Origin of the sequence: Planobispora longispora (assembly GCF_016863135.1) — a bacterium.
Lineage (GTDB): Bacteria > Actinomycetota > Actinomycetes > Streptosporangiales > Streptosporangiaceae > Planobispora > Planobispora longispora.
Map to the genome: position 1 here is coordinate 1 of NZ_BOOH01000015.1, position 55,874 is coordinate 55,874.

Sequence of the window (55,874 nt, forward strand, 5' to 3'; positions counted from 1 at the left end):
AGAGCCCTCCGACCGGAAGAGCCCTCCGACCGGAAGAGCCCTCCGACCGGAAGAGCCCTCCGACCGGAAGAGCCCTCCGACCGGAAGAGCCCTCAGAAGAGTTCTTCGAGGACCCGGGCGACCCCGTCGTCGTCGTTGGCCGCGGTCACGTGATGGACCGCCGCCAGCACCTCGGGGTGGGCGTTGGCGACGGCGTAGGCCGTTCCGGCCCAGCGCAGCATCGGCAGGTCGTTCGGCATGTCACCGAAGGCCACCACCCCGGACGGCGTGACCCCGTAGGTGGCGGCGAGCTCGGCCAGGGCCGAGGCCTTCGTCACGCCGTGGGCGCTCATCTCGATCAGCGCCCGGCCGCTGGAGTGCGTGGGCGTGACCAGGTCGCCGACCACGCCGCACACCGTGTCCTGGAGGATGTCGGGGTCCATCCGGGGGTGCAGGGCCAGCAGCTTGGCGCACGGCCGCGAGGTGAGGGTGGACGTGCCGACGCGGAGTCCGCCGACCGCCTTGCTGTCCCAGCCACCCAGACGAAAGTCCGATTCGTGGGCAAATCCCCCTTCATATTCCACCGAGAACGAAAGATCGGAAACTTTTTCCCTGAGCCGCCGCACCACCTCTTCCAGCACATCCGGCTGGATGAGATCGGATTTCACGATCCGCTCGGTGTGCAGGTCGTACACGAGGGCGCCGTTGGCGCATATGGCCAGCCCCCGGTGGTGTACGGCCCCCGCGACGGTGTGCATCCACCGTGGCGGGCGGCCGGTGACGAAGACCAGCGTGGCGCCCGCGTTCTCCACGCGGGCGAACGCGGCCGCGGTGCGGGGCGACACGGTGCCGTCCGAGCGCAGGGCGGTACCGTCGAGGTCTGTGGCGACGAGCCGGGGACTTCCCATAACAGGTTCCAGTCTGCACTGTGATCCCCGCCGCGCCAGTCGCAGGATCAGCTAGGGGAGGAATCTTCCTGATCGCGGGAACATGTGTGGGCGGGATAGTGTTAGATGTGATGGCGTTGTATTAGCTGATCCCGTAGTGCATGACCAGAGCTAGATCTGAGCCACCCGGGGCCCCGCTGTACGACACACGGGGGTTCACGAGGTGTGAATCCCATAGCTTCAAATCCTGAGGGAGAGCTTTAATGGCTCAGGGAACCGTCAAGTGGTTCAACGCTGAAAAGGGCTTCGGCTTCATCGCGCCGGACGGCGGTGCGCCGGACGTGTTCGTGCACTTCTCCGAGATCGTCGGCAGCGGCTACCGCAGCCTCGAGGACGGCCAGCGGGTCGAGTTCGAGATCACGCAGGGTCAGAAGGGTCCGCAGGCCTCGCAGGTCCGCGGCATCTGACGCATAGACCTTAGATCCACAGATCCACTAGAACACGAGGGCGGGGTTCGCTTCACGCGAACCCCGCCCTCGTGCTTTTCCGGCCCCGGCGCCCCCTCACGCCCGACCGCCCCGCCGGGACCCCGCCGCTCCGGCCGGACCCGGCTCCGGCGACCGCCGTCACACCCGGTAGACCAGGCCGGAGAGCCTCCAGGCCAGAGCCCGGCGGAACCTCGGGAGGCGGGCCAGCGCCCGCAGGGCCAGGTTCCGGACCGGGCGCACCCTCCTGCTCATGGTCGCCAGCCGGGTCAGGCGCCCGGCGAACGTCACCACCTGCTCGGCGACCGGGCGGCGGGCCTCGGCGTAAGCGTCCAGTGCCGCCTCCTCGCCCTTCAGAGCGGCGCTGAGGGCCTCTCCCAGGGCGGTGGCGTCCTGGACACCCGTGTTCATTCCCTGGCCTCCTGCGGGGCTGTGGACGTGTGCGGCGTCGCCGGCGAGGACGATCCGTCCCGCCCGGTAGGAATCGGCCACCCGGTGGTGGATCCGGAACCGCGAACCCCAGAGGACCTCGCGCACCATCGCCCGCTCGCGCTCGGGGCCCCGGCCGTCCAGCAGCGCCTGGACGAAGGCCGCGTCGGGTGCGGCGGGCGCGTCCTCCACGGTGGACACGATCCGGTGGACGCCGCCGGGCAGCGGGGCGACCACGACCAGCCCGGCGGGTGAGAAGTAGAGGACGACCTCGTCCCGCGGCACCCCGCCGGTGAGCCGGACGTCGGCGAGGCTGAACGACTCGGCGTACTGCCCGCCGGTGAAGCCGATGCCGGCCTGCTCCCGCACCGTGCTGTGCATGCCGTCCGCGCCGACCAGGTACTTCGCCGTCACGGTGCTCCCGTCGTCCATGACCGCGGTGACCCCCTCGCCGTCCTGGGTGACGCTCTCCAACGTGTACGGCCTGGCGACCCGGCCGCCCAGCTCGGTCAGGCGCTCCAGGAGGATCCGCTCGGTCTCGGCCTGGGAGATCATCAACGTGTAGGGGTAGGCGGTCGGGAGGTCGCCGAACTCCACCGGGACGAGCAGCCGGTCGCGGTCCCTGATGGTGAACCGGGGGGCGTGGATGCCCAGCGCGGCCAGCCGGCCCGAGACCCCCAGGGGCTCCAGGACCTCCAGCGTCCTGGCATGCACCACGGCGGCCCGGGAGGTGTTGTCCCCCGCGGCCTGGTTGTCGACCACGGTCACGTCGTGGCCCTGGCCGGCGAGGGAGACGGCGACGGTGAGACCGGTCGGACCGGCGCCGATGACGAGAACGTCCGTGCTGGTGGGGAGCATCTCGGCCTCCGAGAGTCATTGCCAACGTTTGTTGGCCAACGTTTGTTGGCATAACTATGCGCCTGCCGCGCCGCCATGTCAACGGTTGTAGGCCAACGACTGTTGGCATAAAATCTCCGCCATGAGGAGATCCTCGGAGGACACCAAAACCCTGATCCTGGCCGCGGCGCGCGAACGGTTCGCCGCCGACGGCTACGAGCGGGCGACCATCCGCGCCATCGCCGCGGACGCGAAGATCGACCCGTCCATGGTCATGAGGTACTTCGGCAACAAGGACAAGCTGTTCGCCGCCGCCGCCGACGTCGATCTGAGGCTCCCCGATCTGGCCGCGCTCCCCCGCGAGACGGTGGGGGCCGCCCTCGTCGCGCACTTCCTCGACCGCTGGGAGGAGGACGAGGGCATGATGATCCTGCTGCGCACCGGCGTCACCAACGAGGCCGTCGCCGAGCGCATGCGCATGATCTTCGCCGCCCAGCTCGGGCCGCTGGTCGCCACGCTCTGCGGTGATCCCGCCCAGGCTCCCTCCCGGGCCGGGCTCGCCGCCTCCCAGGTGCTCGGCGTGGCCCTGTGCCGCTACGTGCTCCGCCTGCCGCCCGTCGTCGCCATGTCCCGCGAGGAGATCGTGCACTGGCTGGGCCCGACCCTCCAGCGCTACCTGACCGGGTGAGGCACGCCTGTCCCCGGCGTGGCGGTACGACGGCGCGGAGACACGGAGACCCAGAGAGACGGGGACGTAGAGACACGGGGACGCGGTCTCAACACCCGGCGACACGGGGAACCGGGGTGCTCAAGGGAGCATGAGCCGAAGGGCTCGGAAGCTTGCGGGGACCGTGTCGGACACGGCTTCGTCACAAGAGGCGCCGGGGCCGAACCCGGCCGCCCGATGCGCTGTCCATCCAGCTATGAGGCATCCGGTCCCCCCTGACGTGGAGCGTCCGCCCGGTTCGGCCCTGGCCTGGCTCGCACACCCCGCGACCGTCACCGCCACCTTCCTGCTGCTGATCAACGACCACCTGCTCAAGGGCCTGTGGCCCGGCCCGGTCACCGGCAAGCTCAGCGACTTCGCCGGCCTGATGGTCGCCCCGCCGCTGCTGGCCCTGACCCGCCTGCCCGTCCCGGCCGCCATCCTCGCCACCGGCGTCGGCTTCACCGTGGTCAAGACCACCGAGACCGGCGCCGCCCTGGCCTCCCAGGCCTGGACGGCGCTGGCCGGCCCCTCCCAGGTGCTGGCCGACCCCACCGACCTGCTCGCCCTGCCCGCCCTGGGCGCCGCCTGGCTCGTCTGGCGCCGCTGCCGGTCCGAGCAGGCCGTACGGCAGGCCCGCACGCTCATCATCGTCCCCGTCGCCCTGATCGCGGTGACCGCCACCGCGGGACCGGGAGGATGGGGCTCGACCGCGACGACCGCGGTCTCCGTCGAAGACGACGCGATCACCGTCTTCTTCGACGAGCCCGGCGCCGACCCCGTCGCCTCCCGGGACGGCGGCCGGACCTGGAGGGCCGCGAGATCCCTTCCGTCCCCGGACCCGGCTTCCACGGCCACCTCGGAGCCGTCCGCCACCTCGGAGCCGGACTCGCCCTCCGTGTCGTCCGCCCGTCCGTCCGCCAAGACCCAGGATTGCGTCCCCGGCGAACCCGTCCACTGCTACCGGATCACCCCGCCCCGCCTGGCCGTCGAGGAGTCCCATGACGGCGGGAAGACCTGGGAAACGACGTGGGAGGTCTCGGAGGGGCGCGAGGACATGATGCGGCGGCGCCACGGCGGCTCGTGGGCGCAGCACTGGAAGGGCTCCCAGGCCATCGCGGTGCAGAAGAAGGCCGGCGGGCACGTGGTGGTCGTGGCGACCGGCAGCGACGGCATCGCCGTACGGGACGTGAGCGGGACCTGGCAGCGGCTCGGCGTCCACGGTGACGGTTTCCTCCCGGAAGCTGCGGCCCCCCTCAACGCGCCGGAGATCGATCTGGAGGCGGAGCGCGTCGTGGGCTTCTTCGCCGGGCTGCTCCCCCTCCTGGCCGGAGTCGCCGCGGCCTGCCGCTACAGGCGGAGCGGCACCGCCTTCCTCGTGATCGCTTCCACGATCGCCTCGCTCGGCTTCCTGATCGCCCGCCAAGGCATGGGCGAACCGTTCCTGTTCGTGAACCTGCCGCTCGTGCTGGGGATCGCCTGCGCCCTTCTGGGCATGATCCTGATGATCGTCACAGCCGTCTCGATGCGCCTGCGCGGCTGGGCGTGGCTCTACCTGCTCGCGGTCCCGCCGGCCACCATGTTCGGCATCTGGGGCGTCTTCGCCGGCTGGACCCGGGGGACTCCCGACCATTACGTGACGGCGGTGGTGATCTCCTGCCTGGTGACGACCGTGGGCATGGCGGTGACGGCCGCCATCTGCTGGTCGGGCGTGCGGGCCCCGATCGGCAGGGCAGGGGAGGAGGAGCCGGGGTAGCGCGGTGATCGGCGACGCTCACCGGGCGTTCGCCGTACGGCCCGGCGGGAGAAACCGGCGAGAAACCGGCGAAGACCCGACGAGAAACCGACAAGGAAGCGACGAGGACCCGGTCTGAGAACGGACCGGGTCCTCATCCGGGGGCCTGACGGCCCCGGGTGTCATTACTTGACCGGCTCCAGGACGTCGAGGCCGACGTAGGGGCGCAGGGCCTTGGGCACCACGACCGAGCCGTCGGCCTGCTGGTGGTTCTCCAGGATGGCGACGATCCAGCGGGTGGTGGCCAGGGTGCCGTTCAGCGTGGCGACGCTCTGGGGCTTGCCCCCGGAGTCGCGGTAGCGCACGGCCAGGCGGCGGGCCTGGAAGTCGGTGCAGTTGGAGGTCGAGGTGAGCTCGCGGTAGCGGCCCTGGGTGGGGATCCACCCCTCGCAGTCGTACTTGCGCGCGGCCGAGGTGCCGAGGTCGCCCGCCGCCACGTCGATGACGCGATAGGGGATCTCGACCTTGGCCAGCATCTCCTTCTCCCAGGCGAGCAGGCGCAGGTGCTCCTCGTGCGCGTCCTCGGGACGGCAGTAGGAGAACATCTCCACCTTGTCGAACTGGTGGACCCGGATGATGCCGCGCGTGTCCTTGCCGTACGACCCGGCCTCGCGGCGGAAGCACGACGACCAGCCCCCGTAGCGCAGCGGGAGCTCCGCCCCGTCGAGGATCTCGTCGGCGTGGTAGGCCGCCAGCGGCACCTCGGAGGTGCCGACCAGGTAGAGATCGTCCTCGGGGAGGCGGTAGATCTCCTTGTCGTGGGCGATGTGGAAACCGGTGCCCTGCATCGCCTCGGGCTTCACCAGCACAGGGGTGATCATCGGGATGAACCCGGCCTCGATCGCCTGCTGCATCGCCATGTTGAGCAGGCCGAGCTGGAGCCGGGCGCCGACGCCCTTGAGGAAGAAGAACCGCGAGCCGGAGACCTTGGCCCCGCGCTCCATGTCGATCGCGCCGAGCAGTTCGCCCAGCTCCAGGTGGTCCTTCGGCTCGAAGTCGAAGGACCGCTTCTCGCCGGACTCCTCCAGCACGACGTAGTCGTCCTCGCCGCCGTGCGGGGCCCCCTCCTCCACGAGGTTGGGCACCGTCTGCAGGACCGCGTCGAGCTCGGACGCCAGCTTCTCGGCCTCGGCTTCCAGGGCCTTGACCTGGGCGGCGAGGTCCTTGGCGCGGTCGAGCAGCGCCGCCTTCTCCTCCCCGGAGGCTTTCGACACCGACTTGCCCATGGTCTTCTGCTCGGCACGCAGGGACTCGAAGGAGCTCAGCGCGGAGCGGCGGCGCCCGTCCAGGTCGAGCAGCGTATCGACGACGGACTCGTCTTCACCGCGGGCACGCTGCGACGCCCGTAGCCGGTCGGGATCCTCACGAAGGGTACGCAGGTCAATCACAGACATAGGCTACCGAGGTACGGCTCGCGTCCGCGTGGATATACGGCCTACCGGAGTGGCCGCAGGCCAGGGGCCCTCCCGGCGCCGCAACGGCGCTCACGCGCCGGAAGCCCACCCGCCGCAGCGGTGCCCGCGGACCGGAAGCCGCCCGCCGCAGCGACGCCCACCGCTGCGGACCCACCCGTCACCGCAACGCCCGCAGGTTGAGCACCCGCGAGACGCCGGCGCTCTCCGACCTCCAGCCGACCAGCCCGCCCTCGCGGTACAGGCCCGTGACCGGCTCGCTGTCGGCATTCTCCGGTTTCCGGAGCACCGCGGCGGTCCCCCCGTCCAGGTCCACGACCGTCACCCGGATCGGGAAGAGCAGTCGCTCCGCCGCACCCGACGTGTCCCCGGACTCAGATGTCCCGTTGTCAGCCGCCTCAGCCGCCTCGCGGACGGTGTCCTCAAAATCTTCAGCGGCATCCGGAGAACACCGGCGGAGCCTGCGGCGGTGGAGGAAGAGAAGGGAGAGAGGTACTTCATGGAGACACCCCTCCTGGGGGCGCCCGTGAAGAGCACGGCGTCGCCGGCCGGCGCGAGCTCCATATCCCACAGCTCGTGGCTCTTGTCGAAGGCCACCAGGAGTTTCGGATCCCCTCCGGCACGTGGCATGACCCGCACCTGTCCGGCCTGGTCCGTGTCACCGCGGTTCGCGACCGTCCTCCAGACCAGGTGATGCTCGTCCGCCCCCGCCTGCGTGAGCATGTAGCCGCTCAGGCCGGGCGTCACGGGCTGGACGGCGAGCACGGACGTCTGCCGCGACTCCATGGAGAACGCCTCCAGCCGCACCTGACGATCGGCGGCCCCGGCGCCCTGCCGGCTCCCGTCGCTCTCCGTGTTCCCAGCGCTCTCCGGATTCTCGCCACCCTCGCCACCCTCGGCGCCCGCGCCGCTCTCGGCGACCAGCAGGATGTGCCCGGCGTCGAGCGCGGCCACCGGCCGGTACGCGAGCCCGTCGGCGGCCCGGGCCGGGATCTCGGCCAGAGCGTGCGGCCAGACCTCCTCGGCCGGCCGGGCGTTCAGGATCATCTCCTCGGTGATGCGAGAAGGGGGCGTGGTCATGACGACGGGTGCGGCAGGCACGGTGGGCGCGGCGGGTACGGCGGGCAGCTGCCGTACCGCGCCGGTCAGGGTCACCATCAGAACGGTCAGCGTGCCGGCGGCGAGCAGCGCCGGAGAGCGGAGGATCCCGCGGCGGCGGCCGGTCTCGGAGGGAACTGCGGGAATCGAAGGTTCCATGGCGCCTCCCCGTCGTCAGGGTGAACGAGCCACGGAGCCCTTCCGCTACGGAACTCCAGGGAATTCCTTGGAATTTCCGGGAATCAGACCTGACCGGTTCTGACCTTGGCCAGCCATTCGGCGGCCTCGGCGAAGTCGGGGTCGGCCGTACCCCGCTTGATCTGCGGGGACAGCCGGTCCGCACGCGGGTAGCTGCCGAGGAAGCGCACGTCGGAGCAGACCCGGTGAAGGCCGGAGATCGCCTCGCCGACGCGGGCCTCCGCCACGTGGCCCTCGAAGTCGAAGTGGAAGAAATAGCGGCCGATGCCGTCACCGGTGGGCCGCGACTCGATGCGGGTCAGGTTGACCCCGCGCACCGCGAACTCCGTCAGCATCTCCAGCAGCGCGCCCGGATGGTCGTCGGAGAGGAAGACCACCAGGGAGGTCCGGTCGGCGCCGGTGGGCTCGGTCAGCGGGCCCGGCTTGGTCACGTGGACGAACCGGGTCACCGTGTCGGAGCGGTCGCCGATGCGCGCGGCCAGCTCGACCAGGCCGTAGTGCTCTCCGGCGATGCGCGCGGCGATGGCCGCGTCGTACGGCGAGCCGGGCAGGGCGACCTCCTGGGCCGCCCCCGCGGTCGACGAGGCGGCGATGGTCACCGCGTCGGGCAGCTCGCGGGCGATGAAGCCGCGGCACTGGGTGAGGGCCGCCGGATGGGAGAAGATCCGCTTGATGTTGCCGAACTCGGTGCCCGGACGGACCAGCAGCGAGAACTCGACGGGCAGCAGCACCTCGGCGGTGATCAGCAGCGGCTCGCCCCAGGCGAGCTCGTCGAGGGTCGTGGCGATGCCGCCTTCGAGCGAGTTCTCCAGCGGGACGACGGCGCCGTCCGCCTCACCCCGCCGGGCGGCGTCGAGCGCCGCGCTGACGTTCGCGCTCGGCAGGCGCTCGGCTTCCGGCGCCAGGATCCGCAGGGCCTCCTCGGCGAAGGTGCCCTCCGGTCCCAGATAGGCGAGTTTCGGCATAGCCCCAGGTTATCCGGCGGATGTCCAGAAGTGTGCGGAGAACGGCACACTCGTTGCCCGAAAAAATCCCCGGCACGGCCACCTCGCGCCCGGCACGGCCGCCTCGTTCCGAGAAAAGAGCGGGCCGGAGGAACCCGGTCAGGGAGAGAGGTACCCCGTCCAGGGGATCGTCGTTCACAAGGCCCCGATCCGGGACACCCCCGCCTGGAACTCCGCACGCCGTCGCGGCAGCCAGACGCCCAGCAGCCACACCAGCCCCACCGCGCCGAGCCCGAACCCGTTCTGCACGATCTTGCCCACCACCGGGCTGAGCACCGGTGTCTCCGCCGCCTTGATCGCCACTCCCCACCAGGGGATCGGGACCACGTAGTAGAGCCACACCCCGGCCGCCACCCGGACCCGCACCGGGTCGCGCCCGTCGCCCACGATCGCGCCGAGCACCACGACCACCCAGGCCAGGTGGTGGATCCACGCCACCGGGGACAGCAGCACGGCCATCAATCCGACCAGGGCGAACGCGGTCATCCCGTCCCCGTCGAGCAGGGCCCGGCGGGCGTGGCGGAAGCCGTACCAGCCGACGGCCGCCACCAGGACCAGCCAGATCGCGCTCGTCAGCAGGTCGGGCAGGTACAGCCGGATGAGCATGCCGCGCATCGACTGGTTGGTGGTCGCGGCGTTGGCGCCGAGCCGTTCGGGGTCGAGCAGCGCGCGGAACCAGAAGTCGGCGGCGTCGGCCGGGATCACCAGGAACGGCAGCAGGGTCAGCAGCGCGGCCGTGAAGACGGCCATGAAGAAGGTCCGGCGCTGCTCCTCCCGCGCGCCCGGGCCGAACCCGGTGATGAGGAGGTAGATCAGGAAGACGCCGGGGGTGAGCTTGACCGCCGTGGCCAGCCCGATCAGCATGCCGCGCGGCCACACCGGCCGCCGGGCCGCGCAGTCGGCCAGGCACAGGGCGACCAGCAGAATGTCCACCTGGCCGAAGCGGACTTGGTCCCTGATCGGCATCAGGTAGGTACACATGATCGTCAGGAACGCGAAGGCCGCCGGCATCCAGACCGCGCGCGGCACCGTCCAGGCGGGCCCCGGGCGGCCGGCGGCGGCCCCCGAGTCCCCCGAGTCCCTTGAGGCCCCTGAGGCCCCTGAGGCCCTCAAGACCTCCGAGACTTCCGAGGCTTCCGAGACTTCCGAGGCTTCCGAGGCTTCCGAGGCTTCCGAGGCGGTGACGCCGGGCGCTGCCCCCGACCCGCCGAAGCCTCCGGAGCCGTCGAGGCGGTCGGGCCGGCCGATCCGGGCGAGCACCGCGCGGAAGCCGTACCCGACCGTGATCGCCAGCGTGACGAAGATCCCCGTCGTCCACACCCACTGCGCCACCGGCCACGGCATCGCCGCCAGCGGCGTGGCGAGCAGGGCCGCGACGGGCGGGTAGGTGAAGGGCAGCAGCTGCGGCGCGGGCGTGGCGAAGTCGTAGACCGGGCGTCCGGACAGCACCATCTCGCCGCCGGTACGGTAAACGTCCAGATCGACCAGGCGCTGGTCGTCGACGTTGCCCAGCCAGTGGAGCACCAGGGGGGCCACGGCGATCACGACCGTCAGCAGCGCGAGCGGCCACACCCACACCGGCCGCCTGGTCATGGTCACCTTGCCAGTCGTCACGAGCAGGCAGGCTACCGTCAACGTCCGGAGGACGGGCGCGGACGGGAACGGATACGGGAGATCGGATGAGCTCAGCACGCGGGGGTCACCGGCCTCCGGAGACCGGTCGCGCGAGGACGCGCCCGCGCGGAAGCGCCCGGAGAGTGTGTGCTCCCGCGCAGGCGCAGGCGCAGGCGCAGGCGCAGACGCAGACGCGGATGCGGGCGCTCGCGTCCGTGTTCGCGTCACCGCGCGGTCTCCTGCGGAGAACGGCCCTGCTCACGCTCCTTCCGGTCGTGTTCATGCTCCTGGCCGCAGGAGGTACGGCCGCCGCCTCCACCGCGGCGCCCACCGGCCGGGTCGTGATCGTCGGGGTTCCGGGGCTGCTCTGGAGCGACCTGGACCCGGCGCGGACGCCGAACCTGTGGACGCTCGTGCAGGGCGGCGGATCGGCGTCGTTGTCCACCCGGGCGGCGCCGCCGAAGGGCCGGGGCTTCATCTGCCCGGTGGAGGGATGGCTGACCCTCTCGGCGGGGCAGCGCGCGGGCGCGCCCGGCATGGGCTGCGCCCTGCCCGCGGCCCCGCAGGTCTCCGGCGCGGGGGCGAGCGCGCCCGACTGGGCGGCGCTGGTCTCCTACAACGTCACCGAGACGGACTACAAGCCGGTCCTGGGACAGCTCGGGCAGCTCGTCGTGTCGGCCGGGGGGCAGGTCGCCGCCGTGGGGCCGGGGGCCGTTCTGGGCGCAGCCGACAGGTCAGGAAAAGTCGGTAAATACGCGGAGACCGTGGAGCAGCTCGGCGACCTGACGCCGTACAGACTGGTCGTCGTCGAGGCGGGGGACCTCACCCGGGCGTGGATCCGGGCCGGGACCGGCGCGGGCGGCGAGCACGTCAGGGTGACCGGACAGGCCAGGCGGGAGGCCGTGGCCGCGATCGACCGGCAGGTGGGCGCGGTCCTCGGCCGGCTTCCGGCGGGGACCTCGCTCCTGCTCGCCGGGCTGTCCGACACCACCGGCGCCGCCCACCTGCACGTGGCGATCGCCCGCGGCCCGTCCCCCGGCGGCGCGCCGTACCCGGCCGGCCTCCTCACCGCCGCCTCCACCCGCCAGGACGGCCTGGTCACCCTCACCGACCTGACCACCACCGCGCTCGCCCTGCTCGGCCTGGACACGCCCGACGGCGCGGTCGGCCGCGCCTGGACCGGCACGGGAGGCGGCGCCCCGCCCGCGCGCGTGGCGGCGGACCTGGCGGGCGAGGACCTGGCCAGCCAGGTCCTGCGCGAGGTGCGCGGGCCGTTCTTCACGGCCTTCGTGACCGTGCAGATCCTCTTCTACCTGCTGGCCGCCGTGGCGATCCGCCGCGGCTGGGGCGGTTCCCGCGCGCTGACCGCCGTCCAGGTGGTCGCCGTGGTCAGCGGCGCGATCGCGATCGCCACCTTCCTCGCCCAGCTCGTGCCGTGGTGGACGTTCCCGGTCCCGATGGCCGGGGTGGTCCTGACCATCCTCGGCATCGCCTGCGCCGTCGCCGGGGCGGCCTTCGCCGGGCCGTGGCGGGCCCATGTCCTCGGCCCGCTGACCGTGGTCGCCGGTGTCACCTCGCTGGCGCTGCTGATCGACGTGATGACCGGGTCCGGGCTCCAGATCAACGCCGTCACCGGGTACGAGCCGGTGACCGGAGGACGCTTCTACGGATTCAGCAACATCGCCTTCGCCGTCTACTCCGCCGGGACGATCCTGGCCCTGGCCGGGGTCGCCCAGTGGCTGATCGGCCGCGGGCGGCGCGGGCTCGCCCTGGCGGTCTGCGCGCTGTACGGCGGGCTCGCGGTGTTCGCCGACGGCTGGCCGGCCTGGGGGGCGGACTTCGGCGGGGTCCCGGCGTTCCTGGCCGGGACGGCCGTCTTCGTGATCCTGCTGTCCGGCCGCCGGGTCTCGGTGGTCAAGCTCGGCCTGATCGGGCTGGCCGGGGCCGTGCTGATCGGCGCGATCGCGGTCGCCGACTGGATGCGGCCCGCCGAGCGCCGCACCCACCTGGGCACGTTCGTCCAGCAGGTGCTGGACGGCGAGGCGTGGACGGTGGTCGCCCGCAAGTTCGGCGCGATGGTCGGGATCACGGTCGGGAACTGGCCGCTGACGTTGCTCTCGCTGGTCGCGCTGGCCTTCCTGTTCCTGGTGCTGAACCGGCCCTCCCGGTGGGGCGCCGCCGCGCTGGGCCGGGCCTACGCGGCGGCGCCGACGCTGCGCGCCGGGCTGATCGGCGCGCTGACGTGCGCGCTCATCGGGTTCCTGATGAACGACTCGGGCATCGCGATCCCGGCGATGGCCCTCACGGTCGCGGTCCCGCTGACGCTGGCCGCCTGCGTGCGCGCGCTCCAGCTCTCGCCGCCCACCACGCCAGAGCGGCCGTCAGCGCCAGCAGGGACCACGGCACCGCCTGCTGCCTGACGACGGTCTTCAGCCAGTCGAGGTCCTCGGGGCGGAACGGCTCTCTGGCCGGGAGGTAACCGAGGGACAGGATCGTCGTCCTGGCCACCATGAAGCCCTCCAGCGCGGGCCAGGAGGCCAGGGCCAGCAGCGCGAAGGCCAGGCCGTCGTACCAGGGCAGGGCGTACGGCGCGGCGAGCAGCCAGGCGGCCACCACCACGGCGGCCACCGTCGGCGCCGGAACCCCCGCCCCACCGACCACCGTCGATGCCGGAACCCCCGCCTCACCGACCGCTGTCGGCGCAGGGATCCCCGCCCGGCCCGGGCCGCCGTGCCCGGCGCCCGCCGCAATCGGCTCGGCGGCGGGGGCGGCCCGCAGCAGCAGCCAGGCCAGGACGGCCAGCAGGGCCAGGGAGCCGAGCTGGATCCAGATCGTGTAGGCGCCCGGCCCGAACAGCGACTGCAGGCCGGTCTTCACCAGCTGCCAGGGGGTGGCGAGGGAGACCTTCCGGCCGGCCTCGCCCACCTGGTCCAGCACGTGCGGCCCGGCGAGCCCGTAGGCGACCGCCACCGTGGCGGTCGCCGTGCCCGCGACGACGGCGAGCCTGCGGGGTGAGCGCCGCACCACCCATGCGGGCCCGAGGGCGACCAGCCCGGCGTTGAGCTTGATCCCGATCCCGGCCCCCAGCAGCAGCCCGGAGGCGACCAGTGACCGCCACGACGCCCCGGCTGCGGCCGGCGACCGCCGTGGCGCCCCCGAGGGAGCCGGTGACCGCCGCGTCATCCTCGAGAGAGCCGATGGCCACCGCGGCGGCACGGGCCGCGCCCCCGTCTCCGCTCCGGGAGACCCTCCCGGCCCTCCTGCGAGCCGTCCGGCCCCCAGCGCGACCAGGGCCGCGACCATGCACGCGACGGCCAGGGTGTCCACGTGCATCCCGGCGGCCAGGTGATAGATCATCAGCGGGTTGGCCGCCCAGAGCAGCGCCGCCCGCCGCTGCAGGCGGTCGTCCCCGGCGGTGAAGCGGTGGATGAGCAGTGAGGTGCCGATGAACGCGGCGGCGTTGAACAGCGCCATCACGAAGACGGTCAGCCTGACCGAGTCGCCGCCGACGAGACTGGCCAGCGTCTGCACGGCGGTGGCCAGCGGGCCGTAGACGCTCGTCACGCCGGTCCATTCCTCGACGGCCCCGGTGACCGGGTCGCCGGGGAAGTCTGCGGGTGTGACGGCGTAGGGGTCGTGGCCCAGCGCGGCCAGCCGGCCGTACGCGGCGTAGTTGAGGTGGTCGGCCGACCCGGAGGGCGGCAGGAAGGCCAGGAGCGCGACCGCGCCCGATCCCGCCGCCAGCAGCCTCCGCGGATCCGGCCGCCATCGGGACCTCAGCGCGGCTCCGAGCCCGGCCCCGCCCAGCAGGATCGCCAGGGCCGCCATGGCGATCACCAGGTGGGCTCCCGGCTCGGCGCCCAGTGAGTACGGCGGCTGCCAGGACGGCCCGGGCAGCTCCGGCACCATGGCCGACGGCCCCAGCAGCCCGATCAGGATCGTCAGCCCGACGGACGACGCCAGAGCCGCGCGCGCGAACCCGCCGAGACCGTCACGCGGGCCACGCGCCGTGCTTTTCCCGGCCACCGCCGCATCCGCAGTCACCCGCAAATTCCAGCACATCCGGCGGGCTCCCCGGGGCCGTCGTCCACAGCCCTCCGGTTATCCACAGCTCCGGCGGCATGCGGGGATGTTCAGTGGGCGGGTCACTCCCCCTCGCGGGGGAGAGGAAGATCGCCGGTGTCGGCGATCCGGGCAGAACCCCTTGATCGACAGGATTGGGGCATCGCACGAAAGCCCTACCACCTGGAGATACGTCATGAAGCGCACCCATGTCACCGCCGCCCTTCTCGCCCTCGCGGTCCTGGGCACGACCGCCGGCACCGCCGGCGCCGCCGCAGCCGCCACTCCGGACCGCGTCGTGACGCAGGCGCAGACGCAGGTGCCGCCGATCAACGAGGCGGCGCTGGGGCAGGCCATCGCCGGCCTGCCCGCGCCCGACGCCACCGCCGCGGAGGTGCGGGTGGGCGGCTCGGCGGGCTCCTGGCACGGTGTGAGCGGCGTTCGGGACCTGCGGACCGGGCGCCCGGCCAGGGAGGGGATGCGGTTCAGGGCCGGCAGCGTGACGAAGATGTTCACCACGGCCGTCGTCCTCCAGCTCGTCGCCGAGGGTGAGATCTCGCTCGACGGCACCATCCAGGAGTATCTGCCCGGACTTCTCCCGGCCGACTATCCGGCCATCACCGTCGGCCAGGTGCTCAACCACACCAGCGGCCTGCCCTCGCCCAAGCTCAGCAACGACTTCGCCGACATCTACGCGACCCGCTTCAAGACCTGGACACCCGAGGAGTACGTCGCCCAGGCCGTGGCGAACCCCATCGAGTTCACCCCCGGCGACTGGCAGCACTACCTCAACATCAACACCTTCGTGGCGGGCCTGCTGATCGAGAAGGTCACGGGCAACTCCTACGAGCACGAGGTGACGGCCAGGATCCTGCGCCCGGTCGGCATGCGCGACAGCTACCTGCCGGGCCGGTCCGTCCGGGTGCGCGGCCCGCACAACCGCGGCTACCAGGTCGTGCCCGAGGGCTTCCCGGGGGCGGTCGAGTACGGAGACGCCCACGTCGTGGACATGACCGAGACCAGCGTCACCTCCACCTGGGCCTCCGGTGACCTGATCTCCACCACGGCCGACCTGGAGAAGTTCGTCAACGCCCTGTTCAGGGGCGAGATCGTCCCTGCCGCGCAGCTGGAGCCCATGTTCACGGTGCCGGGCGTCAAGCAGTACGGAACCGGCCACCCCGCCGTCTACACCTCGGGCATGAGCAAGCTCGAACTGCCCGGCGGCATCGTCGCCTACGGCAAGACCGGCGCCAGGTACGGCAGCGCCACCGGCGTCGGCGCCACCCGGGATCTGTCGCGCACGGTGGTCTACTCGCTCAACTCCACCGACGCCAAGGCCGCCGGCCAGAACCAGCGGGGGCTCGGCGTCGCGCTGGCCGCGTTCGCGAGATGAGCGGAACGACAGCCCTGGGGGCGCCCCGCGAAGGCCGGTCCGGAGCGGAGAACCTCAGAAAAACAGCGCCCCGCGAAGGCCGGTCCGAGATGGAGGGCCTCAGGGAAACAGCGCCCCGCGACGACCGTCCGGAGCGGGGCGTGTCAGGGGAGCAGCGCCCTGCGGGCCAGGAGGGCGCGGCCGACGTCCCGGAACTGCCGGGCGCGGTGGATCTGGGCCCTCCAGTCGGTGCCCGTGGCGCGATGGGCCATCTCCACCTCGACCTCCAGGATCCGGAACCCCTTGCGGATCAGGTCGATCGTCAGACCCGTCTCCACGCCGAAGCCGCGGGCGAGCGGCCGGGCGGCCTCGAAGGCCGCCCTGGTCAGGCAGCGCTGGCCGTTGAGCGGCTGGGCGGGCGTCCAGCCGGTGGCGCGCTCGATGCCGTCCCGGGCGAGCCTGACCACGAACCCGTGGCCGCCCAGCTTGACGCGGGTGGCGAAGACCGCGATGGTCATGTCCGCCTCGCCCGCCTGGACCGGCTCGATCAGGGGCGCGGCCATGTGCGCGGTCTCCCCCAGGTCGGCGTCCAGGAACAGCAGGTGGCGCGGCTCCTCGCCCTCCGCGTCGAGCAGGCGCACGATCTCCGCGCCGCTCTCCATGGCGGCCGCCTTGCCGCGGTTGTGGCTGTGCCGTGCGACACGGGCTCCCGCGGCCCTGGCCACCTGGCCGGTCCGGTCGCCGGAGCCGTCGTCCACGACCACGACGAGGTCCACACCGGACAGTTTCAGGGCCGCCGCCACGGTGGCCCCGATGCGGTCGGCCTCGTCCTTGGCCGGAATGATCACAGCGGTGCCGGTCATGCGCCTCGCTCCACTCGCCGCCAACCGCGCACGCGAACTCCCGCGTCGCTCACGTCCGCGACGCCGCCGTGCCCGCCGGCTCGCACGTCCGCGCGCCGGCCGTTCTCAGCGTCCCCGCCACGGGGGACGCTCACGCCTTGGGCTCGGCCGTCAGCAGCTCCTCGGGCACCGTCTCGTGCACGGTGAACACCGAGTCGAGGCCGGTGACCTGAAGGATCTTACGGACGGCGGGCCTGGGCCCGGCCACCTCCAGCGCCCCGCCGCGCTCGCGCAGCCGCTTGAGCGCCGACAGCAGCACGTTCATCCCGGTGGAGTCGCAGAACTCCACGCCGGACATGTCGATGACCACGAGGTTCGTGGTGCTCTCCTGGAGCAGCCGAGCGAACTCGGCCTGCAGGCGAGGTGCGGTATATAGGTCGATTTCTCCGACAACGGCCATGACGGTGTGCCCGCCATGAGATCGAGTTGAGACTTTTAGCTCCACAGCGGGCACACTAGCGGCGCGAAGCCCCCGGGTCACGTTCTCTCGGTCAGAGCCTGTTACGGAACCCTACTTTCCTGTGACACGACGTCTCCGATCACGCCGCCCCGTGTCGCCTCCGGACCGGAGTCGCCCGCCCTTTGTCCCCATTCCCGCCTCACGGGAACCCTCGGTACGCAAAGCTTGACACTGTGCAACCCCGGCTAGGCCGGAAAGGGGGAGGCACGGGTCCTCCCGTTCCCAGCCGCCACTGCACCGGACGGGCACTGGACATCGAGAGGAAACGGGCCGGAAAACGTTCATGAAAAGCGATCTTCCTGAGGACCTCCAGAGACAGCGACTCCGGGAGCGTCTGGAATCCGTCGTCACCCGTGCAAGGAAGGCCACCTCCTGGCGGGACGCGACCGCCTCTCTCCGCAGCCTGGTGAACCGGGAGGGGGTCGTCCCGATCCGGACCCGCCTGACCGGCGAGGACCTCGACTTCCTCGAGGAGGCGCGCGAGGACCTGCTGGACTTCGCCACGCTGGGCGTGCGGCTCCTCGACCTGCACCAGCCGCGGGACGCGGGCGGCATCACCAGCGACGCCGCGCATCCGATCCTGCGCTGCCGGAGCTGCATGTGGCGCTGGCCGTGCCCGACCTTCCGCGCGATGTCGGAGACCTTCGACGGCGCGCGGGAACGCGCCGACGACCTCGACGGCCACGTCCCCGTCTCCCGCTGCGTCACGCCCGACGACGGCGAACCCGGCGGCGAGCCGGGCGGGGAGAGCCCGCACGTTCAGGTGACCGTCATGGTCCCGGCCCAGCCGGAGGGCGAGGGATACGGCGCGCCGTTCACGGGGACAGGGGGAGGCGGATCTCGAAGCGGCAGCCGGGGCCGGTGTTGACGACGCCGATGTCGCCGTCGTGGGCCTCCACGATGCCGCGGGCGATCGCCAGGCCGAGCCCGGCCCCCGCGCCGTCGGGCCGGGGGCTCCGGGCCGCCTCGCCGCGGAAGGCCACGTCGAAGACCCGAGGCAGGTCCTCCGCGGGGATGCCGCCGCAGCAGTCTGCCACCGACAGGCACGCGTGCCCGTCCTCCACCGTGACGCGGACCTGCACCGTCCCGTCCTCCGGGGTGTGCCTGATCGCGTTGACCACCAGGTTGCGCAGGGCTCTGGACAGCTCTCCGGCGTCCGCCTGGACGGGCACCGCCGCCTCCGCCGAGCCCTGCAGCCGGACCCCCTTGGCCCGCGCCAGCGGCTCCACCCCGGCCAGGGCGTCGGCGACCAGGTCGCCGAGGCCGGTCCGGCGGCGGGACAGCCGCAGCGCCCCGGCGTGGATCCGCGACAGCTCGAACAGGTCGTCGACCATGGCCGACAGACGGTCCACCTCCAGGCGGATCTGGGCGTGATAGCGGCCCACGGTCTCCGGGTCGGCCACCACGCCGTCCTCCAGGGCCTCGACCATCGCACGCATCCCGGCCAGCGGGGTGCGCAGGTCGTGGCTGACCCAGGCGACGAGCTCGCGGCGGGCGCCCTCCAGGGCGCGCTCGCGCTCGTGGCCCAGGCGGATCCGCAGGTATGCCTCGTCGAGGGCGGCGGCGACCGTGCCGAGCTCGGCGGGGAGGCCGCGGGGCGGGACGAACTCGCCGGACGGCGGGACGTCGTGCACGGCGGCGACGAGCCTGCGGCTGGCGGCCAGGACCCGCCGGGCCAGCACCGCCGCCACCCCCAGGCCGATCAGTCCGCTGACGGCGACCACGCTGAGCACGATGTTCCTGGGCGTGCCCTCGATGATCATTTTCAGGGTGATCGCCACCATGCCCGCCACCGTCACCACCACGGGGACGGCCGCGACCACGGCGAGCATCACCCCGACCGACCGCTCCCGCAGCAGGCGCATCGCGCCCAGCCCGGTCAGCGCGACCAGCAGGCCGAGCCCGGCGGTGACCGCGGCGATCTCCACGATCTCCGGGATCATGTCGTGGCCAGGGGCTCGTAGCGGTAACCGACGCCCCACACGGTGACGATGCGCCGGGGCACGGTCGGGTCGGGCTCGATCTTCTCGCGGAGGCGGCGGACGTGGACGGTCACCGTGGAGGAGTCGCCGAAGGACCATCCCCAGACCTGGTCGAGCAGGGCGGAACGGCTGAAGGCCTGGCGGGGGTTGCGCATCAGGTGGGCGAGGAGGTCGAACTCCCGGGCGGTCAGCATGATCTCCTCGTCGCCGAGCCGTACCTCGTGGGCGCCCACGTCGACCACCAGCTCGCCGTCCCGCAGCACGCCCGTCCCGGCCGGGATGGAGGCGCCGCGCGCCCGCCGCAGCACCGACTGGACCCGCAGGGCCAGCTCGCGGGGGCTGAAGGGCTTGGTGACGTAGTCGTCGGCGCCGGTCTCCAGGCCGACGACCCGGTCGATCTCCTCACCCAGCGCGGTCAGCATGATCACCGGAACCGGCCAGCGCTCCCTGAGCTTCCTGCAGACCTGAAGGCCGTCCACCTTGGGCAGCATCAGGTCCAGGACGAGCAGATCGGGGGGGTTGGACAGGGCGCGCCGGAGCGCTTCCGCGCCGTCACCGACGCATTCGACGGTGTGCCCGTCGCGTTCGAGATAGCGGGCCACGACCTCGGCCACCGTCGGATCGTCGTCGACCACCAGAATCCGCGCGCTCATACCTCCACGGTAGGCGCGATACGGCCGGCCGCCGGACCGCGTCACCGGTCCGTAAGACCCGTCCGAAGACTCGATCGTTATGCGTCCGGACGCCTCCGGGATCGGCCGCGGGCGTACGGTGGACGCATGGGTCGTATCGTGATGGCAGTCCTCGGCGGCATCCTTGCGCTCTACATGGTCTTCGGGCTCGTGCTTCCCGCCCTGTTCGGACTGTTCAAGTTCTTGTTCGTGCTGGCGATGGTGGCGTTCCTGGTCGTCCTGGTGGTGACCGTCGCGGCCAAGTTCTCCAAGTCCGTCAAGTGACCGTTCCCCGGGTCCGTCAGATGCACTCCTGAACGACGGGCTCGGGAACGGGAACGTGCCCGTTCAGTGCCGGGTTGAGGGCCGTGACCACCGCCCAGACGGTGGTGATCTCCCCTTCGTGCCGGACTCCCCACCGGTCCGCCAGATATTCGACGATGCCCAGGCCCCTGCCCCCTAACGAGGACAGCGGGGCCCGGCCGGCCCGTGGCTCGGTGGTGGCGCCCCCGTCACTCACCGCTACCTCGACATGCCCATCGGTCCATCGCCATGCCACTCTGATCTGCCCGGACGGCAGGGGGTGCGCATGCCGGAGAGCGTTGCTCAGCAGCTCGCTCACCACCAGCACGGCATCGTCGATCGCCGTCTCATACACACCCCATTCCTGCAGGTCAGAGCTGAGGCATTGGCGTGCGACGGCGACGCTGGACGGCGTATACGGCAACAACACGACGCTCGACGGACTCACCCCCCGTATCCCTGTTCCCCTCGAGAACCCGCTGCGGAACCCCGATTCGTTGCTGCGTGACGATGGGACTCCACGGCGGCCTCCGAGAAGACACCCCAGATACGACCGAAATGCCCCGTTAGCCGATTGCGGAAACCGTGCCCCGATCACAGCTTGTGCACATTGGACGATAGATCAGTTCTACCGTTACCGGCTCGTTACCGCTCCGGCGCGCCGGAGCCGCTACGGGCGCCTGGCGTGTCGGCCCTGCCCAGTTCCAAACGCATCCGGGTGCCGCCGCCCGGCCGCGGGTAGGCCGCCACGTCCCCGCCCTGGGCCTGGGCGAGGCTGCGCACGATGTAGAGGCCGAGGCCGACCCCGCCGAACCGGCGGCGGTCGCCGCTCTCGGCCTGGACGAAGCGTTCGAAGACGCGCTCCCGGTCGGCCGGGGCGATGCCCACCCCCTCGTCGTCGACGACCACGACCACCCGATCGCCGTCCGGCCACGCCTCGACCTTGATCAGGCCGCCGTCCGGGGAGTACTTGAAGGCGTTCTCCAGGAGCTGACCCAGCACGATGTCGGTGGCGAGGGCGTCACCGTAGACCTTGGGCAGGTCGTCGGGGACGACCACCTCGACCCGGTGCACCTCCGACAGCACCGGCAGGCCCAGGGTGGCGGTCTTGATCAGCTCTCCGAGGTCGAACGCCTCCAGGGTGAGGACGATCTTCCCGGCCCCGGCGCGCGAGCCCAGCAGCAGGTGGTCCATGAGCTGGCCGAGGGAGCGCGCCCGCTCGGCGATGGTGTGCACGGCGGACCGGCGCTCGGCGTCGGACAGGCCGTCCCAGCGGGTGTCGAGCATGCCGGCGAAGCCGCGGACCACGGTGATCGGGGTGCGCAGCTCATGGCTGGTGGTGGCCAGGAACAGGTCCTTGGCCTCCTCCAGCTCCTTGGCCCGGGTGACGTCGCGGAAGTCGACCACGATCTCGCCGGTCTCCTCGATCTCCGCGCGGAGCACGTCCAGCCAGATGCCCGAGGGCAGCTGGTAGGTGAGCTTGTCCCCCGGCTCGGGCAGCGGGAAGGGGGGCGGCTCGCCGATCACCTCGGCCGCGTGGAAGCCGGTCAGCCCGGCGGCGGCCGGGTTCCACTGGATGACGCGTCCCATGTTGTCCAGGACCGCGATGCCGTCGGCGCTGGCGTCGAACACCGCGCGCTCGTGGGCGCGCTGCCGTACGGCCTCCTGGTAGGCCATGGCGTTGCCGACGGCGATCCCGGCGTGCCCGGCGAGGAGTTCGAGCAGCTCCAGCTCGACGTGGCCGGCCTTGCGGTTGGCGAACAGGGCGTAGAGCGCGCCGTACGGCCGGCCGCCCACCGCCGCCACGCCGAGCGCGATGGTGTGCAGGCCGGGCAGCCACGACCAGACCAGCTCGTCCAGCCGGGCCTGGTCGCCGGTCTCCAGCATCACGGTCCGGCCGGCCCGCAGGAGCTTGCCCACCAGGCTGGAGCGCAGGTCGGTGGTCGAGCCGCGCAGCTCGTCGGGGAGCTTGTGACAGGCCACCAGGCGGAGCCGGTCCCCCTCGATGAGCACGAACCCGCCCGCGTCGGCGCCGGTCAGCTCGGTGAGACTGGCGGCGATCCGCTCGAGCACCGTGGGCAGCTCCAGCTCGGCGTTGATGTCGGCGACCACGTCGGTCAGCCGGCGGACGAGCTGCGCCCGGCGCATGACCTTGTCGCTGGCGGTCTCGTCGTCCTGGGCCAGGTGGTAGAGGTTGACGTAGCCGAGCAGCGCGCCGCTCTCCGAGCAGAGCGCCCCGGCGTCCATGCGCACGTCGAGCAGCGTGCCGTCACGCCGGAAGCGCTTGGTGCGCAGCGACACCTGGCCGCCGGTCCTGACCCGTTCCAGGACCGCGTTGTGCTCGGCGGTGAGCTCGTCGGGGACCATCGGCACGCGGTGGCCGACGGCCTCCTCCTCGGACCAGCCGAACAGGCGCTCGGCGGCGGGGTTCCAGGCCAGGACGGTCTGGTCGCGGTCGAGGGCGACGACCGCGTTGGGGGAGCCGGCGACGATCGACTTGCTGACGACGTCGTCACCGATAGCGATCACATCATCACGCACATATCCATCTTGCCGCTTCGATCGGTCTGATCTTGGCAATTTCGTCCGGCATGTGCTGCCGTTCTTCAATGTGACGCGTCCGATACGCTGCGGGCACCACACACCTGGACACGGAAGGGTGGGGACATGTCATCCGGGGATCTCGACGCGCTGCTACGGGTGACCTCGCCCACCTACGTCGGGGACAGGCATCCCGACATCGCGTTCGGCACCCATGACGGTCCCGTGGGCCGGATGATCCTCGCCGTGACGGGACGGGGGGTGGTGTCCTGCAGCTACGAGGACGAACACGTCGTCTTCGAGCGCGTGAGCAGGAACGTCAGCACGTTCATCGGGGCCGACCCCAGCCGGATCGACCCGGTCCGCCGGGAGCTGGACGCCTACTTCTCCGGCCGGCTCCGCGCTTTCACCGTCCCGGTGGACCTCCGGCTCGCCACGCCGTTCGCCAGGACCGTGCTGCAGATGATGATGGCGGTGCCGTACGGGACGGTGACCGCCTACCACCTGATCGCCGAGCGGATCGGCCGTCCGCGGGCGCTGCGGGCGGTCGGCAACGCGCTCGGCGGCAACCCGGTGTGCGTGATCGTGCCCTGCCACCGGGTGGTGGAGAGCGAGACCGCCCTGGGCGGCTACGCGGGCGGCACCGCCGCCAAGGAGCGGCTCTTCCGGATCGAGGGGATCCGGGGGAACCCGCTCACGCCGTAATCCGCACGGAGCCTCACGGGAACCCGTGTGGGCCTCGCGGGAACCCCGGCGAGCCCTGCGGGACCCCTATGCGAGCCTCGCGGAACCTCCGGGAATCCCGTGTGGGCCTCGCGGGCGGGCGCGTGATCCCGCCCGCGGGCCCCCGGCTGTTCCCGGGTCCTCCTGCCAGTCCTCCGGAGCTCCCCGGCTCCTCCGCCGCCGGTCAGCGGCGGCGCAGCACGCCCAGGGCGAGGGTGACCAGGCCGGAGACGAGGAAGGCGCCGACGGCCGCGCTCATCCACGGCTGCGGGACGAACCCGATCAGTTCACGGGCCCCGGTCCAGAAGCCGGTCCACCATTTCAGTTCCTCGGCGATCGGCAGCGCGGCGAGCATCCACCAGGCCGCGAAGCCGAGCACCCACGGCACGACCATGAGCCAGCGCGAGGGGGCGTCCTCCGAGGTGTTCCAGCGGCGCGCCCCGCCCAGCAGGAAGTAGTCCACCGCCAGGACGGCGAACATCGGGACGAAGACGGCGCCGATCAGGCCGAGGAAGGCGGTGTAGGTGTCGGCCTCGACGAAGATCGCCAGAAGCGTGACCACCACGCCGGTCCCGGCCGAGATGACCCGCCGGTCCAGCCGGGGCAGGAGGTTCTGCAGGGACATCGCCGTCGAGTAGACGTTGACGAACGGCTGGTCGGTCTCGCGCAGCACCAGGATGCCGAAGAACAGCCAGCCGAGCGAGGCCGCCACGAACGGGTCCCACACCTTGTCCGGGTCGTTGCCGACCAGCGCGAGTGCGGCGATGCCCAGCGTCAGACAGGCCACCTGGGCGATCGTGTAACCGCCGACCACACCGGCGAAGGCGGCCCTGCCGGAACGGGAGAACCGGGCGAAGTCCGCCGCGACGGGCACCCACGAGACTGAGAGCGCGATCACGTAATCGACGGAGGGGGCGAACGCCTCCCACGTGCCCATGCCGACCGACGGCCCGCGGCTGAACAGCTCGACGGCGAACCAGATCATGGAGATGATCACGCCTGCCGTGACGTAGCGGCGGAGCAGCCGGACCGCGCCCAGCGGGCGGATGGTCAGCGCGGTGGTGATCACGCCGCCGAGGATCACCCAGACGGCGTACGGCACCTCGACCCCGAAGGAACCGGCGATGGCCTGGGCGCCCTGGGCGATGACCCAGAGCTCGAAGGCTCCCCAGCCCAGCATCTGGACGATGTTGAGCACGGTCGGGACGTACGACAGCCTGGCCCCGAAGAGGCCGCGGAGCAGCACCATCGCCGGAGCGCCGGTCTGCTGGCCGGGGATCGCCGCCAGGGCGACCATCGCGGTGCCGACGACGCTGCCGACGACGGCGGCGGCGATCGCGGCCAGGAAGCTCAGGGGCCGGTCGCCCAGCGGATCGATCAGCGCGATCGCACCGGAGAACCCCAGCAGGCTGACCCCGAGGTTGGCCCAGAGCGCGCCCTGGTCGAGCACGCCGAGGGCCTTGGGCGGGGCCTCGTCGAGGGTGAGAGGGGCTTCGGTAGATTTGGACACAATGACGTCGGACGCCATCACACGCTCCCTACGCCGGCATTACCCGGACAGGTTCATGCGGTCGGCGGCGCGCCGGAGGGCCTGATCGGCCCTCTGCGTGGTTCCGCCCTCTCAGCCCGGTCACGCCCGAGCTCCCGCGGCAGCTATCTTTCGCCGAGAAGTATGCCACCTGTCCCCTCTGTCGCATATGCCTGGTCAGGGGTAACCGATGAGCGACGCCTCCGGAAAGGCCGTCCGAGCCCGGCCGAGCCCGGCCGGGAGCCGCGGCGACGCCCGGCGGCTCCGGCGCTGTGGCGCTGTGGCGCTGTGACACCCTCCCCGCCGGGCGGTCGCCGCGGACCGCCCGGCGGGAGGACGTGTCACCGGCTTCCCGCGGGCTCAGCGGATCCCGACCGGGCGGTAGGCGCGGAACTGGGTGCCCGACTCCAGGCCGTGCCGGACGACGCGGTGGTCGGTGCCGTAGCCGGCCCGCTGCTGGTAGGCCCAGTAGGAGGTACGGGCGGCATCGGCCCACCGGTCGAAGATGACCACCATCCGGGCGGTGTTGGCGCCCACCGGGTCGATGACCAGGTCGCCTTGGAGGAGCTGGGTCATGGGGATGGGCCGGGTGTAGGTGTTTTTGGCCAGGTCCACGGTGATGGGTCCGGGTTTGGCCAGGCCCAGGGCCATGGAGGCGTAGCCGGAGCCGTCGGTGCGGTAGCCGCCGCGGGTCTTGGTCTGGCTGTAGGGCACCCGCTGGGCGGTGGCCGGGTTCCAGCTCTTGGCCCGGGCGATCACCTGGGCACGCGTCACGCCGGGAGCGGGCCACAGCGCCGAGACGATGATCTGCCCGTCCCCCGCCTGCGGCTGGTACCGCTCGGGGTACTTGGACACCTGCACGCGCTGGCAGACGTCGCCCACCTTCGCCGATCTCCATGAGCCGCCGGGGTACTTGCGGAGCATCTTGTCCAGGAACGCACCGGTGGCCCACGCCACGTTCAGCCGCTGGGCGGCACTGCCCCAGGTGGCGCGCTGCTGGAACACGCCCAGGCTGTCGTGGTCCACCTCCCGGTCGATGTTCCGCACGCCCGTCTCGACGATGGCCGTGGTGATCGCGATGACCGCCGCCTCCCGGGGAAGCCCCCTGGCGCGGACCGCCGCCACCACCACCCGGGCGCAGGAGACGCGATAGCCGTTCATGTAGCCGCGCAGTTTCTTCGCCAGCCGGGCGTTGAGCCGGGCCGCCAGCTCCGTGTCCTCCGCCGTCACCCCCCGGGAACCGCAGGGGGCGGTCGGCAGAGGAGCCGCGGTGGCGGCGCTCGCGGGGACGGCGGCCACCGCTGCCGCCGCGAGCAGAAGCGCCCCTGCGGTCACTCCTGCCGAGTGCGGCGAGCCGGGCCGGATCCGGGCCCGGCGCATCAGCGGATCCTGACCGGGCGGTAGGCGCGGAACTGGGTGCCCGGCTCCAGGCCGTGCCGGACGACGCGGTGGTCGGTGCCGTAGCCGGCCCGCTGCTGGTAGGCCCAGTAGGAGGTACGGGCGGCATCGGCCCACCGGTCGAAGATGACCACCATCCGGGCGGTGTTGGCGCCCACCGGGTCGATGACCAGGTCGCCTTGGAGGAGCTGGGTCATGGGGATGGGCCGGGTGTAGGTGTTTTTGGCCAGGTCCACGGTGATGGGTCCGGGTTTGGCCAGGCCCAGGGCCATGGAGGCGTAGCCGGAGCCGTCGGTGCGGTAGCCGCCGCGGGTCTTGGTCTGGCTGTAGGGCACCCGCTGGGCGGTGGCCGGGTTCCAGCTCTTGGCCCGGGCGATCACCTGGGCACGGGTGATCGTGGGCGGCGGCACCGGCGCGTCCTCCCGGATGTTCAGCGCCCGGTAGGCCTTGTACTGGCTGTTCGCCGAGAGGCCGTAGCTGCGCGTGCGGTAGTCCGTCCCGTAACCGCCGCGCTGCTCGTAGGCCCAGTACGAGGTGCGCCCGGCGTTGGCCCACCGGTCGAAGATGACGACGTGCCGGGTGGTGTTGCTGCCGATGGCGTCGATGAGCAGGTCGCCCCTGCGGAGCTCGGACGTCTGGATGCGCCGGGTGTAGGTGCTCTTGGCCAGCCCCACCGTGATGGGGCCGGGCTTGCCCAGCCCGAGGGCCATGGACACGTAGCCGGAGCAGTCGGTGCGGTAGCCGCCTCGGGTCTTGGTCTGGCTGTACGGCACCCGCTTGGAGGTGCCCGGGTTCCAGGTCTTCGCCCGGGCGATCATCTGCGAACGCGTGACCGGGGCCGCCGCGGCGGCCATGATCTCCACGCTCTCCGGCTCTCCGCTCTCCGGCCCTCCGGACGGGCTCGGCAGCGGGGTGGGGGTGGCCGCCGTGACCGGGTGCGCGGGGGCGGGAGGCGCCGCCTGCGCGGAGGCCGCCGCCACCAGTCCGCTGCCGCATGCGACCACGGTGATGAGCGCCAGGCTTCCCGTCCGGCTCCAGAGACTCTGGGTGGGGGGCATGTTCTCTCCTTGTGTCCCGTCGTGGATCGGTTCGGCTGGCCAGCGGGCCACACACTGACAGGAAATTTCCGAAACATGCCGTGAAAGCGGTGAAGTTGGGACAATATCTCCCCTTGGTGCCGACGTGACCTGTGATGACTCAGAGCCGCTGGGACAAGGTTGGGACGGATCAGCATGGTGAATGGATCAGGGAGCACAAGCCGGAACCGGCGGCTGCGGCCGTTGCCCGACGATCTGCCGGAACCGGTCCGCGTTCTCCTGGAGGAGCTGAGGGCCCTGAAGGAACGGGCCGGACTCGACCTCCGGGCGCTGGAGCAGACGACGCACGCGAGCCGGTCGTCCTGGGGGCGATGGCTGGCCGGGGAGACGTGGATCCCCGCCGAGGCCGTGGAAGGGCTGGCCCGGCTCTGCCGTGAGGACGAGCGCCGGTTCCGCGCCCTGTGGGAAGTGGCCGAGCAGGCTCGGCGGACGGCCGCAGACGCCCCGACGGCGGACGGCGAGGAGCCGGACCCGGCCGAGATCGCGGAGCCCGATACGGGCGAGATCACGAGGAGAGTCCCGGAGCCCGGCTCGGGCGAGATCACGGAGAGGAACCCGGAGCCGGCCGGAGGCGAGTGGGAGACTCCCGTGCCGCCGGCGCCGGGGGGAGAAGCGCACCCGCGCGGAACGGTCGCGCCGCGCGGAGCGTCGGGCCTTTCCCGATGGCGGTTCAGGGCGGGGGCGGCACTGGGCCTGTCCGCCGGGGTGGTCACCGGGGTCGTGCTCGGAGGCCCGTTCCTCGGAGGCGGGGCGAGCGGCGACGAGGAGCGGATGCCGTCTCCCGCGGGCGCCCGTGTCGAGGTGACCGCCCGCGCCGAGGAGGTCACCCGCGCCCAGGTGATCGCCCGGGCCAAGAGCTGGAACCCGGCCACCGCCCAGCGGGTGCCCTACAGCCAGACCAAGACCCGCGGCGGCTACCGCACCGACGGCTCCGGCTACGCCTCCATGGCCCTGGGCCTGGCCAAACCCGGACCCATCACCGTGGACCTGGCCAAAAACACCTACACCCGGCCCATCCCCATGACCCAGCTCCTCCAAGGCGACCTGGTCATCGACCCGGTGGGCGCCAACACCGCCCGGATGGTGGTCATCTTCGACCGGTGGGCCGATGCCGCCCGTACCTCCTACTGGGCCTACCAGCAGCGGGCCGGCTACGGCACCGACCACCGCGTCGTCCGGCACGGCCTGGAGCCGGGCACCCAGTTCCGCGCCTACCGCCCGGTCAACGTCCGGGACGGGGGGTCAGCCCGGCCCACCTCCGCGCCGGGGTGATCGCGCGAGCGGTCGGCTAGGCGACGAACGGCTCCTGCCCGGACTCGCTCACCATGGGACGGCCCGCGAGGGCCCAGGACTGCATGCCCCCGCCCACGTTGATCGCCTCGTGCCCGACGGCGTTGAGCCAGGCCGTGGCGTGCGCGGACCGGCCGCCCACCCGGCAGACCACGTAGACGGGTTTGCCCGCGGGGATCTCCTCGACACGGGCCTGCAGCTCGCCCATCGGGATGTGGACGGCCTCGGGCGCGTGCCCGGCGTGCCATTCGTCGTCTTCCCGTACGTCCAGCAGAAACGCGTCGGTGGGCACGGCATGCGCGTCGACTTCAGGAACAGTCATGGGCCCATTGTCCCAAGCCCGTCACCATACGGGACGCAAAACCGCACGTCCGCCTGCGACTTCATCCACGTATGCCCGCAGATCATGGTGAATGTCATCCAACCGCTGGGCCCCGATCACCGCCGCCCACCGATCCTCGATCTCGGCCCACATCTCGTCGGCGTGCCGGACGTAGGCGTGGCCCTTGTCCGTCAGGGCCAGCACCCGGGCGCGGCCGTCGGTGGGGTGCGGGCGGCGCTCGACGTAGCCCCAGCCCTCCAGCTCGGCCACGATCTTGGAGGCGGCCTGCTTGGTGACGCCCAGGTGGTCGGCCAGATCGACCGAGGTGACGTCGGCGTGGTCGAGCAGCAGCCGGAAGGTGTACCCGTGCGCGGGACGCAGCGGCTCCCGCCCCTCTGCGGCGATCCGGTCGTGGAGCGCCTCGGTCATCGCCCGGTACGTCATGGCCAGCAACAACGGGATCTCGCCTCGCCTGCGCGTCATGCCGCCATCCTCCCTCTCCGGATTCCCCGTTGACGAGATAGTCAATCCGGTTTACCGTCTTGCTGGTAGTCAATCAGGTTGACCATCTTAGGAGACAGTATGACCACCGCGAATCTGGCCGACGCCCCCGTCTTCGAGCTCGACGGCATCACCTTCCGCTCGCTCGCCGTACCCTCGCGCGGTTCCTCGGAGCTGGCCGTCTGGTCGATCGAGATGGCGCCGGGCTCGTCCGGCCAGGAGCACACCGTCGACCGCGAAGAGGTGTTCATCGCCAGGTCGGGGCGGATCGTGGGGATGGTGGGCGGCGTGGAGCACACCATCGGGGCGGGCGACGCGCTGATCCTCCCGCCGCACACCCCGTTCTCGATCCGCAACGACTCCGCGACCGAGCCGGCCGCCGCCACCGTCTGCACCTCGGCCGGGATCAAGGCCACTCTCGCCGGCCAGACGATCCTGCCGCCGTGGGCCCAGTGACCCCCGGGCACCGGGTCAGGGCACGTCCCAGAAGGCGAGCTCGTGGGTCATCCCCTCGGTGAACAGCTCCTTCGCCCGGCCGGGGGCGAGGTCCGCCTCGTCCAGCATGACCGCGATGCGCTCCGTCAGCGCGGCGAAGCCCGGGTGCGCGTAGGTCTCCACCCAGGCGCGGTAGCGCGGCTCCGCCGGGGGGTTCTCCGCCAGGATGCGGCCGAGCGTGGAGTAGCCCCACATGCAGGGGTAGAGCGCGGCCAGCCCCTCGGCGTAGTCCGCCGCCGCCGCGAGCAGGAACGAGGTGTACGCCTCGCACGCCGGCCCCTTCACCGCCCCGTCGAGATCGGCGCCGAACCCGGCCGACAGGGACCGGTGCAGGCGCAGCTCCTCGTGGAAGGTGGCGTGCGCCAGGTCCACCAGGTCGCCGAGATGCCCGTCGGGGGCCTGCCAGGCCAGGCGGCAGAACACCCGGACGTAGTCCAGGAGGAACAGGTAGTCCTGTTCGAGCCAGGACCGGAACACCGGCTCCGCCAGGTCGCCCCGTGCGATCCCGGCCACCGTCGGGTGGACGAGCTGGGCGTCGAGCAGGGGACGCCCGATAGCGTGAAGTTCCTCAGAAATGCTCATAGACCAGGGATTGTGACAGGGCCCGTACGGCGAGGCGCCCCGGCCACCCGCCACCGGACATCGCCTATAGCCCAATACGAGGGCATAGGATCCGAAATGTGACGATCATCGCCGAAGAGGTCCTCCTCCTCGCCTACGAGGAGACCGAGGGCAAGCAGCTGGTTACCTCCGCCTATCTGGACTCCGCGATCGGCGGCGCGCTCCTGGCGGAACTCGCTCTCAACGGCCGGATCGCCCTGGACGGCAAGAAGGTCGTGGTCAAGGACGCCGGCCCCCTCGGGAACGAGGAGCTCGACGCGGCGCTCACCCGGATCGCCGAGGACGCCAAGGAACGCAGGCCCGAGTCGTGGGTCTACAAGCTCCAGTCCGGCAAACTGCGCAAGCGCCTGCTCACCGGCCTGGCCGAGCGCGGCGTGCTGGGCGAGAACCACCGCAAGATCCTTGGAATCTTCCCCAGCTCCCGCTACCCGGAGCTCGACCCGAGCGTCGAGCTGGAGGTCCGCGGGCGCGTCCAGAGCGTGCTGGACGGGGCCGAGCCCGACGAGCGGACGATCATGCTGATCGCGGTCCTGCGCGCCGCCAAGATCGACCGTAAGGCCTTCCCCGGCGTGGACAAGAAGCGGGTCAAGGAGCTCACCGAGGACGTGTGGGTCGGCAAGGCCGTGGCCAAGCACATCGCCTCGATGCACGCGGCCACCACCGGGGGCGCGGTCGCGGCCGTCTCCTGACCCCGCCGGGCGCGGCCCACCCGGACGCGGCCGTACGGGCGGGAACGGGTCCCGCCCGGCACTGTCAGGCCAGGGAGGCGGCGCCGAAGGAGACGCTGAACCGCTTGCACCAGATGGTGACGGTCTTCAGTTTGTCCAGGTCGGCCCCGGCGGGGACGGCGTAGTTGGCGTTCCCCCGGTTGCCCTTGAGCTCGCCCAGCTCCAGGTGCTTGCCGTCGTCGAGGTTGAACCAGCCCTCCTTGCCCTCCTTGACGGGCTGGTCGCTCAGCCAGACCCGCAGGTCGGGCCCGTCGGAGGTGTCCAGGTCCTCGATCCGGAGCACCCGGCTGCCGTCGGCCAGCTCCAGGAGCCGGGCCTTGCCCGACGTGTCGTGCTCGTGGGAGACGAACGTCCCGGCGGCCAGCTCCTTGGCGGCCGCCTCCCGGGCCGGCGCGCCGGACGCCGAAGGGGTCCCGGCGGCCACCGGAACGGCCTCGTTCACCTCGACCGTGGTGAACAACCGCCACGGCTGGAACAGGTAGAGGGCGACGGCGAACGCGACGGCGCCGGCGCCCAGGACCACCCAGCCGACGGGGTGGCGAAGCAGTCTCTTGATCCTCACGGTCTCCTCCTCCAGGGTCGGAGCCTGCCGCGGAGTCCCCATCGAGCAGCAGAGGGGATTCCGCGGCAGGCTCCCAGCCCGAAGGTAACCCGCGCCCCCACTCCCGGCCCTTACGTGATGCTTACGGCGGCGGCCGCCTCACGCTCACGACGGCCGCCTCGCGGGAGCCGATCGCCGTGCCCGGCGCCGGGGGAAGGGGAATCCCCGGCGGGTCACCGGGCGAGGACGTCCTTGGGGACCTGCTTGTCCTGGGCCAGGGCCCTGAACAGGCGCAGGGCCTTGTCCCGGTCCCAGCGGACGACCTCCTGGCCGTTGATCGACTCGAAGCCGCTGAACGGGACGATCGTGGTGACCGGGTTGTCGCCCATGGCCAAGCCGAGGGAGAGCAGGTCGAACGTCGCGGTCTCCTCGCCGACCGCCACCGAGTCGGTGGCGCTGAACGCCAGCGGGATGGACGTGAAGGGGTTGAGCAGCACCCCGGGGCTGGCCGCCTTCTTCACCACGGCGGAGAAGAACTGCCGCTGGCGCTGGGTCCGCTCGAAGTCGGGGATGCTGCCGGTGGCGCGGGTGCGGACGTAGCCCAGGGCCGTGGCGCCGTCGAGCGTCTGCACGCCCTTCTTCAGGTTGATCCCGGCCTTGGGGTCCCTGATGCTCTGCTTGACGTCGATCTCGACGCCGCCGATGGCGTCCACGATGCCCACGAAGCCGCCGAAACCGATCTCCATGTAGTTGTCGATCCGGAGGCCGGTGGCCTTCTCCACCGTCTTGGCCAGCAGCTTGGGGCCGCCGTCCTTGAAGGAGTAGGCGGCGTTGAGCTTGTCGCTGCCGTGCCCGTCGATGGGCACGTAGGAGTCACGCGGGAGGCTGACCAGCGTCGGGCGGCCGTCGCCGTCGGGGATGTGCAGCAGCATCATCGTGTCGGTGCGGCGGCCGACGGAGTTGCCGGTGGCGAGCTTCCTGCGCTGGGCCTTGCTCAGGCCCTCGCGGCTGTCGGAGCCGACCAGCAGCCAGGTCGTGCCGGGGGTGTCGGCGGGGCGCCCCTCGTAGTCGGCGAGCGCCTCGATCCGCTTCAGCTGGCCGTCGATGGTGAAATATCCGGCTACGGCGAGCACCAGGAGCAGGACGAGCAGGCCGGCGAGGATCCGGGCGATCAGCCTGCCCGGTCGCCGCGGGCCCTTGGGCCCCTTGGACCGGATCGCGTTCGGCATGCGGACGCCGCCCTTTCCTCCCGGTGGACCGCTGGGAGAGGCCATGGGGGAGTCGTCCGGCCCCTTCAGCGGCCGGACGGGGTTCGTCCCCGACCGCGCCTTGCCGTACACCTGCGAGACCGCCCTGGGCACGGTGTCGTCCCGGGTCGGCCGGCCCGGGGTGGGGACGTCCGGCGGGAGCTTCGCGGCCGGACCGCCCTGCCCGGGAACCGGGTGCGCGGGCCGACCCGCCGCCCGGGGGGGCACGGGCGCGGCGGCGGGTGACCGCAACGCGCGCGTGCGATCGTCGTCTTCCTGCCAGTCACCCACGTCGCATCTCCGCCACTTCTTGAAGCACTTTCCAACCAACGGTGAAATCGTCACCATCGACGCTACTTCGTGGCTCGCACCCGCGCAGACGCGTCCCCAAGGTTTTCCCGCGTAAAAGTACCCAGAAGGGTACTCGATCCTCGGAAACCGCCAAGAACCCGATCACCTGATCCGGAAACATCGAGTCCCGCCTCGGTCGTTACCGTAGAGGACTACCACCGCTCGAAAGGAAGACCGTGTCCACTCCCGAACCGTGGAGTACCTGCCCGTGCGAACGCACGGGACCCACTGAGGCAACCGGGAGAGCCGCCCGGTGAACACCGTTCTCGGCCTGCTGGCCGTACTGCTCCTCACCCTCGCCACCGGCTACTTCGTCGCCCAGGAGTTCGCCTTCGTGGCCGCGGACCGCGATGTGCTCCGCGGACAGGCCGACGCCGGCGACGCCGCCGCGAAACGCGCGCTGGAGGTGACGGGGCGACTGTCCTTCATGCTCTCGGGCGCTCAGCTCGGGATCACCGTCACGGCCCTGCTGGTCGGATTCATCGCCGAGCCGGCCGTCGCCACCGTGATCCGTCCCGGGCTGGAGGCCGCGGGGCTGCCCGCGGCCGTCGTGCCCGGCGTCGCGGTCGCGCTGGCCGTGGCCATCGCGACGATCATCCAGATGGTCCTCGGCGAGCTCGCCCCCAAGAATCTCGGCATCGCCAGGCCGGAGCCGGTGGCCAAGTTCCTGGCCCGCTCCACCCTGTTCTACCTCAAGGTCGCCGGGCCGGTCATCCGGCTGTTCGACTCCGCCGCCACCGGCCTGCTGCGCAAGCTCGGCGTGGAACCGATCGAGGAGATCGAGCACGGGGCCAGTCCCGAGGAGCTGTCCAGGATCGTCGCCGAGTCCGGCGCGGCCGGCGACCTTCCCCCGCGCCTGTCCGAGCTGCTGGACCGCGCGCTGGAGTTCGGCGACCGCACCGCCGAGGACGTCATGGTGCCGCGCCCGCGCGTGGTCCTGCTCCGCGACGACCGGCCGATCTCCGACTTGATCGACGCCATCGGCGAGCACGGCCACTCCCGCTACCCGGTGCTCTGCCACCGCGACGGCGAGGACGTGGTCGGCGTCACCGGGGTCCGCGAGCTGCTCCGCTCCGGCCTGGAGGACGGCCCCCTGGAGAAGATCACCCGGCCGGCGCTGCTGGTCCCCGACTCGCTGCCGCTCCCGGCCGTGCTGGAGCGCATGCGCGCGGCCCGGGACGACCTGGCCTGCGTCATCGACGAGTTCGGCGGGCTGGCCGGAGTCGTCACCGTCGAGGATCTCGCCGAGGAGCTCGTCGGCGAGCTGATGGACGAGAACGACCCCGAGCCCGCGGGCGTCGTCGCCAACGGCGACGGCACCTGGAATGTGCCCGGCACGCTGCGTGTCGACGAGGTCGAGCGGGCCACCGGGCTCTCCCTCCCGGAGAGCGACGACTACGACACCGTCGCCGGTCTGGTCCTGGCCGCCCTGGGCCGGATGGCCGAGCCCGGCGACACCGCGACCGTCACGCTGACCGTGGAGAACGACCCGCTCGAAAACGCCCCCGGCGAGGCCGACGCGGTCCTGACGGTCCTGTCGGTGCACCGCAGGGTCCCCGAGTGGGTACGGCTGGCGCCCGTCGCCGGCGGCGCGGGCCGTGCGGAACCCGCCGGGGAGGCCGCCGCCCCGGCGGGTTCCCCGGAGAACGAGCACGCCATGGCCGGATCGCGTGAGCACGCGGTCCCGGGGGCCGGGCGAGGGCGGGTGAACGGCCGATGAGCACCGCCTCAGCCCTGCTGCTCGGCGTGGTCCTGCTGATCGGCAACGCCTTCTTCGTCGCCGCCGAGTTCGCGGTCATCTCCGCGCGCAGGCACCGCGTGGAGGAACTCGCGGGCAGGGGCGGGCGGTTCACCCGTCTCGCCGCCCGCGCCGCCGTGCGCGGCAGCCGGGAGCTCTCCCTGATGCTGGCCGGAGCCCAGCTCGGCATCACGCTGTGCTCGCTCGGTCTGGGCATGGTGACCGAGCCCGCCATCGAACACCTCCTGGAACCGGTCTTCGGCGCGGTGGGCGTGCCCCAGTCGCTCCGGGTCCCGATCTCGCTGGTGATCGCCCTGGCCCTGGTCACCTTCCTGCACATGGTGGTCGGCGAGATGGCCCCCAAGTCGTGGGCGCTGACCCACCCGGAGACCGCGGCGATGGCCCTGGCCCTGCCCTTCCGCGGCTTCACCTGGCTCGTCCGCCCGGTGCTGGCCGCGCTCAACGGCCTCACCAACGCGATGCTGCGGCTGGTCGGCGTGCGCCCGCGGGACGAGCTGGCCACCACCAGGACGCCGGTCCAGCTCGCCATGCTGGTCGGCGAGTCGGGCCGGATGGGCCTGCTGGACCGGGACGAGCACGACCTGCTGACCCGGGCCCTGCGGATCCACCAGCAGCCGGTCGAGCGCCTCATGCTGCCCATCGCCGAGGCCGCCGCGGTGACCTCCGCCGCCGCCGGCCCCGACGTGCGGCGGGTCGCCGCGGAGAGCGGCCACCTGCGCCTGCTGGTCAACTCCGGCGCGCCCGCCGACGTCCTGGGCGTCCTGCACGTCAGGGACGCCCTGGTGCGCCCCGGGGCGAGCCCCGCGGAGCTGGCCCGCCCGGTGCCCCGCCTGGTCAGGACCACGACGATCCCGGAGGCGGTCGCCGCGCTCCAGGACGCCCGCGCCCACGTGGGCCTCGTCACGGACGCCGGCGAGGTGATCGGCATGGTGAGCCTCACCGATCTGCTCGGCGAGCTCCTGGACGTCAAGATCGCCGTCCCTCGCTGACGCCCGCAGCCAGGTGGGGTCGGGGCCACGCCCCGGCCTCACCTGGGAAAAGTAACGAAAATCACACTTCTACCCGCCCTGCAAGTGGCTCGAAAGTGACAGGCAAGTACGAAGCGCTACAACAGCCACAGAGCCCTGTCTCCAGACCGGAACCGGTCAATCAGCGGACTGGGCCTTCTCCCGGCATCCCCGACCCACTACTTTTTGATCACGACCGCCCCCACCCCCGACGGACGGCCCCATGAACGCTCTCCCCACCATGACCGCTGCCGAGCCGCCCCACCACGGGCGCAGCCGGGAGCTGGGGACGCCTTCCCCCGGGCGCAGCGGGGGTGCAGGGGGCCCCGCCCCCGCCGGGGGGCGTGGGGGGCAGCGCCCCCCGCACCGGGGGTTCCAGGGGGTCGCCCCCCTGGGTACAACAACGAGAAGCCCCGACGGAAGCGGATTCCATCCGCGACCAGCCGGGGCCGATTCGAGTGGGCGAGGAGGGATTTGAACCCTCACGTCCTTTCGGACACACGGACCTGAACCGTGCGCGTCTGCCGTTCCGCCACCCGCCCTTGTTGGGTGCGGTCGAAACATTAGCACGGATCGGCCGGTACCTACGAACCCGGATACGATCCATCTAGATGCGGAGCGGCGGAACGGGTGTGAGAGCGCGGAAACGGGCCGACACACACCCGCGCGGCCGCGACCATATGTACGACGGAGGAAGGGAGGTAGCCGGTGGGAGTCCTTCAGCGCTTCGAGCGCAGGCTTGAAGGCTTGGTCGAGGGCGCCTTTGCCCGGGCGTTCAAGTCTGACCTTCAGCCGGTCGAGGTCGCCAGCGCGGTTCAGCGGGAAATGGACGAGCGTGCGGCGATCGTCGCACAGGGACGCACGCTCGTGCCCAACGACTTCGTGGTGGAGCTGTCCACGACCGACAGCGAGCGCCTGGAGGTGTACGCCGACAGCATCAGTCAGGAGCTGGCCAACCTCGCGAGGGAGTACGCCAAGGAGCAGGGCTACTCATTCGTGGGGCCGGTCCGGGTGCGTTTCGAGACCGCGGCCGACCTGGCCGTCGGGTTGTTCCGGATCCGCTCCGGAGTGATCCGCGGCGCGACGGTCGAGCAGGACGAGATCCGCCGCCCCCCGACCGACGTCCCCCAGGGCCACCTGCGCGCCTTCGAGGGCCACCCCCGTCTGCTGGTCTCCACCCAGGACGACCCGCAGGGCCAGCGCTCCTACGACCTGACAACTCCGGTGACCCTGCTCGGCAGGGGCACCGACTGCGATCTCCGGCTGGTCGACCCGGGCGTGTCCCGGCACCACGCCGAGCTGCGCGTGGAAGGCCCGCAGGTCGTGCTCGTCGACCTCGGCTCCACGAACGGCACCTTCGTCAACGGCCAGCCGGTGCGCCGGGTCGAGCTCCAGAACGGCACTCGTGTGACGTTGGGGCGGACGACTCTGGTTTTCCGGCGCGATTAAAGGTAAACAGACGGTCCATGTCCGAGCTCACGCTGCTGCTGATCAAGCTCGCGTTCCTCGCGGTGCTGTGGTTCTTCGTGATTGCCGCGGTCGGCGTGATCCGGACAGACTTGTTCGGATCCCGTACGGCCCCCGCCGCTCCCGCGCGCAAGGCTCCCAAGCCGGTCAAGCCCCCGGCCAAACCCAAGAAGGGGGAACCCCGGCAGATGGTCGTCGTCGGCGGTCCTCTCCAGGGCACCACCATCCCCCTGGCGGAGACACCCATCACCATCGGACGGGCGAACGACGCCACTCTGGTCGTCAGCGACGACTACGCATCCAGCCGGCACGCCCGGCTCTTCCCCCAGGACGGTCAGTGGATCGTGGAGGATCTCAATTCCACCAACGGCACGTACCTCGACCGGACCAAAGTCACCCGTCCCACTCCGGTGCCGCTCGGTGTTCCGATCCGCATCGGTAAGACCGTCATCGAATTGCGCAAATGACCATCGCACTCCGCTACGCCGCCCGCTCTGACGTCGGCCTCCTCCGCGAAGGCAACGAGGACTCGGCATACGCCAGCGCCCGCCTGCTCGCCGTCGCCGACGGCATGGGCGGACACGCACACGGCGAGGTGGCCAGCTCGGTCGCCATCGCCGCCCTGTCGTCCCTCGACGAGAGCGCCTCCGGGGCCGACCTGCTCAGCGCCATCGACGCCGCGGTCCGCGACGCCAACCGCCAGCTCCACGAGATGGTGGGACGGGACCCCAGCCTCAAGGGCATGGGCACCACGCTGACCGCCATGCTGTGGTCGGGCACGAACGTCGCCCTGGCCCACGTCGGCGACTCCCGCGCCTATCTGCTGCGTTCCGGGGAGCTCTACCAGATCACGCAGGACCACACCCTCGTGCAGTCCCTGGTGGACGACGGCCGGATCACCCTGGAGGAGGCCGCCACCCACCCGCAGCGGTCGATCCTGCTGCGCGCGCTGGACGGCAGCGGCGAGGTCGAGCCCGACCTGTCGTTGCGGCAGGCCCAGATCGGCGACCGCTACCTGCTCTGCTCGGACGGCCTGTCCGGAGTCGTGAGCGCGGAGACGCTCCACCACACGCTCAGCACGATCGACGATCCCGAGACGGTCGTCCGCACGCTCATCGACCTGGCGAACCGGGGCGGCGGGCCGGACAACATCACCTGCGTCATCGCCGACGTCCTGGAGCTGGACGAGGCGGTCGCGCCGGCCACGGACGTCGCCGTGGTGGGCGCCGCCGGCTCCACGCTGAGCCGCGTGCAGGCCCAGCAGGGCGCGCCCGCGCCGTCCGCCCCGCTCGATCCCGGCAACCCGTCGACCATGCCCCAGCCCGTCATCACCGATGACGACTTCGACGAGCACGAGAGCAGGGCCGTCGCGGCCCGGCCGGCCAGGAGGCGGCGCCTGTGGCCGCTGCTGGCTTCCATCGGCGGCGTCATTCTTCTCGGCGGCGGCCTAGGCTGGTATTTCGGGAACCAGTGGCTCGACGACCAGTATTTCGTGGGATTGCGAGGTGAGGAGGTCGTGATCTACCGGGGTGTGAACACCACGATCGGCCCCTTCGAGCTCTTCGACGCCGTCCGCAGCACCACCGTCCCGGTCACGAGCCTGGGCCCGTCCGAACGCAAGCAGGTCACCAACGGCATCCCCGTGGCCAACGAGGACGCGGGCGTCAAGAAGGTCCAGGAGCTCCGGACCTCCTCCGCGGCCTCCGTCGGCGGCGACGTGTCCGCCACCCCCGTGCCGGACGCCAGCGCGTCCCCCGAGCCCACGAAGTCCAAGGCCACCGCGACCCCGAAGCCCACGAACTCATGAGCGCCCCCGGCGTCGAGCCCGTTCCCCTGCCCGCCAAGCGGCGCATGGCGCAGCTGGTGATGCTCGGATTCGCGGTCCTGATCGTGATGGGCGCCTACGCCGCCGTGGGGCTGGGCATCGACCAGAAGATCCCCTCCGGCATGCTCACCTACGGCCTGGGCCTGGGCGGCTTCGTGCTGGCCGCCTACCTGGTGCTGGCCCGATTCGCCCCGTGGGCGGACCCGCTGATCCTGCCCCTGGTGACGCTGATCAACGGCCTCGGCCTGGTGATGATCTACCGTCTGGAGGTGGGCGCGGGCGGCAAGGGCGGCGCGTCGGCCACCAGCCAGCTGCTGTGGACCGCCGTCGGGGTGGTCGTCTTCGCCGTGACGCTGATCGTGCTGCGCGACCACCGGTCGCTGCAGCGCCTGACCTACACGGCCGGCGCCGCCGGGCTGCTCCTGCTGATCTCACCGCTGATCCCGTTCCTCGGCCAGGAGATCAACGGCGCGCGCATCTGGATCGGCATCCCCGGCGTGGGCCAGCTCCAGCCGGCCGAGCTCGCCAAGCTCGCTCTGATCGTCTTCTTCGCCGGCTACCTGGTCGCCAAGCGCGACGTGCTGGCGCTGGCCGGGCGGCGGCTGCTCTTCATCGACCTGCCCCGCGCCCGCGACCTCGGCCCGATCCTCATCACCTGGGGCCTCAGCCTCGGCGTGCTGATCCTGCAGAAGGACCTCGGCTCCTCACTGCTGATCTTCGGCACGTTCATCGCGATGCTCTACATCGCCACCCAGCGCACCTCCTGGGTCCTGATCGGCATCCTGCTCTTCGTCGGCGGCGCGGTCCTGGCCGCGTCGATCTTCGACCACGTCGCGGCCCGTGTCGACGTCTTCCTCAACCCCGAGGACCCCAAGCTGTTCGAGCGCGAGCTGGGCGGCAGCGCGCAGCTCCTGGAGGGCCTGTTCGGCATGAGCCAGGGCGGCATCCTCGGCACCGGGCTCGGCCAGGGCTACCCGGGCCTGATCCCGCTGTCCTTCTCCGACTTCATCTTCGCCGCCATCGGCGAGGAGCTGGGCCTGACCGGGCTGATGGCACTGCTGATGATCTACGCCCTGCTGGTCGAGCGCGGGCTGCGCACCGCACTCGCGGCCCGCGACCCGTTCTCCAAGCTGCTGGCGGGAGGACTGTCGTTCATCCTGGCCTGGCAGGTCTTCATCATCGTCGGCGGCGTCACGAACCTGATCCCGCTCACCGGTCTGGTCACGCCGTTCATGTCGCAGGGCGGCTCGGCGCTGCTGGCTAACTGGATCCTTATCGCGCTGCTGGTACGGATGTCGGATGCGGCCAGGAAGCCGCCGCCCCAGGCCATCCAGGACGAAGGACTCACCCAGGTGTTCCAGCGATGAACAGTACTCTCAAGCGCGCCGCCCTGGCCTGCATGGTCATGTTCGGCCTGCTCATGCTGAACGTCAACTACCTGCAGGCCGTACGGGCTTCGGATCTGAAGGAGGACGCGCGCAACCGGCGCAACTTCTTCGCGCGCTACGAGGTCGAGCGCGGCCTGATCACCGCGGGGAACAAGGTGCTGGCCGAGTCGAAGGACACCGGCGACCCCGAGGCCAGGTTCAAGCGCGTCTACCCCGAGGGTGAGGTCTACGCGCCGGTCACCGGGTTCTTCGCCCCCGAGAACACCAGCGACATCGAGCGGGCCAGGAACGACCTGCTCGACGGGTCCAGCTCCGACCTGGTGATCCGGCGCGGCATCGACCTGTTCACCGGCAAGACGACCAGGGGCGCCAACGTCGAGCTGACGATCAACCCCAAGGCGCAGGAGGCGGCCTACAAGGCGCTGGGGGCCAGCGGCAAGAAGGGCGCGCTGGTCGCGATCGACCCGAGGACGGGGGCCATCCTCGCCATGGTCTCCATCCCGACCTACGACCCCAACCTGCTCGCCCCGGCCGACAAGGCGGCGGTCAACGCGGCCTACGCCAAGCTGGAGAAGGACAAGGACCAGCCGCTGGTCAACCGGGCGATCGCCCGCACCTACCCGCCGGGCTCGACCTTCAAGGTCGTCACCATGGCCGCCTACCTGGAGAGCGACAGCTCGCTCGGCCCGCAGTCGCAGGTGGACGCGCCGCAGGTGCTCGACCTGCCCAACACCACCGCCGACCTGCCCAACTACGGCGGCGCGGCGTGCGGCGCCGGTCGGGTGACGCTCTCCTTCTCGCTGGAGCGGTCGTGCAACACGCCGTTCGGCAAGATCGGCATGGATCTCGGCTACGAGACGATGAAGGACCAGGCCGCCAAGTTCGGCATCGGGACGGACCTGGATCCCCTGGCCATCCCGATGCCGGTCTCCCCCAGCAGCATCGGTCCCGAGGAGGACAAGGCCGCGCTCGCCCAGGCCTCGATCGGCCAGCGCAGCAACCAGATGACGCCGCTGCAGATGGCCATGGTCGCCGCCGGCATCGCCAACGACGGCGTGGTCATGAAGCCGTACCTCGTCAAGAGGGTCACCGACTCGGAGGGGACCGAGATCGAGGGCGAGGACCCGGAGGAGCTCGACACCGCGATGAGCGAGGAGAGCGCGGCCAAGCTCAAGGAGATGATGGTCAACGTCGTCAACCTGGGCACGGCCGGCGCCGCGAAGATCCCCGGCGTGACCGTCGGCGGCAAGACCGGCACCGCGGAGACCGCCGAGGGCCGCGCCCCGCACGCCTGGTTCATCTCCTTCGCCCCCGCCGAGGACCCGAAGATCGCGGTCGCGCTCATCGTCGAGTCGGGCAGCGCCGGCAACGACGCCTCCGGCGGCCAGACCGCGGCCCCCATCGCCAAGAGCGTGATGGAAGCGGTGCTGGGTAAATGACGTCGTTGCTCGGTGGCCGATACCGCTCCCTGGGGCGGATCGCCGCCGGCGGCATGGGCGAGGTGTGGCGGTGCCGGGACGAGCTGCTCGGCCGCGAGGTGGCCGTGAAGCTGCTCCGCCGGCACGTGGCGGCCGACCCGCACTTCCGCGAGCGGTTCCGCGCCGAGGCGCGGATCGCCGCCGGGCTGGCCGACCCGGGCATCGCCCAGGTCTTCGACTACGGCGAGGACGGCGATGTCGCCTACCTGGTGATGGAGCTGGTCTCCGGCGAGTCCCTGGCGAACATCCTGGCCCGCAACGGGAGCCTGAGCCCGGAGATCACTCTCGATGTGGTGCACCAGGCCGCCAGGGGCCTGCACGCCGCGCACCGCTCGGGAATCGTCCACCGGGACATCAAGCCGGGGAACCTGCTGGTCACCGAGGACGGCGCCGTCAAAATCACTGACTTCGGGATCGCCCGGGCGCTGGAGGCGGCGCCCCTGACCCAGACGGGGACGGTGCTCGGCACCGCCCAGTACGTCAGCCCCGAGCAGGCGTCCGGCGCCGTCCTGTCCCCCGCCACCGACCTCTACTCGCTGGGCGTCGTGGCCTACGAGTGCCTGACCGGCCGCCCGCCGTTCGTCGCCGACAACCAGGTGGCGATCGCGCTGATGCACCTCAACGAGCCGCCGCCCGCGCTGCCCGAGAGCGTCCCGGCGGCGGTGCGCGACCTCGTCATGGCCTGCCTGTCCAAGGATCCGGCCCGCCGCCCGGCGAGCTCCAGGGAACTGTCGGACCGGGCCTACGTGCTGCGCGAGTCGCTGGCCACCGCGGGCGCGGTGGAGCTGGGCATGCTCACCGACCCCTCCGGGTGGCGGGCGGAGCCCGCGGGCGCCGCCGACCCCGCGGAGTTCACGGAGCTCGCGGGGCCGGGAGCCGGGCGGGCGGAGCACTCCCCGACGGAGGTGGCTCCCGCTCCGGGCCCGGCGACGCCGGTCCCGGGGTTCGGCGGCACGGCCGCGGACGTGGAGCACGGCTCCCGCACGGCGCGGGTTCCCCCCTCGCGGAGAGCCGGGCCCGCGCGGGCGGCCCCGAAGCGCGACAGGCTGCGGCGGAGGGGAGCGATCGTCGCGGCGGCGGCCGGATGCGCCGCCGCCGTCGGACTGGGCGCCCTGGTCCTGCAGGACCTGACCCGCCGGGGCGACGGCGCCGGGCCCGCGCAGCCGCTCACCCGGCTGACGCCGGCCGCCACGTCGCCCACGTCCAGGGCCACCAGGGGCAAGACGGCGCCGGCGACCCGGACGGCGGTCCCTGCGGTCACGTCCCCCCGCCCTTCGCCGTCGCCGTCGGCTACGGTAAGTAGGTCGGCCACGCCCACCACCGGGCCGACGCGAACGTCGCCGCCCCCGACCCCCACCCCGACCACTCCGACTCCCACCCCGACCACCCCGACGGTGACGCAGAGCCCCACACCGACGACCGTCACCCCCGATCCCGGGGAAGCGACCCCGCCAAACGGGGAGACGTGATGCGTCATGGGGTCGATGATGGACACCGGTGGCCCGAGAGCCCACCGGCACCCAAGATGAACGGTAAGGGACAGTGCAGGAAATGACTCAGCCCCGACGCCTCGGCGATCGCTACGAGCTTGACGGCGTCGTCGGCCGTGGCGGCATGGCCGAGGTGTATCGCGCACGGGACCTCCGGTTGGACCGGATCGTCGCGATCAAGACCCTCCGCGCGGACCTGGCCAGGGACCACACCTTCCAAGCACGTTTCCGCCGGGAGGCGCAGTCCGCCGCGTCACTGAACCACCCGTCCATCGTCGCGGTCTACGACACGGGCGAGGACACCTCCGAGGGCGCCCCCGTGCCCTACATCGTCATGGAGTACGTCGACGGCAGCACCCTGCGCGACCTGCTGCGCAACGACCGCCGGCTGCTGCCCGAGCGCGCGGCCGAGCTGGTCGACGGGATCCTGCGGGCGCTGGACTACAGCCACCGCGGCGGCATCGTCCACCGGGACATCAAGCCGGCGAACATCATGATCACCCGCAACGGCGACGTCAAGGTCATGGACTTCGGCATCGCCCGCGCGATGGCCGACTCGGCCGCGACCATGACCCAGACCGCGCAGGTCATCGGCACCGCCCAGTACCTCTCGCCGGAGCAGGCCCGCGGTGAGCGGGTCGACGCCCGCAGCGACATCTACTCCACCGGCTGCGTGCTGTACGAGCTGCTGACCGGCCACCCGCCGTTCACCGGCGACTCCCCCGTGGCGATCGCCTACCAGCACGTGCGGGAGAACCCGATCCCGCCCTCGCAGATCGACCGGGAGATCCCCGCGTGGGCCGACGCCATCGTGCTCAAGGCGATGGCGAAGGACCCCGGTCAGCGCTACCAGAGCGCAGGGGAGATGCGAGCCGACCTCCAGCGGGCGCTGTCGGGCATGCCGATGGACGCCCAGACCATGGCGCTGGCCAGCAACTACGGCGCGGCCACCCAGACCCTGAACCAGCAGCCGACGCAGGTGGGGGTCCCCGGCGGCTCGATGACGCAGCGCACCACCGCCGTCCCGCCGTACGACTACGGTCCCGAGGAGGGCGGGCGTCCGGAGCGCGGGCGCAGGCGCCAGCAGAGCGGCGGCGGCAACGCGGTCAAGACCGCCGCGTGGATCCTGATCCCGCTCCTGGTCATCGGCGCCTTCATCGGCGCGGGCTACATGTTCCTGAGCTCCCCCGGAACGCCGACCGGCGGGGGCAAGGTGGCGATCCCGGACCTGGTCTCCCAGACGGAGAAGTCGGCCACCGACACCCTCGAAGGGCTGAACCTGAAGGTCAAGAAGACCCAGGAGTTCAGCGACGAGCAGCCGTCGGGCGCGGTCATCGAGACCAAGCCGGCGGCCGGCACCGAGGTGGAGAAGGGCAGCGAGGTCGAACTCGTCATCTCCAAGGGCGTGGAGAAGGTGAAGGTGCCCGAGGTGGTCAACAAGACCGTCGAAGAGGCCCAGGCCGAGCTGGAGGCCGCCGGTCTCAAGGCGAGCCTGCAGACCAAGCCGTCCGCCCGCAAGCAGGGCGTCGTCTTCGAGACCGACCCCCCGGCGGGCAAGCGGGTCAACAAGGGCAGCACGGTGCGGATCTACGTCCCCGCCGAGGCCCAGGAGGTGCCCTCCGTCCTCGGCTACGACGTCGAGGAGGCCAAGGGCATGCTTGAGGAGCTGGGCTTCCGGGTCCGGGTCATCGAGCAGCCGAGCACCGAGCCCGAGGGCACCGTGCTCAACCAGACTCCGCCCGCCGGATCGAAGCTCCAGCCGAACACCACGATCAGGCTGACCGTGTCCACCGGGGAGGCTCCGCTCCCGACCGAGCAGCCGACCCAGGATCCGTTCCCGACCGAGACCCCGCCGTCGCAGGACCCGTTCCCGACCGACGAGCCGACCAGCGAGGAGCCTCCGCCGATCGACGACCCCAGCGGCGAGAACGGCTGATCATCGCGAGCAGCGCACCTGACAGGGCCCCGCCGACGGCGGGGCCCTGTCGCGTTGAAACCGCGGTCTCGCTTGAAACCGTGGTCTCGCTTGAAACCGCAGCCCCGCGCGTGGGGTCCGGGCGTGAGCCCCGGGCCCGGACATGGAAGAAGCCCTTCCGCCACTCGGGGGCAATGGCGGAAGGGCTCACTGGTTAGTCGTTCAGAGCGTTCACGGTGTTACACGATTTTTTTCCGGCTGGTTTCCGAGGCGTTCCAGCCAGTTTCCGAGCAGCCGGTGGCCGTGCTCGGAGATCACCGACTCGGGGTGGAACTGCACGCCCTCGACCGGGGCCGTGCGGTGGCGCAGTCCCATGACGATCCCGTCCGCCGTGGTCGCGGTGACCTCCAGGTCCGGCGGCACCGTCTCGGGCAGTACGGCCAGCGAGTGGTAGCGGGTCATGGTGACCGGAGACGGCAGCCCGGCGAAGACGCCGCGTCCGTCGTGGACGATCGCGCTCGTCCGGCCGTGCATCAGCTCGGGGGCCCGCGTCACGGTCGCGCCGTGGGCCACCGCGATCGCCTGGTGCCCGAGGCAGACGCCGAGCAGCGGCAGGCCGCGGCGCTCGCAGTAGCCGACGAGGGGGACGCTCACGCCCGCCTCCTCCGGGGTTCCCGGACCGGGGCTGACCAGGACTCCGTCGAAGCCGGCCGCGTCCTCGACGGCGACGGCGTCGCGGGGCCGTACGTCGCATTCCGCGCCGAGCTCGCGCAGATACTGCACGATGGTGTGGACGAAACTGTCATGGTTGTCCACGACGAGGACGCGGCTCATCGTCTGCCCCCCGATGAACATCCCCGCGGGATCGCCATGTCCCGCTTGTGCCGACTATCCTTACTGCGGTCTTCGCTTACCAGCGACTACGCTAGCTGACAGAACCTGCGCACGTCCGGATCGCGCAGGGTTGACGCAGGAGAACCCCAGTGCCCAAGCCCAAGGCTCGCAAGAAGGCGGTCTACACCCCGCCGCCGACGTCCACCAAGCAGATCAAGGTGAGCCCCCGCTGGCTGGCACCGGTCATGGTGGCCTCCTGGGTCATCGGCATCCTCTGGATCGCCACCTACTACGTCGCACCGAGCGCGCCCTTCATCGGCACTCTGCGTGACTGGAACCTGCTGGTCGGGTTCGTGTTCATCATCTTCGGTGTGGTTCTCTCCACCCGCTGGCGTTAGGTCTTTCCACAGACATATCCACACCCTGGGGAAGCATCAGGGTGTGGATCAGCCGCGGTATCCATAGAAATCTGGAATGCCGTGGAAGTCGTTGAAGACGAACGGCGGCAGCAGCAGGACCATGGCGATCAGCACCAGCAGGACGGCCGCGCACCCGGCCCACTGGACCGCGTTGCGGTTCCTGGCCGGGGCGTAGACGAGGATCGCGCTGACGACCGCGCCGATGACCAGGCCCCCGAGGTGGCCCTGCCAGCTGATGCCGGGGATGGTGAAAGTGATCACCACGTTGAGGCCGATCAGCCAGATCACGCCGCGGACGTCGTAGCCGAGCCGCCTGCCGACCACGAACAGCGCGCCGAACAGGCCGTAGATGGCTCCCGAGGCGCCCACGACGGGAGCCGCGGACAGCAGGTAGACCGCGACGGAGCCGCCGAGCGCGGACAGCAGGTAGAGCGCCAGGAACCGGGCGGAGCCGAGTCTGCGCTCCAGCTCGGGGCCGATGGCGTAGAGCGCCCACATGTTGAACAGGATGTGGGTGAGCGCGAACCCGCCGCTGCTCAGCGGCGAGTGCAGGAAGGCGCCGGTGATCAGGCGCCACCACTCGTGGCGGTAGGCGACGAAGCCCGCTTCCATCGCGAAGCGGCTCACCACCTGCTGGGTGGCGATCGTCTCGACGAAGTAGGCCAGGACGTTGACGATCAGCAGCGCCCAGGTGACCCGGGGCGCGGCGACGGCGCCGCCGCCGAAGACGGACCGCGCCTGACGTACCGACTTGTTGCCCTCGGCCACGCACTCGGGGCACTGGAAGCCGACCGAGGCGTCGCGCATGCAGTCGGGGCAGATGGGCCGCTCGCAGCGCTGGCAGCGCACGTGGGCCTCGCGGTCGGGATGGCGGTAACAGGTGGGAACGGCCTGCGTGCCGGGCTCGCCGGGCGGCTGGCTGGTCATGGCGTCTCGGTGGCCCCTTCGACCGTGCTTGTCTCGCTGCCCACCCTATGCAGAACATCGCCCGCCCGTGCGTGCGTGATGCGGGGCCGTACGGCGGACGCGACGGGAGGTCCGTACGGCATGCCCCGGGGGCGCCCGTGCGGCGGCCAGGCGCGGATGGCCGCCGCACGGACAGGTCGCTCCCGGACCGGATCAGTCCCGGACCGGATCAGCCCTGGACGCGGTCGACGGTGACCGACTCCAGCACGACCGGGTCGATCGGGCGGTCCCGGCCGTCGGTCGGGGTCTTGGCGATGGCGTCGACGACCTCCTGGCCCTCGACGACCTCACCGAAGATGGTGTGCCGGCCGTTCAGGTGCGGCGTGGGCACGACGGTGATGAAGAACTGCGAGCCGTTGGTGCCGCGGCCCATCTGGATGCCGGCGTTGGCCATGGCCAGCAGGTAGGGACGGTTGAAGTAGAGGTCCGGGCTGATCTCGTCGTCGAACTTGTAGCCCGGGCCGCCGATGCCCTGGCCCAGCGGGTCGCCGCCCTGGATCATGAAGCCGGAGATGACGCGGTGGAAGACGGTGCCGTCGTAGAGCTTGGCGGTGGTCTTCTCGCCGGTCTCGGGGTGGGTCCACTCCCGGGCGCCCTCGGCCAGTTCGACGAAGTTGCGCACGGTCTTGGGCGCTTGGTTCGGGAAGAGCTCGACCTTCACGGTGCCGCGGTTGGTGTTCAGGGTCGCGATCAGCTTCTCAGCCACGATCGGAGTGCCCCCTTCAGACGATCAGGCAAAGCCTGTACAAGGCGCTGCTTTTGTGGTGTTTTGATAACTACGGCCGTCACCGGCCCACCCAGCATCCTCCCACGGCTGGTCATGATTGAGCCGCTTTCGAGCGGGAAGGGGTGCCTGCGGGGCCCCAACGACAGGGGAGGAGTTGCTGTGCCTCTTGCACTATTCGGAAAGCGCCGCACCACCATGATGGTTCCTCAGACACGACTGCGCCTGGCCAAGACCCAGGTGAGGAACGCCGCTGAACGTGTCGGTCCGATGGCCGCCCACGCACGTGAGGCGGCCCGTCACGCGGCCAACGAAAGGATCATCGACGCCCGTGGGTGGGCAGCACCCAGGCTAGACGCTGCGGCCCACGCATTCGAGGACCAACTCGCGCCGAGAATCACCGCGATGTTGTCCCAGGCGGCGTCGAGGGTTGACCCCAACCCTCAGCGTTCCCGGAGATGGCCGATGCTCCTGCTGCTCACCGGCCTCGCGGCGGGCGCCGCCGGTGTCGCGATGTACCGCAAGAACGCGGGACAGTGGAGCGACTCCGTGAAGGGCAGCGCCGCCGACGCGTCCCACTGGGTGAGCGACAAGGCCCGGACCGCCGCGGACAAGGTCTCCGGCGCGGCCGGTGGCATCAAGAACAGGGCCGAGGAGTTCGGGCACAAGGCCGACCCCTCGTCCGACGAGTTCGGCAACAAGATCAGCACCGAGACGAGCCAGGCGTCCAGGAACATCTGACCTGCCGCGGTTCATCGGGTACGGCCCGCGCCCCGTCGGCGCGGGCCGTACCCGTCTCCGGCGGCGCGGTGTTGACGTTTGTACCAAGCGCTTGTTAGAACGTGTTCCCCGGACCGAGGAGCACGGATGACGCTGTCACCCCTCGACGACTACCCCGTCCACCAGTCGCCCAATGTGATGCGGCACGTCACGACGTCGGACCGCAATTTCTACGATCGGTACTATTTCAACTGCCACGCCTGCTCCGACGAGCTGATGCTCATCATCGGCGTCGGCCAGTACCCCAACCTCGGCGTCACCGACGCCTTCGCCTGCGTGCGCTACCGGGACACCCACCGGGTCGTCCGGGCCTCCCGCGAGCTCGGCGACGACCGGATGAACACCGAGATCGGCCCGTTCCGGGTCGAGGTCATCGAGGGCCTGCGGAAGCTGCGGGTCGTGCTCGACCCCACCGAGCACGGGCTCTCCTACGATCTGACCTGGGAGGGCACGATCCCGGCGACCCTGGAGCCGCGCCACTTCGTGCGCTGGCAGGAACGCGTCGTCTTCGACTCCTCCCGGATGGCGCAGACCGGGCTGTGGAGCGGGCACATCATGCTCGGCGACGAACGGATCGAGGTCACCCCCGACCGGTGGAAGGGCACCCGCGACCGCTCCTGGGGCGTCCGCCCCGTGGGCGAGCCGGAGCCCCCCGGCATCCAGGTGAAGAACCCCGGGACGTTCTACTGGCTCTACGCGCCCATGCAGTTCGACGACCACGCCATCCTCTGCATCATCCAGGAGGACGACAAGGGCCGCCGCCTGCTGGAGGAGGCGGTCCGGGTGTGGGGGTTCGGCTCCCCGCGCGAGGGCGAGCAGGAGTATCTCGGACGTCCCGAGTACCGCCCCGTGTACGCGGAGGGCACCCGGGACGTGCGCGAGGCGACCATCTCCTTCGCCCCGCCGGGCGGCAAGCCCTTCGACGTGCACTGCACCCCGGTCCTCCCGGTGCACCTGATGGCGGGCACCGGATATGGCCTGGAACCGGATTGGAAGCACGGCATGTACCAGGGGCCCGGCCCGGTGGTGCAGGGCGTCGTCTACACCCTCCCGCAGGACGCCGACCGCCTGTGGGGCATGGTCGACTCGGTCGGCCGCTTCGAGTACGACGACCCGTCGGGCTCGCACCAGATCGGACACGGCCTCTACGAATACTGGGCGCTGGGCCCGCACCCGTCCTTCCCCGAAGCCTGATCCCGGTCCGCCCGGGAACCGCGAGCCCGGAACCGCGGACCCGGGATCAGTGAGCCCGGAGCCTCCGGCCCGGGTTCACGCGCGGGGCCGTACCGTCCCCCTCCGGTACGGCTCCGCGCGGCGGGGCTAGTCCCGCCCCGACTCCGGCACCGGCACCGGCGCGGCACAGGTGACGGAGACGTCCCCGGCGAACTTCTCGGCGGACTCTCCGGCCACCGGAGGCTCACCCGGCGCAGCCGGAAGGACCCGGGCCCTCTCGACGCCCTCCGGCAGGTCCTCCGGCCGCAGCCCGGCGCCCTCCGGCCCGGCGATCAGCACCTTCCCCTCCAGGATCTCGGCCGGCTCCGGCCGTTCGCCGGGGACGGGCCGCTCGGAGTCCGACCCTCCGGCCTCACCGGCCTTCCCGATCTCTTCCTTGAGCCTCTCGGCGAGTTCCCCGGCCTCGGCGTCGGTGAGTTCGCGCACCGTGACGGTGGGCTTGTCCGCGCCCGCCTCACAGACGACACTGACGATCTTCCCCTTCTCCGGGGAGCCCGGAGGAGCCGGAGTCTCGGGGGTGTCGGCGCTGGCCGCGCCGCTCAAGGTCGCCATCAGCGCACCGGCGGTCAACACCGCGGTGGCGAGGATGCGGATCCGCATGATCGATTCTCCTTGATCGGTATGGATCGGTATGGATCGGCCGTGCATCGGTCGTGGACCGGTCAGCCGTACACTCCCGCGCGGTACCTGAAGTGAGCCTGAAGGCTCCCGAAATCGTCTTCAGGCTGGCTTTAGGTGCCGTGCGCCACGCTGGACGGCATGCGCGTGCTGCTGGTCGAAGACGAGAAGCGCCTGGCCGATCTGCTGAAGGACGGCCTGGTCGGCGAGGGGTTCGCGGTGGACGTCGCCCACGACGGGCGCGACGGGCTGTGGATGGCGACCGAGAACGCCTACGACGTGATCGTTCTCGACATCATGCTGCCCCGGATGAACGGCTACACCGTCTGCGCGAGGCTCCGCGACGCGGAGAACTGGACGCCCATCCTGATGCTCACCGCCAAGGACGGGGTGCACGACGAGGCCGAGGCCCTGGACACCGGGGCCGACGACTTCCTGTCCAAGCCCTTCTCCTACGTCGTGCTGCTGGCCCGGCTGCGCGCGCTGGTCCGCCGGGGCGCCACGGCCAGGCCGGCCTCCATCGCGGTCGGCGACCTCACCGTCGATCCGGCCGGGTTGCGCTGCCGCCGCGGCGAGACGGAGATCCCCCTCACCCCGAAGGAGTTCGCCGTCCTGTACGGCCTGGCCCGCAGGAAGGGCGAGGTGGTCTCCAAGGGCGAGCTGCTCGCCCAGGCGTGGGACTTCTCCTACGACGGCGATCCGAACATCGTCGAGGTCTACATCAGCGCGCTCCGCCGGAAGATCGACGCGCCGTTCGGCCGGACGTCGCTGGTGACCGTGCGCGGCGCCGGATACCGGCTGGAGGTCTGAGATGTCGCATCTCTCGGTCCGGGTCCGGGCGGCCCTGGCGACGACCGCGATCGTCGCCGTCGCCCTGGGGGTCATCGTGGCCGTGCTGGTCCGGGTGCTCGGCGGGAACCTGGCCGAGACCGCCTCCGCCGAGGCCGCCCGGCGCGCCGGCAGCATGGCCGACCTGCTGTCGTCCGAGGGGAACGTCGCCTCCGGTCAGGCGCCCGGCCTCCTGGACCCCGATGTCACGGTCGTGCCCGGCCCCCCTTCCACCGGCACGGGCGTCCAGGCCGTACCGGTGCCGGAGCAGGCCGGCGCCGCATCCGGCGGGCTCTCGTCCCCCGGGACGTGCGGATCCGCCGGACCCCCGCCTCCCGTGGCGTCCGGATCCGCCGCCCCTCCTTTCCCCGTGGAGTCCGGATCCGCCGGACCGCTCCCGCCCGACGGGCAGTCCCGGTTCGCCGAGCGCGTCATCCTCGCCGAGCAGTGGACGCCCGGTGACGCCCACGTCACCGCGACGACGACGACCGAGACCGTCCAGGGCCCGATGGTCGTGCGGGCCAGGGCCTCCCTGGAACCCGCCCGCGCCGCGCTGGAGACCCTCAAGAGCGTGCTGGTCCCCGGCATCCCCGCCCTGCTCCTCCTCGTCGCCGCCCTCACCTGGCTCGCGGTCGGCCGGGCGCTCAGGCCGGTCTCCGCGATCCGCTCCGAGATGGCCGACATCACCGCCAGCGACCTGCACCGCCGCGTCCCCGTGCCGAGGGCCCGCGACGAGATCGCCCGCCTGGCCGAGACCATGAACCGCACGCTCGACCGTCTGGAGCTCGCCGTCGACCGGCACCGGCGTTTCGTCGCCGACGCCGCCCACGAGCTGCGCAGCCCGCTGGCGATCCTCCGTACCCGTCTGGAGCTGGCGCCGCCCGGGCCGCTGACCGCGGAGACGCTGACCGACGTGGACCGGATCCAGGCGCTCACCTCCGACCTGCTGCTCCTGGCCCGCCTCGACGCCGGCGAGCCCGACCGGCACGAGGAGGCGGACCTCGGTCAGATCACCGCGGAGGAGGCGGCCCGCTCCCGGCCCCGGCCGGAGGTGCGGGTCGTCCTGGAGATCGCCGCCGACGTGGTGGTCCTCGGCTCGGCCGAACGGCTGCGCCGCCTGGTGGCCAATCTCGTGGACAACGCCGTCCGGCACGCGGAGTCGGCGGTGACGGTCCGCCTGGCCCGGGAGGACGGCGTGGCCGTACTGGAGGTGCGCGACGACGGGCCGGGCATCCCCGACGAGCACCGTGAGACGGTCTTCGACCGCTTCACCCGGCTGGACGAGGCCAGGGACCGGGACGCGGGCGGCTCCGGGCTCGGGCTGGCCATCGCCAGGGACATCGCGGTACGGCACGGCGGCACGCTCGCGGTCGTCCCGGGCCCGCCCGGGGCCTGCCTGCGCGCCCGGTTCCCCGCCGCCGCGGCGCTCAGCGGCGGGTCACCAGCGGCACCCAGGAGCCGGATTTCTGGCTGTTCTCCCGGAACCCGCTGAGCGGGGTGAGCGACGTGCCGTCCCGGCTGACCAGGACCAGCCGGTTGCGGAACTCGATGTCCACGCAGGTGTCCTTCTCGTCGTACTCGCAGGCCCAGGCGATCAGATGGTCGTCGTCCGCCCAGGCGACGAGCTGCTCGATCCAGTGCCCGGCCACCGGCCGCAGCGGGGTCAGCGCGCCGGTCCGGAGGTCCTTCACGGCCGTGGTCGCCTCCTTGTCCGCCGCGTCGGCCGCCAGCCACCGGCCGCTCGGGGACGGACCGGCCTCCTGGAAACTGCCGTGCTTCTCCCTCTCCGGGACCGGCTGCGCGTTCCCGTCCAGGTCGTAGAACTTCCTCGGCTCCTCCCTGCTGTCGTTGACCTCCCAGACCATCGTCCCGTCCGCGCTCCACCCGAAGTCCCGGCCCCGGTTCATGGGCGACGGATCCTCCCACGGCACACCGCGGAACACGGCCTGCCCGGTGCCCGGGTCCACCACGGTGAAGCCGGTCCGGCTGTTCGGGGGCGAGTACTCGCCGCCGTCCTTGCCGATGACCATGATCTCCGCCGGATTCCGGTCGTAGTTGGTGACCAGCAGCTTCGTCCCGTCGGGCGACCAGGCCAGGCCGCCCGCCGTACGCTCCAGGTCGATCCAGCGGACCTCGCCGCCATCGGAGATCAACCCGACCCGGCGGGCGGGGAGTTCCTCCAGGACCGCGACGGTCCCGCCGCCCGGCGCGACGTCCAGCAGCGCCCACGGGGTCTTCTCGTACCCGCCCGTCTTGTCGTCGTAGAGGTACCAGGTCCGGATCAGCAGCGTGCTCTTGCCGTCGGGGGTCTTCGCGTGCCGCCAGATGTAATAGGCGTAGACCGCCCGGTCGAGGGCCGCGATCAGACGCTCCGGCGGCGTGGAGTCCGGGTCGGTCCTGAGGTCCCGGGCCGGCGCCGGGTCGGTCAGGACGGTGGCGGTTGCGCCCCCGTCGGGCGTCCCGATCCGCCGGCCCTCCTGCCCCGCCCCCGGCACGATGAACGCCACGGCGAGCGCCACGGCGGTCGCGGTCGCCCCCGCGACCACCGCGAACGCCCTGGTCCTCGTCCGCCGGCGCCTGCCCAGCGCCCGGTCCGCGAGCTCCGCGGGTGCTCGCGCGTCCTCCGACCACTCGCGGAGAGTCTGCCGGACGAGCTCGTCGATGGTCATGCCTTCGCCTCCCCGAAGATCGTGTACGGCTCTCGCAGCTCGGGCGCCAGCGCGCGCAGCTTCGCCAGGGACCGGTGCGTCGTGCTGCGGACCGTCCCGACGGAACAGCCGAGGATGCCCGCCACCTCCGCCTCCGGCAGGTCCTCGTAGTAGCGCAGGACCAGCACGGCCCGCTGCCGGGACGTCAGCCTGGCCAGCGCCCGGCGCATGACGATCCGCAGCTCGACTCCGGCGGTGCCGTCGTCGCCGCCCGCCTCGGCCCTGTCGGGCGGCTCGGCGAACGTCGTCTCCCTGCGCCGCCGCCACCAGGAGACCTGCTGGCGGTACATCACCTGCCGGACGTACGCCTCCGGCTCCTCGACGGTCCGCCACCGGGCGGCGGATCTGGCCAGCGCACTCTGGAGCAGGTCCTCGGCCGCGTGCTGGTCCCCGCCGGTCAGCAGATACGCCAGGCGCATCAGGGCCGGCGAGCGCGCCGACACGAAATCGCGGAACCGTTGCTCGTCTGCGGCGTCCACGATCACCTCCACTGTGCGGTTACGTCCCTAAGACGCCCCACGGTGGGTCTCGCTATGCCTCCGATCCGGAGGCGTCCCGCCCCGCCCCTCCGTCCCCGCTCCGCCTCCTCCCTCCCCGCTCCGCCTCCTCCCTCCCCGCTACGCCCCGCCCGCCGTACGGAGGTCGCCGAGACGTGCGACGATCTCCGCCGCGGTCTCCTCGGGGAAGGGCACGCGGGCGGGGTCTCCGCCGGTGGTGAGGATCTCGACGGCGGTGACGTGGTCGGCGTGCTGGCGCCGGACGAAATCGCGGTCCACGACGGCGCCGTGGCCGGGCACCACCACCTCGCCCGGCAGGTCGAGCAGGCGGGCGAGCGTGTCCGGCCACTCCAGCGGGA

54 protein-coding genes and 1 tRNA gene (1 of these 55 running past the window's edge) are annotated in these 55,874 nt (G+C 71.6%); 25 read left to right on the forward strand and 30 right to left on the reverse strand.

Annotated elements, in window-relative coordinates; translation table 11 throughout:
• Window positions 1-92: 92 nt before the first annotated feature.
• Entirely contained in the window at window positions 93-887 is a 795-nt protein-coding gene (locus Plo01_RS08100) for an HAD family hydrolase (protein WP_203889899.1), read from the reverse strand.
• Window positions 888-1,129: 242 nt separating this feature from the next.
• Here Plo01_RS08100 and Plo01_RS08105 point away from each other — a divergent pair, with 242 nt between their 5' ends.
• Window positions 1,130-1,333: a cold-shock protein gene (locus tag Plo01_RS08105; protein ID WP_068920510.1), complete on the forward strand. Its 204-nt coding sequence runs from the start codon at window positions 1,130-1,132 to the stop codon at window positions 1,331-1,333.
• A gap of 159 nt (window positions 1,334-1,492) precedes the next feature.
• Here the strand turns inward: Plo01_RS08105 and Plo01_RS08110 are convergent, their stop codons facing one another.
• Window positions 1,493-2,638, reverse strand: a complete 1,146-nt coding sequence (locus Plo01_RS08110) for an FAD-dependent oxidoreductase (RefSeq protein ID WP_203889900.1) — start codon at window positions 2,636-2,638, stop codon at window positions 1,493-1,495.
• 121 nt (window positions 2,639-2,759) lie between these two features.
• Here Plo01_RS08110 and Plo01_RS08115 point away from each other — a divergent pair, with 121 nt between their 5' ends.
• A complete protein-coding gene (locus Plo01_RS08115) occupies window positions 2,760-3,305 on the forward strand; it encodes a TetR/AcrR family transcriptional regulator (protein ID WP_203889901.1) in 546 nt (181 codons plus the stop codon).
• 259 nt (window positions 3,306-3,564) lie between these two features.
• Window positions 3,565-5,079, forward strand: coding sequence for a hypothetical protein (locus Plo01_RS08120; protein ID WP_203889902.1), 1,515 nt, complete (start codon window positions 3,565-3,567; stop codon window positions 5,077-5,079).
• A 164-nt stretch (window positions 5,080-5,243) separates the two neighbouring features.
• On the opposite strand, the gene serS is transcribed toward Plo01_RS08120, so the two are convergent.
• The 5 genes from serS to Plo01_RS40100 form a co-directional block, all read right to left on the reverse strand.
• Window positions 5,244-6,506: a serine--tRNA ligase gene (gene serS, locus Plo01_RS08125; RefSeq protein ID WP_203889903.1), complete on the reverse strand. Its 1,263-nt coding sequence runs from the start codon at window positions 6,504-6,506 to the stop codon at window positions 5,244-5,246.
• Window positions 6,507-6,690: 184 nt separating this feature from the next.
• A complete protein-coding gene (locus tag Plo01_RS08130) occupies window positions 6,691-6,846 on the reverse strand; it encodes a hypothetical protein (protein ID WP_203889904.1) in 156 nt (51 codons plus the stop codon).
• Window positions 6,847-6,851: 5 nt separating this feature from the next.
• Window positions 6,852-7,787, reverse strand: a complete 936-nt coding sequence (locus Plo01_RS08135; protein ID WP_203889905.1) for a hypothetical protein — start codon at window positions 7,785-7,787, stop codon at window positions 6,852-6,854.
• An 83-nt stretch (window positions 7,788-7,870) separates the two neighbouring features.
• The gene (gene pheA / locus Plo01_RS08140) at window positions 7,871-8,791 is read right to left on the reverse strand and encodes a prephenate dehydratase (protein WP_203889906.1); all 921 of its coding nucleotides are present in this window, start codon (window positions 8,789-8,791) and stop codon (window positions 7,871-7,873) included.
• Window positions 8,792-8,965: 174 nt separating this feature from the next.
• A complete protein-coding gene (locus tag Plo01_RS40100) occupies window positions 8,966-10,444 on the reverse strand; it encodes a glycosyltransferase 87 family protein (protein ID WP_239316018.1) in 1,479 nt (492 codons plus the stop codon).
• Window positions 10,445-10,587: 143 nt separating this feature from the next.
• On the opposite strand from Plo01_RS40100, the gene Plo01_RS08155 reads away from it, so the two are divergent.
• Entirely contained in the window at window positions 10,588-12,864 is a 2,277-nt protein-coding gene (locus tag Plo01_RS08155; RefSeq protein ID WP_239316020.1) for a hypothetical protein, read from the forward strand.
• Here the strand turns inward: Plo01_RS08155 and Plo01_RS08160 are convergent.
• On the reverse strand, window positions 12,746-14,488 hold the full coding sequence (locus tag Plo01_RS08160; RefSeq protein WP_203889907.1) for an MptA/MptB family glycosyltransferase: 1,743 nt from the start codon (window positions 14,486-14,488) through the stop codon (window positions 12,746-12,748). The genes Plo01_RS08155 and Plo01_RS08160 overlap by 119 nt on opposite strands.
• A 214-nt stretch (window positions 14,489-14,702) precedes the next feature.
• Between Plo01_RS08160 and Plo01_RS08165 the strand changes: the two genes are divergently transcribed.
• Entirely contained in the window at window positions 14,703-15,899 is a 1,197-nt protein-coding gene (locus tag Plo01_RS08165) for a serine hydrolase domain-containing protein (RefSeq protein WP_203889908.1), read from the forward strand.
• 143 nt (window positions 15,900-16,042) lie between these two features.
• On the opposite strand, the gene Plo01_RS08170 is transcribed toward Plo01_RS08165, so the two are convergent.
• Window positions 16,043-16,741, reverse strand: a complete 699-nt coding sequence (locus Plo01_RS08170; RefSeq protein WP_203889909.1) for a glycosyltransferase — start codon at window positions 16,739-16,741, stop codon at window positions 16,043-16,045.
• A gap of 130 nt (window positions 16,742-16,871) precedes the next feature.
• The gene (locus Plo01_RS08175) at window positions 16,872-17,225 is read right to left on the reverse strand and encodes an STAS domain-containing protein (protein WP_203889910.1); all 354 of its coding nucleotides are present in this window, start codon (window positions 17,223-17,225) and stop codon (window positions 16,872-16,874) included.
• Window positions 17,226-17,646: 421 nt separating this feature from the next.
• Between Plo01_RS08175 and Plo01_RS40105 the strand changes: the two genes are divergently transcribed.
• The gene (locus tag Plo01_RS40105; RefSeq protein WP_239316022.1) at window positions 17,647-18,108 is read left to right on the forward strand and encodes a hypothetical protein; all 462 of its coding nucleotides are present in this window, start codon (window positions 17,647-17,649) and stop codon (window positions 18,106-18,108) included.
• Here the strand turns inward: Plo01_RS40105 and Plo01_RS08185 are convergent.
• Together Plo01_RS08185 and Plo01_RS08190 are read right to left on the reverse strand one after the other, a co-directional pair.
• Window positions 18,056-19,183, reverse strand: coding sequence for a sensor histidine kinase (locus Plo01_RS08185; RefSeq protein ID WP_203889911.1), 1,128 nt, complete (start codon window positions 19,181-19,183; stop codon window positions 18,056-18,058). The two genes, Plo01_RS40105 and Plo01_RS08185, sit on opposite strands and share 53 nt — an antisense overlap.
• On the reverse strand, window positions 19,180-19,875 hold the full coding sequence (locus tag Plo01_RS08190) for a response regulator transcription factor (RefSeq protein ID WP_203889912.1): 696 nt from the start codon (window positions 19,873-19,875) through the stop codon (window positions 19,180-19,182). Before Plo01_RS08190 ends, Plo01_RS08185 begins: the two co-directional genes overlap by 4 nt.
• Window positions 19,876-20,001: 126 nt before the next feature.
• On the opposite strand from Plo01_RS08190, the gene Plo01_RS08195 reads away from it, so the two are divergent.
• Window positions 20,002-20,178 (forward strand): hypothetical protein, encoded by a 177-nt coding sequence (locus Plo01_RS08195; RefSeq protein WP_203889968.1) that lies wholly within the window; start codon window positions 20,002-20,004, stop codon window positions 20,176-20,178.
• A 16-nt stretch (window positions 20,179-20,194) separates the two neighbouring features.
• On the opposite strand, the gene Plo01_RS08200 is transcribed toward Plo01_RS08195, so the two are convergent.
• Window positions 20,195-20,644 (reverse strand): ATP-binding protein, encoded by a 450-nt coding sequence (locus tag Plo01_RS08200; protein ID WP_203889913.1) that lies wholly within the window; start codon window positions 20,642-20,644, stop codon window positions 20,195-20,197.
• A gap of 197 nt (window positions 20,645-20,841) precedes the next feature.
• On the reverse strand, window positions 20,842-22,737 hold the full coding sequence (locus Plo01_RS08205; protein WP_239316024.1) for a PAS domain-containing sensor histidine kinase: 1,896 nt from the start codon (window positions 22,735-22,737) through the stop codon (window positions 20,842-20,844).
• 126 nt (window positions 22,738-22,863) lie between these two features.
• On the opposite strand from Plo01_RS08205, the gene Plo01_RS08210 reads away from it, so the two are divergent.
• Window positions 22,864-23,442, forward strand: coding sequence for a methylated-DNA--[protein]-cysteine S-methyltransferase (locus Plo01_RS08210; protein ID WP_203889914.1), 579 nt, complete (start codon window positions 22,864-22,866; stop codon window positions 23,440-23,442).
• Window positions 23,443-23,644: 202 nt separating this feature from the next.
• On the opposite strand, the gene Plo01_RS08215 is transcribed toward Plo01_RS08210, so the two are convergent.
• From Plo01_RS08215 to Plo01_RS08225, 3 genes are all read right to left on the reverse strand, one after another.
• Window positions 23,645-24,970 carry a purine-cytosine permease family protein gene (locus Plo01_RS08215; RefSeq protein WP_239316026.1) on the reverse strand — a complete coding sequence of 442 codons (1,326 nt, stop codon included), beginning with the start codon at window positions 24,968-24,970 and terminating at the stop codon, window positions 23,645-23,647.
• 378 nt (window positions 24,971-25,348) lie between these two features.
• On the reverse strand, window positions 25,349-26,368 hold the full coding sequence (locus tag Plo01_RS08220; RefSeq protein WP_203889916.1) for a hypothetical protein: 1,020 nt from the start codon (window positions 26,366-26,368) through the stop codon (window positions 25,349-25,351).
• Window positions 26,368-27,444: an NlpC/P60 family protein gene (locus Plo01_RS08225; protein WP_203889917.1), complete on the reverse strand. Its 1,077-nt coding sequence runs from the start codon at window positions 27,442-27,444 to the stop codon at window positions 26,368-26,370. The genes Plo01_RS08220 and Plo01_RS08225 overlap by 1 nt, the downstream gene beginning before the upstream one ends.
• A 222-nt stretch (window positions 27,445-27,666) precedes the next feature.
• Between Plo01_RS08225 and Plo01_RS08230 the strand changes: the two genes are divergently transcribed.
• Window positions 27,667-28,755: a helix-turn-helix domain-containing protein gene (locus Plo01_RS08230; RefSeq protein ID WP_203889918.1), complete on the forward strand. Its 1,089-nt coding sequence runs from the start codon at window positions 27,667-27,669 to the stop codon at window positions 28,753-28,755.
• A 16-nt stretch (window positions 28,756-28,771) separates the two neighbouring features.
• Here the strand turns inward: Plo01_RS08230 and Plo01_RS08235 are convergent, their stop codons facing one another.
• Complete coding sequence (locus tag Plo01_RS08235; protein WP_203889919.1) at window positions 28,772-29,095, reverse strand: rhodanese-like domain-containing protein; 324 nt, start codon at window positions 29,093-29,095, stop codon at window positions 28,772-28,774.
• A 21-nt stretch (window positions 29,096-29,116) separates the two neighbouring features.
• A complete protein-coding gene (locus Plo01_RS08240; RefSeq protein WP_203889920.1) occupies window positions 29,117-29,578 on the reverse strand; it encodes a MarR family winged helix-turn-helix transcriptional regulator in 462 nt (153 codons plus the stop codon).
• Between the two features lie 99 nt (window positions 29,579-29,677).
• On the opposite strand from Plo01_RS08240, the gene Plo01_RS08245 reads away from it, so the two are divergent.
• A complete protein-coding gene (locus Plo01_RS08245; RefSeq protein WP_203889921.1) occupies window positions 29,678-30,052 on the forward strand; it encodes a cupin domain-containing protein in 375 nt (124 codons plus the stop codon).
• Window positions 30,053-30,067: 15 nt separating this feature from the next.
• Here Plo01_RS08245 and Plo01_RS08250 read toward each other — a convergent pair whose 3' ends face one another.
• Window positions 30,068-30,673 (reverse strand): TenA family protein, encoded by a 606-nt coding sequence (locus Plo01_RS08250; protein ID WP_203889922.1) that lies wholly within the window; start codon window positions 30,671-30,673, stop codon window positions 30,068-30,070.
• 98 nt (window positions 30,674-30,771) lie between these two features.
• On the opposite strand from Plo01_RS08250, the gene Plo01_RS08255 reads away from it, so the two are divergent.
• Window positions 30,772-31,401 (forward strand): GOLPH3/VPS74 family protein, encoded by a 630-nt coding sequence (locus Plo01_RS08255; protein WP_203889923.1) that lies wholly within the window; start codon window positions 30,772-30,774, stop codon window positions 31,399-31,401.
• Window positions 31,402-31,465: 64 nt separating this feature from the next.
• Here Plo01_RS08255 and Plo01_RS08260 read toward each other — a convergent pair whose 3' ends face one another.
• Together Plo01_RS08260 and Plo01_RS08265 are read right to left on the reverse strand one after the other, a co-directional pair.
• A complete protein-coding gene (locus tag Plo01_RS08260; protein ID WP_203889924.1) occupies window positions 31,466-32,002 on the reverse strand; it encodes a DM13 domain-containing protein in 537 nt (178 codons plus the stop codon).
• Between the two features lie 212 nt (window positions 32,003-32,214).
• Window positions 32,215-33,519 carry an LCP family protein gene (locus tag Plo01_RS08265; protein ID WP_239316028.1) on the reverse strand — a complete coding sequence of 435 codons (1,305 nt, stop codon included), beginning with the start codon at window positions 33,517-33,519 and terminating at the stop codon, window positions 32,215-32,217.
• 313 nt (window positions 33,520-33,832) lie between these two features.
• On the opposite strand from Plo01_RS08265, the gene Plo01_RS08270 reads away from it, so the two are divergent.
• The gene (locus tag Plo01_RS08270; protein WP_203889925.1) at window positions 33,833-35,299 is read left to right on the forward strand and encodes a hemolysin family protein; all 1,467 of its coding nucleotides are present in this window, start codon (window positions 33,833-33,835) and stop codon (window positions 35,297-35,299) included.
• Window positions 35,296-36,327 (forward strand): hemolysin family protein, encoded by a 1,032-nt coding sequence (locus Plo01_RS08275; RefSeq protein WP_203889926.1) that lies wholly within the window; start codon window positions 35,296-35,298, stop codon window positions 36,325-36,327. The genes Plo01_RS08270 and Plo01_RS08275 overlap by 4 nt, the downstream gene beginning before the upstream one ends.
• A 477-nt stretch (window positions 36,328-36,804) precedes the next feature.
• Here the strand turns inward: Plo01_RS08275 and Plo01_RS08280 are convergent.
• Window positions 36,805-36,887, reverse strand: a tRNA-Leu gene (locus tag Plo01_RS08280).
• A gap of 166 nt (window positions 36,888-37,053) precedes the next feature.
• Between Plo01_RS08280 and Plo01_RS08285 the strand changes: the two genes are divergently transcribed.
• The 7 genes from Plo01_RS08285 to pknB all read left to right on the forward strand — a co-directional run bounded on the left by Plo01_RS08285 (window position 37,054) and on the right by pknB (window position 45,929).
• Window positions 37,054-37,794: an FHA domain-containing protein gene (locus Plo01_RS08285; RefSeq protein WP_203889927.1), complete on the forward strand. Its 741-nt coding sequence runs from the start codon at window positions 37,054-37,056 to the stop codon at window positions 37,792-37,794.
• A 17-nt stretch (window positions 37,795-37,811) separates the two neighbouring features.
• Complete coding sequence (locus tag Plo01_RS08290) at window positions 37,812-38,279, forward strand: FHA domain-containing protein FhaB/FipA (RefSeq protein WP_203889928.1); 468 nt, start codon at window positions 37,812-37,814, stop codon at window positions 38,277-38,279.
• A complete protein-coding gene (locus tag Plo01_RS08295; protein WP_203889929.1) occupies window positions 38,276-39,619 on the forward strand; it encodes a Stp1/IreP family PP2C-type Ser/Thr phosphatase in 1,344 nt (447 codons plus the stop codon). The genes Plo01_RS08290 and Plo01_RS08295 overlap by 4 nt, the downstream gene beginning before the upstream one ends.
• Complete coding sequence (locus tag Plo01_RS08300; protein ID WP_203889930.1) at window positions 39,616-41,004, forward strand: FtsW/RodA/SpoVE family cell cycle protein; 1,389 nt, start codon at window positions 39,616-39,618, stop codon at window positions 41,002-41,004. The genes Plo01_RS08295 and Plo01_RS08300 overlap by 4 nt, the downstream gene beginning before the upstream one ends.
• Window positions 41,001-42,464 (forward strand): peptidoglycan D,D-transpeptidase FtsI family protein, encoded by a 1,464-nt coding sequence (locus tag Plo01_RS08305; RefSeq protein WP_203889931.1) that lies wholly within the window; start codon window positions 41,001-41,003, stop codon window positions 42,462-42,464. The genes Plo01_RS08300 and Plo01_RS08305 overlap by 4 nt, the downstream gene beginning before the upstream one ends.
• Window positions 42,461-43,972 carry a serine/threonine-protein kinase gene (locus tag Plo01_RS08310; RefSeq protein ID WP_203889932.1) on the forward strand — a complete coding sequence of 504 codons (1,512 nt, stop codon included), beginning with the start codon at window positions 42,461-42,463 and terminating at the stop codon, window positions 43,970-43,972. The genes Plo01_RS08305 and Plo01_RS08310 overlap by 4 nt, the downstream gene beginning before the upstream one ends.
• Window positions 43,973-44,054: 82 nt before the next feature.
• Window positions 44,055-45,929 (forward strand): Stk1 family PASTA domain-containing Ser/Thr kinase, encoded by a 1,875-nt coding sequence (gene pknB, locus Plo01_RS08315; RefSeq protein WP_203889933.1) that lies wholly within the window; start codon window positions 44,055-44,057, stop codon window positions 45,927-45,929.
• 210 nt (window positions 45,930-46,139) lie between these two features.
• Here the strand turns inward: pknB and Plo01_RS08320 are convergent, their stop codons facing one another.
• Complete coding sequence (locus tag Plo01_RS08320; RefSeq protein ID WP_203889934.1) at window positions 46,140-46,742, reverse strand: anthranilate synthase component II; 603 nt, start codon at window positions 46,740-46,742, stop codon at window positions 46,140-46,142.
• A 149-nt stretch (window positions 46,743-46,891) separates the two neighbouring features.
• Between Plo01_RS08320 and Plo01_RS08325 the strand changes: the two genes are divergently transcribed.
• Window positions 46,892-47,140 carry a cell division protein CrgA gene (locus Plo01_RS08325; RefSeq protein WP_203889935.1) on the forward strand — a complete coding sequence of 83 codons (249 nt, stop codon included), beginning with the start codon at window positions 46,892-46,894 and terminating at the stop codon, window positions 47,138-47,140.
• A 48-nt stretch (window positions 47,141-47,188) separates the two neighbouring features.
• Here the strand turns inward: Plo01_RS08325 and Plo01_RS08330 are convergent, their stop codons facing one another.
• On the reverse strand, window positions 47,189-48,088 hold the full coding sequence (locus Plo01_RS08330) for a rhomboid family intramembrane serine protease (RefSeq protein ID WP_203889936.1): 900 nt from the start codon (window positions 48,086-48,088) through the stop codon (window positions 47,189-47,191).
• Window positions 48,089-48,296: 208 nt separating this feature from the next.
• Window positions 48,297-48,833 (reverse strand): peptidylprolyl isomerase, encoded by a 537-nt coding sequence (locus tag Plo01_RS08335; protein ID WP_203889937.1) that lies wholly within the window; start codon window positions 48,831-48,833, stop codon window positions 48,297-48,299.
• A 483-nt stretch (window positions 48,834-49,316) separates the two neighbouring features.
• On the opposite strand from Plo01_RS08335, the gene Plo01_RS08340 reads away from it, so the two are divergent.
• Window positions 49,317-49,592, forward strand: coding sequence for a hypothetical protein (locus Plo01_RS08340; protein ID WP_203889938.1), 276 nt, complete (start codon window positions 49,317-49,319; stop codon window positions 49,590-49,592).
• 126 nt (window positions 49,593-49,718) lie between these two features.
• Complete coding sequence (locus Plo01_RS08345) at window positions 49,719-50,825, forward strand: Rv3169 family protein (protein WP_203889939.1); 1,107 nt, start codon at window positions 49,719-49,721, stop codon at window positions 50,823-50,825.
• A gap of 126 nt (window positions 50,826-50,951) precedes the next feature.
• Here Plo01_RS08345 and Plo01_RS08350 read toward each other — a convergent pair whose 3' ends face one another.
• Window positions 50,952-51,464, reverse strand: coding sequence for a PH domain-containing protein (locus Plo01_RS08350; protein ID WP_203889940.1), 513 nt, complete (start codon window positions 51,462-51,464; stop codon window positions 50,952-50,954).
• A 159-nt stretch (window positions 51,465-51,623) separates the two neighbouring features.
• On the opposite strand from Plo01_RS08350, the gene Plo01_RS08355 reads away from it, so the two are divergent.
• Together Plo01_RS08355 and Plo01_RS08360 are read left to right on the forward strand one after the other, a co-directional pair.
• Window positions 51,624-52,292, forward strand: coding sequence for a response regulator transcription factor (locus tag Plo01_RS08355; RefSeq protein WP_203889941.1), 669 nt, complete (start codon window positions 51,624-51,626; stop codon window positions 52,290-52,292).
• 1 nt (window position 52,293) lies between these two features.
• A complete protein-coding gene (locus Plo01_RS08360; protein ID WP_203889942.1) occupies window positions 52,294-53,802 on the forward strand; it encodes an ATP-binding protein in 1,509 nt (502 codons plus the stop codon).
• Here Plo01_RS08360 and Plo01_RS08365 read toward each other — a convergent pair.
• The 3 genes from Plo01_RS08365 to Plo01_RS08375 all read right to left on the reverse strand — a co-directional run.
• Window positions 53,738-54,979, reverse strand: a complete 1,242-nt coding sequence (locus tag Plo01_RS08365; protein WP_203889943.1) for a TolB-like translocation protein — start codon at window positions 54,977-54,979, stop codon at window positions 53,738-53,740. The genes Plo01_RS08360 and Plo01_RS08365 overlap by 65 nt on opposite strands.
• The gene (locus Plo01_RS08370; RefSeq protein ID WP_203889944.1) at window positions 54,976-55,497 is read right to left on the reverse strand and encodes a SigE family RNA polymerase sigma factor; all 522 of its coding nucleotides are present in this window, start codon (window positions 55,495-55,497) and stop codon (window positions 54,976-54,978) included. The genes Plo01_RS08365 and Plo01_RS08370 overlap by 4 nt, the downstream gene beginning before the upstream one ends.
• Window positions 55,498-55,635: 138 nt before the next feature.
• Window positions 55,636-55,874, reverse strand: partial view of an MBL fold metallo-hydrolase gene (locus Plo01_RS08375; RefSeq protein ID WP_203889945.1) — the end only. 535 nt of this gene lie beyond the right edge of the window; the window shows 239 of its 774 coding nt (coding positions 536-774); its start codon lies off the right edge, out of view; it ends in the stop codon at window positions 55,636-55,638.

What these genes read in the sequence shown, in the direction of transcription:
- Plo01_RS08100 (WP_203889899.1), bottom strand. Translation starts at nt 887, where the DNA reads ATGGGAAGTCCCCGGCTCGTCGCCACAGACCTCGACGGTACCGCCCTG.
- Plo01_RS08105 (WP_068920510.1), top strand. Translation starts at nt 1,130, where the DNA reads ATGGCTCAGGGAACCGTCAAGTGGTTCAACGCTGAAAAGGGCTTCGGC.
- Plo01_RS08110 (WP_203889900.1), bottom strand. Translation starts at nt 2,638, where the DNA reads ATGCTCCCCACCAGCACGGACGTTCTCGTCATCGGCGCCGGTCCGACC.
- Plo01_RS08115 (WP_203889901.1), top strand. Translation starts at nt 2,760, where the DNA reads ATGAGGAGATCCTCGGAGGACACCAAAACCCTGATCCTGGCCGCGGCG.
- Plo01_RS08135 (WP_203889905.1), bottom strand. Translation starts at nt 7,787, where the DNA reads ATGGAACCTTCGATTCCCGCAGTTCCCTCCGAGACCGGCCGCCGCCGC.
- pheA (WP_203889906.1), bottom strand. Translation starts at nt 8,791, where the DNA reads ATGCCGAAACTCGCCTATCTGGGACCGGAGGGCACCTTCGCCGAGGAG.
- Plo01_RS08165 (WP_203889908.1), top strand. Translation starts at nt 14,703, where the DNA reads ATGAAGCGCACCCATGTCACCGCCGCCCTTCTCGCCCTCGCGGTCCTG.
- Plo01_RS08170 (WP_203889909.1), bottom strand. Translation starts at nt 16,741, where the DNA reads ATGACCGGCACCGCTGTGATCATTCCGGCCAAGGACGAGGCCGACCGC.
- Plo01_RS08185 (WP_203889911.1), bottom strand. Translation starts at nt 19,183, where the DNA reads ATGATCCCGGAGATCGTGGAGATCGCCGCGGTCACCGCCGGGCTCGGC.
- Plo01_RS08190 (WP_203889912.1), bottom strand. Translation starts at nt 19,875, where the DNA reads ATGAGCGCGCGGATTCTGGTGGTCGACGACGATCCGACGGTGGCCGAG.
- Plo01_RS08195 (WP_203889968.1), top strand. Translation starts at nt 20,002, where the DNA reads ATGGGTCGTATCGTGATGGCAGTCCTCGGCGGCATCCTTGCGCTCTAC.
- Plo01_RS08210 (WP_203889914.1), top strand. Translation starts at nt 22,864, where the DNA reads ATGTCATCCGGGGATCTCGACGCGCTGCTACGGGTGACCTCGCCCACC.
- Plo01_RS08220 (WP_203889916.1), bottom strand. Translation starts at nt 26,368, where the DNA reads ATGCGCCGGGCCCGGATCCGGCCCGGCTCGCCGCACTCGGCAGGAGTG.
- Plo01_RS08225 (WP_203889917.1), bottom strand. Translation starts at nt 27,444, where the DNA reads ATGCCCCCCACCCAGAGTCTCTGGAGCCGGACGGGAAGCCTGGCGCTC.
- Plo01_RS08235 (WP_203889919.1), bottom strand. Translation starts at nt 29,095, where the DNA reads ATGACTGTTCCTGAAGTCGACGCGCATGCCGTGCCCACCGACGCGTTT.
- Plo01_RS08240 (WP_203889920.1), bottom strand. Translation starts at nt 29,578, where the DNA reads ATGACGCGCAGGCGAGGCGAGATCCCGTTGTTGCTGGCCATGACGTAC.
- Plo01_RS08245 (WP_203889921.1), top strand. Translation starts at nt 29,678, where the DNA reads ATGACCACCGCGAATCTGGCCGACGCCCCCGTCTTCGAGCTCGACGGC.
- Plo01_RS08250 (WP_203889922.1), bottom strand. Translation starts at nt 30,673, where the DNA reads ATGAGCATTTCTGAGGAACTTCACGCTATCGGGCGTCCCCTGCTCGAC.
- Plo01_RS08275 (WP_203889926.1), top strand. Translation starts at nt 35,296, where the DNA reads ATGAGCACCGCCTCAGCCCTGCTGCTCGGCGTGGTCCTGCTGATCGGC.
- Plo01_RS08290 (WP_203889928.1), top strand. Translation starts at nt 37,812, where the DNA reads ATGTCCGAGCTCACGCTGCTGCTGATCAAGCTCGCGTTCCTCGCGGTG.
- Plo01_RS08295 (WP_203889929.1), top strand. Translation starts at nt 38,276, where the DNA reads ATGACCATCGCACTCCGCTACGCCGCCCGCTCTGACGTCGGCCTCCTC.
- Plo01_RS08300 (WP_203889930.1), top strand. Translation starts at nt 39,616, where the DNA reads ATGAGCGCCCCCGGCGTCGAGCCCGTTCCCCTGCCCGCCAAGCGGCGC.
- Plo01_RS08305 (WP_203889931.1), top strand. Translation starts at nt 41,001, where the DNA reads ATGAACAGTACTCTCAAGCGCGCCGCCCTGGCCTGCATGGTCATGTTC.
- Plo01_RS08310 (WP_203889932.1), top strand. Translation starts at nt 42,461, where the DNA reads ATGACGTCGTTGCTCGGTGGCCGATACCGCTCCCTGGGGCGGATCGCC.
- pknB (WP_203889933.1), top strand. Translation starts at nt 44,055, where the DNA reads ATGACTCAGCCCCGACGCCTCGGCGATCGCTACGAGCTTGACGGCGTC.
- Plo01_RS08320 (WP_203889934.1), bottom strand. Translation starts at nt 46,742, where the DNA reads ATGAGCCGCGTCCTCGTCGTGGACAACCATGACAGTTTCGTCCACACC.
- Plo01_RS08330 (WP_203889936.1), bottom strand. Translation starts at nt 48,088, where the DNA reads ATGACCAGCCAGCCGCCCGGCGAGCCCGGCACGCAGGCCGTTCCCACC.
- Plo01_RS08340 (WP_203889938.1), top strand. Translation starts at nt 49,317, where the DNA reads ATGCTCCTGCTGCTCACCGGCCTCGCGGCGGGCGCCGCCGGTGTCGCG.
- Plo01_RS08345 (WP_203889939.1), top strand. Translation starts at nt 49,719, where the DNA reads ATGACGCTGTCACCCCTCGACGACTACCCCGTCCACCAGTCGCCCAAT.
- Plo01_RS08350 (WP_203889940.1), bottom strand. Translation starts at nt 51,464, where the DNA reads ATGCGGATCCGCATCCTCGCCACCGCGGTGTTGACCGCCGGTGCGCTG.
- Plo01_RS08355 (WP_203889941.1), top strand. Translation starts at nt 51,624, where the DNA reads ATGCGCGTGCTGCTGGTCGAAGACGAGAAGCGCCTGGCCGATCTGCTG.
- Plo01_RS08360 (WP_203889942.1), top strand. Translation starts at nt 52,294, where the DNA reads ATGTCGCATCTCTCGGTCCGGGTCCGGGCGGCCCTGGCGACGACCGCG.
- Plo01_RS08365 (WP_203889943.1), bottom strand. Translation starts at nt 54,979, where the DNA reads ATGACCATCGACGAGCTCGTCCGGCAGACTCTCCGCGAGTGGTCGGAG.